Origin of the sequence: Aestuariirhabdus haliotis, assembly GCF_023509475.1 — a bacterium.
Classification (GTDB): Bacteria; Pseudomonadota; Gammaproteobacteria; order Pseudomonadales; family Aestuariirhabdaceae; genus Aestuariirhabdus; species Aestuariirhabdus haliotis.
The window spans coordinates 1-57671 of record NZ_JAKSDZ010000014.1 but is presented as its reverse complement, the minus strand read 5'-3'; the positions used below and the strand labels follow the sequence as shown (position 1 = coordinate 57671).

Genomic DNA, 57671 nt, shown 5'->3' with positions numbered 1-57671 from the left:
TGCGACGCTTGCTCTTGAATGGCCGCATTCAGGTGCGGGTGATTGTAACCATGAATCGTTGACCACCAGGAGGCCATACCATCGATCAACTGACGGCCATCGGCGAGCGTCAAAGTGACACCTTCAGCACTGACTACCGGAAATTGCTCATAGCGATTAACCATCGAGGTATAGGGGTGCCAGATATGCTCAGCATCGAAACGCATATCGTCGGCGGTAATAACAGTGCTCATAGTCCTCAATCCAGATGGGAATGCGGGGCTCATCATAGCCCGAGCCCCGAGTATCGGCAAAAATAATCGTTGAATTATGCGCCCACCCCTCCCAAATAACTTTTGACCACCAGCACCTTATTTCCGATACTGAAGTCCTGCCGCCATGTATATAACGTTGACGTGCTTTCGCACGCCATTCTCGGGAGCCAATTTGATCATCGAAAAGCGGGACCGGTTATCCTTCAAGCTACTCCGTGTGGTGCTCGCTTCAGCTTGCCTGGTGGGCACGGTGCTCAGTGCGGCCCAAATCGGTGTGGATGCCATCAACTCGCAAAAAGAGATCGACCAGCGGGCACAAAATGTCCTGGCGATGGTTCGTGACCCGGCGGTTCAGGCCGTTTATAGCCTGGACCGGGAAATGGCCGAACAGGTCATCGAGGGTCTGTTCGAAGACCATTCAGTACGATTTGCGTCCATCGGCCACCCTGACGAGGAAACTCTCGCCTCAAAACAACGACCTCTGAAGGAAGAACCCTATCGCTGGTTGACCGATCAGGTTTTCCACTCCGAGCGCAATTACCAGGTCAGCCTGTATGGCAAACTACCCTACAACGAATACTACGGTGATTTGAAGATCACTCTCGATACCTCCTCCTACGGGACCGATTTTGTTAATCGAGCCATTATTATTTTTACCTCCGGAATTCTACGCGCCATAGCGATGGCGACCGTGCTCTACCTGATTTTTACCTGGCTGGTGACTCGCCCTCTGACTCGAATTGCCAAAAGCCTGTCACATATCAACCCTGATCAACCAGGGAATATCCAGGTTCCCATGATCGAAGGCAACGAGCGTAATGAGCTTGGCCTCTGGGTGCGTACCATCAACCAGTTGCTGGCGTCGATAGAACGCAATCATTCCAAACGCCAGCGCGCCGAAGCTCATGTACTGAGACTGGCACAGTACGATTTCCTGACCGGATTGCCCAACCGCATCATGCTGCAAAAGCAGCTACAACGAATCCTGCCAGAGGCCCAGCAGCGTGAACAAATGGTCGCCGTCCTCTGTTGCGGCATCAATGATTTCAAAAGTATCAACGAACAATACACCTATAAGATGGGTGACTATCTGCTGATGACTCTGGCCGATCGGCTACGCAATCAACAAATACCCGTTCGTGCTGTTGGCCGTCTGGGTGGGGACCAGTTTGCCATCATTCAGGATAAGCTAAAGCAACCTTACGAAGCGGCCGAACTGGCACAAAGCATTCTGAACGAGCTGAAAGAACCCTTTGTCATCGAGAATGAAAAAGTCACGCTGGAAGCGACGCTGGGAATTTCGCTATTCCCCTCCGATGGCAAAAACCCGGAAACCCTGTTGCAGAAAGCGGAACAAACGATGACGCTGGCCAAGGCACGAGGCAACCGTTACCAGTTTTATGTCGCCAGCGTCGATAGTGAAATGCGAGAACGCAAGCGGCTGGAACGTGAACTGGGTGAAGCGTTGGCCATGGATAAACTGCAACTGGTTTATCAGCCCCAAATTGACCTTGAAACCGGACGCGTTGCGGGTGCCGAGGCATTGTTACGCTGGCAACACGAAGAACAAGGCTGGATATCCCCGGACATTTTTATTCCTCTGGCAGAAAAAAGTGACCTGATCATCGATATCGGTGAATGGGTACTGGACCGCGCCTGCGCACAACTCAAGATCTGGCATACCCTGGGCTTCCCCGACCTGCGAATGGCCGTTAACCTGTCGGCTGTGCAACTCAAGCAACCCGACCTTACCGAGCTGGTCGTACGCACGTTACAAAAGCATAAGATTCCTGCCCATACACTAGAGCTGGAGATGACCGAAACCGGCATTATGGAAGACCTGACAGCGGCTGCCACCGCCCTGAAAGCGATTAAAAAATCCGGGGTCTTGTTGGCCATGGATGACTTTGGTACGGGCTATTCATCTCTCAGTTATCTCAAGCAGTTACCCTTCGACAAAATCAAAATCGATAAGAGCTTTGTGCAGGAAATCATCGACAATCAGGATGATTCCACCATTGTGCGAGCGATTATCCAACTGGGAGAAAGCCTTGGCTTGCCCGTTATCGCCGAAGGCGTAGAGACCGAAGCCCACGAAACCTACCTGATCCAGAATGGTTGCCAGGAAGGTCAGGGATACTATTATTGCAAGCCCGTCCCCCCCGATGAATTTGTGCATTATTTGCAACAATCATTTCTACTTTCTTGACAGCCTTCATACCCCCTCCCTATTTATTCGCCTCTTACCGATATTCAGGGCGCCGCTATCCTCGGCTTAGTCTACACTGACGAATAAGTTAGGTAGTTTCAGGGGAAAATTCCATGAATTGGTTTTCACGATCTCTTCTGGTGCAGGTGTGCACAGGCATTATCGCCGGAGTTCTGTTAATTATATTGACCGCTCTTTGGGGCATATCCCAGCTCAGCGGAACCATCAGCGAATACGACCACCTGGTGGATCACGACTTGCAAAACTCCCAGCGAGCGCTTGAAATGAATATCGAGTTCAAGCGCCAGGTGCAAGAATGGAAGAATGTCCTGTTACGCGGCAGCGACGACGCGCAACGGGATAAATACTGGGGTCGATTCAACAAGGAGCAGGAAAAGATCCAGACCCTGGGCAAGGAACTCTCGGCTCGCATTGATATTGCCGACGCCAAGTTGTTGGTGGATCAGTTCATCAGCGAACACCAAAAAATGGGCACTGCCTATACCCAAGGCTATAACGCTTTTGTCGCCGCCAATTACGATTCAGCCGTAGGCGACAAGGCCGTTTCCGGAATTGACCGGGCCCCCTCCAAACTGCTGGATGAAGCCGGCGAAGCGCTAAACCTGGCTGCCCTGGAACATAGCAAAGAGCTTCAAGACAGTAGCCAAGCCCTGATCATCACTATTGCTGTGGTCATGCTGTTACTGTCGGCGGCTGCCACGGCAACGATCATCTGGTATATCAATCGCAGTGTAGTCGCTCCCACGTTGAGCATTAGCCAGCACCTTACCCATATCAGCGAAGGCGATCTGTCCCATACCAATACCATCGAGCGCAACGACGAATTGGGAAGTTTGGCAGATGCCTCTCGTCAGCTGCAACAAGCCCTGAATGCAACCGTCGAACAGCTTAACTCGACGCTGGTCGGACTGCAGGAGTCTTCCGGCCAGTTGAAGCAAAATTCGGATGACATCAATCACAGTACCCACGAGCAACACGAGCGAACCGATCAGGTCGCGACCGCTATGAACGAGATGTCAGCCACCGCCAGCGAAGTGGCCAACCACGCAGCCAACGCGGTCGGCGGTGCCAACGATGCCGATGAGGCGAGTCAACAGGGTATGAGTGTTATGAAAAATGCACTGCAAACGATTGCGGCCATGGCGACCGAAATCAACACCACAGCCCAGGTCATCGGTGAACTGGAAACCAACAGCATTCAGATTGGTACCGTACTGGATGTGATTCGCAGCATTGCCGAGCAAACCAACCTGTTAGCATTGAATGCCGCCATAGAGGCCGCACGAGCTGGCGAACAGGGACGAGGCTTCGCCGTGGTCGCCGATGAAGTTCGAACGCTGGCCCAACGCACCCAGCAATCCACCACCGAAATACAAGGTATTATCGAGAAGGTGCAACAGGGTGCGGTCAATGCGGTGAGCGCGATCAACCAGGGCACCAGCAAGATGACCGAGTGCGAGGAGATTGTCGAGGAAGCGGCCAATAAGCTGGAGGACATAACCTCTGCCGTTGAAGCGATTCGCGATATGAATACTCAGATCGCCACGGCAGCCGAGGAACAAAGTTCCGTATCGGAAGATATCACTCGCAATATTACCGAGATCACCAGCATCGCGTCTGAGAACAGCGACAAGGCCAAACAAACCAGCGAGACCAGCCTGCGTCTGGTGTCATTATCCGACGAACTGGATCAGATATCCCGGCGCTTACGCCACTAGGCCAACAACCATCAATCGCGACCCTGTCTTGCAGACATAAAAAAACCCGTCAGTAATTGACGGGTTTTTTTATGGATCGCCAGCAAGGCTGGCGATCAGAGTGCCAGGCTGGCTTACATCATGCCGCCCATGCCACCCATTCCGCCCATGCCACCCATATCAGGCATGGCTGGAGCAGCGCCGCCTTCGGCAGGCTTGTCAGCAACCATGGCTTCGGTGGTGATCATCAGGCCAGCAACAGAAGCCGCCGCTTGCAGTGCAGCACGAGTTACCTTGGCAGGATCCAGGATACCCATTTCCATCATGTCGCCGTACTCGCCAGTCGCAGCGTTGTAGCCGAAGCTGCCTTCGCCGTTCTTAACGCGCTCAACCACAACAGAACCTTCATCACCGGAGTTGGCAGCGATCTGGCGGATAGGACCTTCCAGCGCACGCAACGCCAGGGCGATACCGGCATTTTGCTCGTCGTTAGCACCTTCCACTTCGATGGTAGACAAAGCACGGATCAGTGCAACACCACCACCGGCCACAACGCCTTCTTCAACCGCAGCACGGGTAGCGTGCAGGGCATCTTCAACGCGGGCTTTCTTCTCTTTCATTTCTACTTCGGTGGCCGCGCCAACCTTGATAACGGCTACGCCGCCAGCCAGTTTGGCAACACGCTCTTGCAGCTTCTCACGATCGTAATCGGAGCTGGACTGCTCGATTTCAGCACGAATCTGCTCAACACGACCCGTGATGTCCTGAGCCACACCGGCACCGTCAACCACGGTGGTGTCTTCCTTGGTGATAGAGACACGCTTGGCGCTTCCCAGATCTTCCAGGGTCGCGGTTTCCAGGCTCATGCCCACTTCTTCAGAGATCACAGTACCGCCGGTCAGGATAGCGATATCCTGCAGCATGGCCTTACGGCGATCGCCAAATCCTGGCGCCTTAACGGCAGAAACCTTAACGATACCGCGCATGTTGTTCACAACCAGAGTCGCCAGGGCTTCGCCTTCAACGTCTTCGGCAATGATCAGCAGTGGGCGCGAGGCCTTGGCAACATTTTCCAGAACTGGCAGCAGCTCACGAATGTTGGAGATCTTCTTGTCAACCAGAAGAATGAAGGGGTTTTCCAGGTCGCAGCTCATGCTTTCCTGGTTGTTGATGAAGTAAGGAGACAGGTAACCGCGATCGAACTGCATACCTTCAACCACGTCCAGTTCGTTGGACAGGCCGCTGCCCTCTTCAACGGTGATAACACCTTCTTTACCGACTTTTTCCATCGCTTCGGCGATGATATTTCCGACTTCTTCGTCGCTGTTGGCAGAGATAGTACCCACCTGAGCGATGGACTTGGCGTCAGTACAAGGAATGGCCATTTCCTGCAGGGAAGCAACAACGGCGTGGGTAGCCTTGTCGATACCGCGCTTGAGGTCCATTGGGTTCATGCCCGCAGCAACGGCCTTGAGGCCTTCGTTGACAATGGATTGCGCCAGAACAGTCGCAGTCGTGGTACCGTCACCCGCCTGATCGTTCGCCTGGGAAGCAACTTCCTTGACCATCTGTGCGCCCATGTTCTCGAACTTGTCTTCCAGCTCGATCTCTTTAGCAACAGAAACACCATCTTTGGTGATGGTTGGGGCACCGAAAGACTTCTCCAGCACGACGTTACGGCCCTTGGGACCCAGAGTAGCTTTTACAGCGTCAGCCAATACGTTTACACCAGCCAGCATACGTTGACGGGCGCTATCACCGAACAAAACTTCTTTAGCCATTGTTCTATTCCTTAAAAATTCAGTTGTGTATCAATGCGAAGGGAGTTGTACAGAGTCTTAGGACTCAAGCACACCGTAGATTTCGCTTTCGTTCATGATAATCAGCTCTTCGCCATCAACCTTAACGGTGTTGCTACCGGCATACTGACCAAATACGACCTTGTCACCCACTTTAACGCTCAGGGGGCGCAGCTCGCCACTTTGCTGAACGGCGCCTTCGCCAACAGCAACGATCTCGCCCTGATTAGGCTTCTCCGTAGCGGAACCTGGCAGCACAATGCCACCTGCAGTGGTAGTTTCCTCTTCCTGACGACGTACAACCACACGGTCGTGTAACGGACGAATTTTCATTGATATTTCTCCAGTGTTTTACAAAATGCTGGAAGACCAGCAACCGTTTAGTATCTGCTCCCGGACGAACCGGAAAATTCAGGGGCTTTACTGCTCTTTAGCCCCTTATTGCCCCGCAGCCTGCTTATGCAATGCAGCGGAAGCGTATTGGGTGATCCTGTAGATGGGGGTGACTCGAGAGATTTCAACACCCGGGCAGAAAAAAATTAATCTTCGCGCCGATATTCGCCATCGATCACATTGGAGTCTCGATCAAACCCGGGACGGGCACCAAAACGGGTGGATTGACCACCGACAAAAAAGCGCCCTGAAGCGATCAACTTACCAACCATCGCCCTTCTCAGAGGGGCGATCAGGCAAACAAAGCCAAAGGTATCGGTTACGAAACCCGGGGTTAGCAGGAGCGCGCCTCCCACAGCCAAGAGAAATCCTTCCACTATTTCCTGCGCGGGCATTTCACCACTGTTCATACGCTGATTGGCTCGCATCAGGGTACTAAGGCCTTGCTGGCGCAGCAGGTTGATACCAATCACGGCGGTCAGTAGCACCAGACCCACGGTATACCAGGCACCAATCACCTCTCCCACCTTGATCAATACCAGCATCTCTACAATAGGGACGATAATAAACAGCAAAAATAGTATGCGCATGGTCAATATCCAGCAAAAGTATGGGGTTATAGATGGAGGCAATTGATCAAAGTTCAACCCCTGCTCGCAATCCCTGCCAGGTCGGTCATGGCCGGAGGAAACCGAGCCATAGATACAGGCCTTGCGTCATTCATTAGTGGTCAGGCCCAACGGCTCCAGGTTCAGGTATGATGGCACGCAACCCCTTTCAATCGATACCTAAAGCCTAAACAGAGGAGATTCCCATGGAACTAACCAATAAGAACATCATTATTACCGGTGCCGGACAGGGACTCGGACGCACGATGGCAGTAGAGCTGGCCCGCAAAGGCGCCAACATCGCCCTGGTCGACCTTAATAAAGAAAAGCTACAGGAAAGCCTGCAGGCCTGCGAAGAAGCGGGCAGCAGCGCGCGCTATTACCTGACCAACGTCGCCGATGAAAGCGCCGTGGAAGCCATGGTGCAACAGGTCGCAAATGATTTTGGCCAGATTGATGGACTGATTAACAATGCAGGCATTTTACGTGATGGGCTGCTGATCAAGTCTCGTGATGGTGAAATGACCAAAATGAGTCTGTCTCAATGGCAATCGGTGATCGACGTTAACCTGACCGGTGTGTTCCTCTGCACCCGGGAAGTAGCCGCACAGATGGTCGAGAAACAAAATAGTGGCGTCATTATTAATATCTCCAGTATTTCCCGCGCCGGTAATATGGGGCAAACCAACTATTCCGCTGCCAAGGCCGGAGTCGCCGCCATGACCGTTAGCTGGGCCAAGGAACTGGCACGTTTCAATATTCGTTGCGCAGCCATCGCTCCCGGCTTTATTGCCACCGATATGACCGCCGGTATGAAGCCCGAGGCACTGGATCGCATGACCGCCGGCATTCCCCTCAAACGCATGGGAACCTGCGAAGAGATTGCCCATTCCGCGGCGTACATCTTTGAAAACGATTACTACAGCGGTCGCATTATCGAACTCGATGGCGGCTTACGCCTGTAATAACCACTGACGTCTAAGGTGAAATAAAAAAGCCCCGTGACATGAGCTGTTCACGGGGCTTTTAAATCACAACAGGGAAAGCTCATCGCTCCACTGAAAAACGACTAACGATCATTCCAGGGAACAAAGAGCACAGAGTCTTTTTCCGCATATCGTTCAGGCAAAACAAGGTGGCGGTCACCACCCTGCCATTGAATGATATACATCGATTTGCCGTTTTGCTTGCCACTGCCATCGACCCTGTAACGCCCAACCACCGACACAAAGGTCATCTTGCGAAGCTGATCACGGACGGCGTCCCGGTCCTGGGTCTTGGACAGACGAACCGCTGCCTCCAAAACTTCTCCTGCCGCGTAGCCACCAGCCGCATTACTGTCAGCGGCTTCGTTGTACAAGCGGCGGTAACGGAAATCAAAATCAAACGCCATCGGCTCTCGTACGGCTCGAATCCAGGGGGTAAAACCCAGTATCCCCTCAGCATCAGCACCCAGAGTCTGACCAAAAGCATTCAACGATGGACCCGATGTAAACCCGATAGCTCTGGGGCTAAAATTTTGCCGCTTAGCCTCTTTGACGATAGCGATGGAATCACTCAAGTAAGCGGCGCCCAGTACCAATTCGGCACCCTGATTTTTCAAATCTTTCACCATGCTGGAGAAGTCTTGGGTGTTCGAGGAGTAACCGGAAAAAACCACGACCTCCATTCCCAGCTCTTCGGCCAACTTCTTGGCTCCCATGGCAACTTCCCGGGTAAACAGACTATCCCGATACAGAATACCAACCCGCTCTACCCCCACTTCTTTACCAATCTCCAGGCCGTCATCCATATAGCGACCCGCGGGCAGGTCCACCTGGAAGATATTTTTATAACCGCGCTCCCAAATAGCTTCAGCCGCGGCGGTACCCGACACCATGGGTATCCCATGCTTTTCTGCTACGTCACTGGCAGCCAGTGTCAAATCGGACGCATAGGGTCCTACCAGGAAATCGACCTTGTCTCGCGTCACCAGACGCTCATACAACTGGGCACTGGTTTGCAGATCCGATTGATCGTCGTAGTGCACGATTTCCACTTTGGAACCCAGCAAGGCACCTCGTGAATTCAGGTCCTTGGCCCACATTTCAAGGCCCCTGAGCAGGCTCTTGCCCTGGGATTTATACTCCCCGGAGAGAGACACCGTTATGCCTATCTTAATGCTCTCCTGGTGGCTTGTGGCAAGCGCACTGTTAGTCATTAAAGACACCAACAGCACGCAGGAGAACAACATTTGCATCAGTCTATAAACAGATCTCATCGCTCTCATCCCTTATTTTTCAATATCCAGTTTACGCTTTTGCAACCAAAGCTCCCTGACCAGCTCATACTCGAACGGAGAACCGGTCTCGTAGTAACGGAACGAGGTATTGGCGCGCGTATCGATGCCATTCATTACCATAAGAGCCAGCTCTTCTTCGGATTTCATATCCAGTTCGTTATAAACAGCCGACATCATCAGAGTATCCACTCCAAGACCTATACCGTCACGAGCAGAAGAGGGGCCGAACAGCGGCAGCACCAGATAGGGCCCGTTGCCAACTCCCCAGTAACCCAAGGTTTGGCCAAAATCTTCCTTGTGCTTGGGAATACCGAAATAAGTGGCCGCATCCAAAAAGCCAAGCAGCCCTACCGTGGTATTGGTAACAAAACGGCCTGCCGTCTGATAGCTCTTGGTAAATTCGAGCTGGAAGACACTGTTAAAAAATGTCGGTATCTCACGGATGTTATTGAAGAAGTTATGGATACCGGTTTCTACCGGATCGGGCGTGATGAACTGGTAGCCATCCACAACGGGCAACAGAACATAGCGATCCAGGTGATAGTTAAACCGGTACATGGTCCTGTTAAAACCTTCCCAGGGGTCATAGTCGTCCTTGACCATATAGTCACCATCTTTGGCGACCAGCTTACCGGCGTCATAATAAGCCTTATCGGCTACATCGCCATCGACTCTCGGGTTGGTGCTGCAGGCCGAGACAAAAGTCCCCATAACAAGCACCAGAAAAATACGCATCAGAGTATTTGTGTTGTTACTCATAATATTGATCATTTCCCCGCCCCCTAGTTCTTAAACACGCTGATCATATGAGCCACATTATCCCGGTGTGACATATTCCCGCAGTGACCTCCCTTGGGGTAAATTTTGGCTCGATCGCCAAACACGCGGGGGAAGAAATCGATTTCACCGGGCGCGAGAATGATGTCATCGGCGTTATGCATGACTTCAATCTTATCGGATGATTTAAAGTAGGACTCCAGCGCTTCAAGGTTCATGGTGCGGGCAAACCCTTCCCGGTCCAGCTCGGGATGCTGCGGTTTGTAATAGGGGTAGAAAAAGCCGTGAAAGTAATCGGTAAAGCCAAGCTGATTCGCCACAACCATATAATCACCCGGGCTGGAATTTCGGGTCATGGTGACATTGGAAGGCACCACAAAACCATATTGATTGATCACGTCAGAGGTGTAGATAAGACTCGAAGATGACAGGCGGAACGATACGCCAATAAGTGCGGCAAGCTCCTCGTTATTGGGATCCAGCGCCTTGTATGCCTTGAACAAAAACTCGCCATCCATATCGACGGTATCTGATTTCTGGTAAACCTTACTCACCTCGTCCATCAAGGAGTTCAGAAACTGGTCGAAGTTATCCGCGCCGCCTGGAATATTTTGACTCATGCGATCGAGTAGAGAGATGGAGTTATAAAGGCTGACAGGCGGGTTAATCAGCAGGGCCTTACGAAAGTTGAAGGATTGGCGCTCTTCATCGAGCTTGGTCACAAAGGCCGCATTGAAGCCCCCAAGACTGTATCCGGTTACATAATAGTCGGTAACTTCAACACGACTCTTATGCTTTTCCCGGATTTTTTCCATCACCCGGTAGATATCCTTGGCATCCTCGTAAGCATGACCTGGCACCGAATTCTCAGAGGCCGAAACAATGAAGTTCATATAGGTGGGCGATGAGATAGATACCACATGGAACCCCGCGTGGTAGAACGCCTTGCCCATTTCGACATTTTTGGCGCCATTATGAGAAGCACCGGTCCCGGCAATCATAAACACCAGCGGCGCCGCTTCGTCTTGCCAGGCATAGGAATAACGCAGGGTTTCATCGAAGAAGAACGGGTCAGGAACCTGGCGATCCTCAAAAATCCGGATACGGCTGGAACTCATGGGGTTTTCTTCGGGCAAATCAGCGGCCACTTCCGGCAAGGTACCCACCACTGTGGCGGCATAGCTGCTGTAGGTCGAGCCCAACGTAGGAAAATCGTAGGGCTGCTGATTCGCCCATACCGAAACTGCGTACAGCCCGGTAAGGAGCAGTGCGAGTGCCTTCTTCATTCCTGATCTCCTTGATCATTTATATCTATAATCTGATCTATTGGCGCTCTTTGAGCGTATTACCAATACAGTCCCCACAGAATACCTAATACCCCGAACGAAAGTATAGTTCACATACGTCTCCGCCACGGACATCGGCCGATTAATTGTCTCGGTAGCGCACTGCTGAGTATTCCCTGGCCCGTGCATCCCCTTCAAGCCCAGGTTAGTTGTACCCTCCTCACATAAGGTACTATAGGAATCGACTCCCTTACTCTGCTGACCAATAATGGAACTCCATACTCCTCAAACGAAAATCTGGCACGTTGTCAGTCTGGTACCCAGCGGTAGCGTTGTAACCTATGGCCAGGTTGCCCGTATGGCTGGATTGCCTCAACATGCCCGTATGGTTGGCAGCGTGTTAAAGCAGTTACCCCAGGGGTCAATGATTCCCTGGCACCGGGTGATCAATAGCAAAGGGCGTTTATCCTTCCCCGAAGGCTCACCCCAATACCTGCGCCAACAACAACGTCTGCTCGATGAAGGCATAGAGTTTGTTGGCGATCGTATCCCTCTGCGGCGTTTCCAGTGGCAGGGAGGCTTGGAAGCCTAATGCCGTCACACTCTATCTGGCAGGCGCTACTCAATCGTCGCATGCTGATCTGCGTCTTTACCGGTTTCGCTTCCGGATTACCACTCTATGTGTTGATTTCCATGCTGCCCGCCTGGCTGCGTAGCGAGGGAGTAAGCCTGACGGAAATTGGTCTCTTTACCCTGATCGGTTTTCCTTACACCTGGAAGTTTCTTTGGTCTCCCCTGATGGAACGGTTTCGTTTTCCTTTACTGGGGCTGCGACGGGGCTGGATGCTTTCCACCCAACTGGGTTTGCTGCTGTCGATCGCAGCGTTGGGTATGGTGCCCACCAGTAATCTGGGTTTGATTGCAGCCATCGCAGCCATAATGGCATTTTTCAGCGCCAGCCAGGATATTGTGCTGGATGCCTACCGACGCGAAATCCTGCCCGACCACGAACTTGGACTGGGCAACTCATTCCACGTCAATGCGTACCGTATTGCCGGTTTGATTCCCGGTTCGCTGGCCTTGATTCTGGCCGATATCATGCCCTGGTCGACGGTTTTTCCAATCGTTGCCCTGTTCATGCTGTTTGGCATCGCGCTCACCCTGAGCGTCGACGAACCCTCACATGCAGCCAAGCCACCAGCGACTCTGGAGCATGCAGTCAAAGCTCCCTTTATCGAGTTTTTTAATCGCAACGGAGCCCGCCAGGCCTGCCTGATCCTGGCCTTTATGTTTCTATACAAACTGGGCGACAGCATGGCCACGGCGCTGGCCACGCCTTTTTATCTGGATATGGGATTCAGTCTGACTGAAATAGGCGTCATCGCTAAACACGCCGGACTTTGGCCCATGATCATTGGTGGTATCCTTGGCGGTGTTCTGATGGTACGCATTGGTATCAATCGCGCGCTTTGGGTCTTCGGTGCAGTGCAGATCGTTTCCATTCTCGGTTTTATAGTATTGGCCGAAAACGGCTACAATCTGTGGTTACTCGCGCTGGTAATCGGTTTCGAATATCTGGGAGTCGGACTCGGCACGGCCGCCTTCGTCGCCTTTATCGCTCGAAGCACCAGTCGCGCCCATACAGCCACGCAACTAGCCCTCTTTACGGCGTTGACCGCTTTGCCCCGCACGGTGGCCAATGCGTTTACCGGGTTTATTGTTGATGCCGTTGGCTGGAGTCAGTTTTTTATATTCTGCACCCTGCTGGCTATTCCCGGCATGCTGCTATTGCTCAAAGTCGCCCCCTGGGGCGAAGACCCGGCACCAGCAATAGAGAATGCCCCCTCAAGCAACGACCGACGGAAAGTCGAAGCAACAACGAAGAAGCCACCCGAGACCGTTACAGGAAACACCGATGGCATTCACTGACCCGATGCCGACACATGCCCCCCTGCTTGAAGTAGTAGGGCTGCGTAAGGAATACCCTGAACTGGTAGCAGTGGACGATATCAGTTTTACCATCCCGGCTGGAGTCTGTTTTGGGTTGCTGGGACCAAACGGGGCAGGGAAAACAACAACCCTGGAGATGATTGAAGGCATCACAGAGCCCAGCGCCGGCGACATACATTTCCGGGGCAAACCCCGTACTAAAGCCTTTACTCGTTATGCTGGTATTCAATTCCAGAACACCGCGCTGATGGATTACCTTCGCGTGGATGAAATATTGTCGTTGTTTGCCAGTTTCTATCAACGAACCCGGCCGATTGAAGAGCTGGTTGAGCTCTGCGAGCTGAACAGCTTTCGCGATCGCTATGCCACTCGATTATCCGGCGGTCAGCGCCAACGGCTTCTGCTGGCGCTGGCACTATTGAATGATCCTGAGATTATCTTCCTCGATGAACCTACCACCGGCCTGGACCCTCAGTCACGCCGTCGCTTTTGGGAGTTGATTCGGGATATAAAGCGTCAGGGAAAGACCTTGGTGCTAACCACCCACTACATGGATGAGGCGGAGCTCCTGTGCGACCAATTACTGATTCTTGATCGCGGCCGCATCATCGACAGCGGATCTCCCGAAAGCCTGCTACATCGTCATTTCAATGATCTTTGTATCAGCCTGCCTGAGAGTGCCGTAAAAAATCAGCTCGATAAGATCGATATCCCCTGTCAGGCAAACGGACACGAAATAGAGTTTTTTGCCCCCTCAGTTGAATCAACACTGCAACAATTTATAGCCCTCGGGATTCCACTATCCGGTCTGAAAATACGCAATCGAACGCTCGATGATCTTTTTCTTAAATTGACCGGACACCAACTGAGAGGGGAATAGATGCGCGCTTTTCTGGCTCTATTGCTGGCCCGCAACAAGGAATATCTTCGTGACCGATCGGCGCTGGCCTGGTCATTGATTCTGCCGATCTTTATCGTCATCGGATTCTCCTTTGCCTTCTCTAACGAACAGCGAGATCTGTTCAAGGTAGGCTATGTGGATCAACCTTCCCAACAACCCTTACCGCTACAACATCTTGATTACATTCAATGGGTCGCCTTTAAAGACCGCGAGACAGGGATCGATCGAGTACGTTACCACCAGATCGATTTACTGCTGGAGGCTGGAGAGCCTACTCGCTACTGGATTAACCCGGACAGCCGCAACGGCTACTTCTTGCAAGCACTACTAACGACCGATGAGCAGGCAGAACAATCCCCCCACCTTCGTCAATCCGTGAGCGGGCGAGCCGTGCGTTACCTCGACTGGGTTATGCCGGGCATCCTGGGTATGAACATGATGTTCAGTTCATTATTCGGGGTCGGGTATGTAATCGTTCGCTACCGCAAAAATGGCGTACTCAAACGCCTGCAAGCAACCCCAATCAGCGCCGCCCAATTTGTCAGCGCGCAGGTCACATCCCGATTGATGATTACCCTGACCATCAGTAGCCTGATTTTTATCGGCAGCAAGTTGTTAATAGATTTCATTATGCTCGGCTCTTACCTGGCGCTATTACTGGTTGCCCTGATGGGGGCGATCAGCATGATCTCTTTAGGGCTGTTAATCGCCGCACATACCGCCAGTGAAGAACTGGCAGGTGGACTTTTGAATATCTGTAGCTGGCCGATGATGTTCCTCTCCGGCGTCTGGTTTTCACTGGAAGGGGCTCATCCCTGGATGCAATCATTCGCACAGCTATTGCCACTGACCCATATCGTCGCTGCGGCACGATCCGTGATGATCGATGGGGCCGGCTTGCTGGATGTGGGCCACCACCTGCTGGCATTGGGGGTTATGACCCTTCTATTTGTTGCCCTGGCATCGCGCCTGTTCCGTTGGGAACGCGGATAATTGGCGGTTAAAACTCCTGACCAGTGCAGTCCGCCCCGGTCAGGAACACATTGGCTGGCTAGTCGCGAAAATTATTAAACTGTAGTGGCAGATCCAGCTCGGCCTCACGCAGTAGCGCCATGCACTGCTGCAAATCATCGCGCTTCTTGCCGGTTACTCGCACCTTGTCACCCTGAATAGCCGCCTGCACCTTGACCTTGGAGTCCTTGATCAACTTGACGATTTTTTTGGTGATCTCTTTATCCAGGCCTTCACGAATCGTCACTTCCTGTTTTACCTGTTTGCCCGAAGCATAGTGATCTGCCACATCCAGACATTTCACATCGATACTACGCTTGATCAGCTTGCCTTTTAAGATTTCCAGTAACTGTTGCAGCTGAAAATCGGCTTCGGCCACCATTGTGACCTTGTTTTCATTGCGTTCGAACGCCGCTTCCACCCCCCTGAAATCGTATCGAGTCTCGAGTTCACGACTGGCCTGATCGACCGCGTTGGTCAGCTCTTGCATGTCTACTTCAGAAACGGTATCAAATGAAGGCATGGTAATTCCTTGTATTCAGTACGGCTCCGGGAGGGAGCAAAACAGATCATAAAGTGCAGGCACAGTGCCACGGCACCAAATCGGGTATTATAGCGTATCTTAATGCTGGTTGGTGACATGGCACACCAATCTGGCGGACACGGCGAAGGGGAATAAATGATCGATCCTAATTGCTCCATTATGGTGGTTGACGATGCCCGATTTAGCAGCGCCATGATCGGCCGCACTCTGGAACGCACCGGTTTCAGCAACATACGATATGCCACCAGCGCGATTGAAGCTCTCAACGAACTCGAAAGTAACCCGGTCAGCATTTTGGTTGCCGATTGGCTAATGCCAGAAATGGATGGGCTCGAGCTCACCAGCCGGGTCCGTCAACTTGATGAAGCCAGCAACCACTTCACCTACATCCTGTTGCTGACCGCCAAGGAGGGTATCGATGCCGTAGAAGAAGCCTTCGATCGTCAGGTAGATGACTTCATTCACAAGTCCGTGATGAACGAACAGCTACCCCCGAGAATCTTTGCCGCACAACGTATGTCGGCGATCCAGAACAAGCTGCTTAACCAGAACCAGTTGTTATTGGAAAACAATCAACGTCTGCGCAGTCAAAACCTGGTTGACGGCTTAACCGGCTTGGGCAACAGCCGGTATATGCTAAAAAAACTCCAGCAAAGCCTTAAATATGTCCAAGAGCGCAATCAGGCCGCGTACCTGTTATTGATCGATATTCAGCAAACAGAGCGCCTGAAAGCCAGATACAGCCGAACCATCATCGATGAGGTCGTGCGTGGCGTTGGTCGCCGTCTGGATCAGCTAGTGCGACCGCTGGATACCGCCTGTCGCCTGGAGCCGACCCAGTTTGCGGTTGTCTCCACCATACCCAGCTTGCATCAGTGCAGCAGTGGCAGTTTTAAGCGCATCCACGAAGGTATCAATCTCAAAGCCTTTAAAACCTCAGCTGGCTTCGTTTCGGTTCAAGCCAGCACCTTGCTGTGTGGCGTCGATGCCCGTCAAGGTGACATTGACGCCAAGTCGATACTGGAGTGGCTGCAGCAGGAGTCGAGCCAGCAAATTGATAGCAGTCGCATCCTGGAATGCGAATATCGCTCCCCGACCGGTGACTAATCGGCCATGTCGGGATCATCATATCAGGGTGCCGAGGCATCCAGCACTAGTCTACCCTGGGTCATCCTCGGAGCGGGCGCCATTGGATCACTGTGGGCTGCCAAACTTTTCCAGCAGAGCGTTGAAGTAGAGCTGCTGGTTCGCCACCCGATCTCGACTCCGACGCCCCTGGCTTTTCGCGATACACCTTCAGCGGAGCCGATCCAGCTTGCTGTCCCCCGTACGACATTGCACGAACGCCAGACTCCGATCCATAAATTACTCCTATGCTGTAAAGCACCGGAAGCCTTCCAAGCGATCGTTCAGGCGCAAAATTTCCTTGCCCCCGGGGCTTTGGTCGTTCTCTGCCAAAACGGAATGGGTAGCCAACAAGCGATAATAACGAGCTTCCCTCAGTTTGATATCTACTGCCTGAGCACAACTGAAGGCGCTTATGTTGCCACTAACCGGGAGGTCGTCCATGCGGGTTACGGAACCAGCTGGCTTGGCAAGCTGAATCGAAATTCTGAACCAGTAGATGATCAAAGCAGGGCTATTGCAAAAGATCTTTCACGCAGTGAGCTAACCGTAAAATGTGACCCCTGCATTACCAACAGGTTGTGGTTAAAACTCGCGATTAATAGCAGTATCAATGGGTTGACTGCACTCTATGGCTGCAAAAATGGCGATCTGCTTCGCCCCCCTTATTGCGACCGTATGGATGCTTTAAGCCGGGAAACGATCCAACTCTTCCAGAATCTGGGAATTGACCCGGGGCTCGACCTTATTCAGCAGGTGCGCACCATCGCGAAGGATACCGCACAGAACTTCTCCTCCACTTACCAGGATGTCCAGCGCGGTAAAACTACAGAACTGGCGTTTATGAATGGATTTGTGATCGAGCAAGCCAGGCAGGCCGGGATTCACCTGCCCGAACACCAGCGATTACTTGACGAACTGGCGGTGCTTGGGATTCATTAAGACCGTTTGATTAAGCAAAGCAAACCTTAACGACCCAAGCCTCAAACAATCGTTGCCCCTGATTCATTGCCCGCAAATAGCAATGAGCGAAAATAATCCCAGCGAAATGCAGGCCCGGGGTCTGTCTTACGGCCAGGTGCAATATCGCTGTGGCCACAAATACGCTCCGGCGTCAGGGCAGGATAATGCTCACACAGGAGCTGTGAAATACTGGCCAGAAGACGGTACTGGACATCAGTGTAAGGCTCGTCATCACAGCCCTCCAGCTCTATACCGATAGAGAAATCGTTACAATTCTCAGTACCCTCATAACAGGACACACCCGCATGCCATGCACGCTGTTGCAGGGGAACAAACTGAATGACCTCGCCCTGGCGGTCGATCAGCAAGTGTGCAGAGACTCGTAAATCACAGATCGTCCGAAAGTAGGGATGACGACCGCTATCAAGTCGGTTGAGGAAAAAATCGACGATATCACCCGAACCAAATTGACCCGGCGGTAAACTGATGTTGTGGATCACCAACAGGGAAATATCCGTATTCTCGGGTCGTTCTTCACAGTTGGGAGATGCCAGGAAGCGAACGCCTTCAATCAAGCCCTGACGGGTCAATGTAAACATGGATGCTAACTCAGAAACATATAACAAAAAGGCAGCTTATCAGCTGCCTTTCCCGAATACCGCAATCTTATGCATTACCGGGCATTTGGGTTCATTTGTCGCAGGTTACCGATAACCGATTCAAGAGCCCGATCAAACAACAGGGCATCATCGAGCAATCTCATACCACCATCTCGCAATTCAACAGCAAGACCGTTACGGGTTTTCTCTGCGACTTTAACCCCGGTACGGTTCACAAAGATGTACTTGCCGGTGACCTTGATATGAGCGGCCAATTTGCAACGGAAATGATTCTCTTCACTTTCGTTAAACTCTACCCAGGCCCCAACTTTCAGGCTATCGATCAGGCGATAGCTAGGATCATCATCGGCCAACTCAACGGTTTCGGCTTCGGGTTCAGGGGCAACAGGCTCAACCCCCTTGAGACGAACATGAACCGCTTGTACTGGCTCGATCTCAGGGGCGGCTTCGGAAGACTTTACCTGCTTTACTGTGGTTAGTGCTGAATCGTTGTCTGGAGAGTTTACAGGGCTAGCCGGAGCCGCTTTGGGTGCCTCCAGGGGTGGCGCCACAATATTGGCTACCTTGGACTTCACCTCTTGCTGATTCCCTTGCTGCTTGGGTTTGAAGCTACTCAGATGGATCGCTTCCAGCTCGGCAAACAACTTGTTCATGGCGAAAGAGTCGAAGGCAATTTCGGTGAGCCCGAGGCGTAACTGCTTCAGCAAACCCGGAACCATCTTCAACAACTTCTTTCGATCTTCTGCGTCGTTGATCGGGCTAACACTCCAGATCAGGGCATCCACCGTCTTGAGAGAGTGAATCCAACGCGGTGATTGGTCGCCCTCTTTCAGGTAGATCAGCATCATCACCCGGCTCCAGGCGTCTTCGAGCAAGCTCACGACCACTGAAGGCAGAGATAAACCGACCATTTTATCGGCCAAGGCCTGTTGCACAGCATTGCGAGCCGCTTCGCTTTTTGCACGACCTTCTTCTGCATCACGAACCCGCTGTTCCATCAACTCGCTGCGGCGTTGCTCCCGGACCACGAAGCCCAGAAAATCATCCAGACATTCGTTAAAGATCGAGATATTGTCTTCGAATTCGCGCAGAATCCGAAAGACAACCTGCTCCATTTTCTGGAACAGGCGATCCTGAGTTTTACTGTCCTGATCGTTCCAGCCCATAGCCGCCGACGCCATTTCGTTGAGCAGCTTACGGGCAGGGTGGGATCCTTTACTGAAAAACGCCTTGTCGATCACAGCCACTTTCAGGATGGGGATCTGCATGCGCCCCAACAGCGCTTTAACGCTCTCGGGTAAATTTTTATCGTCGAGAATAAACTCAAACAGCATGGACACCAGATTGATAGCATCATCATCCACACTGCTGAGGGAAGCATTGCGCTGCTCGTTGGACATTAAGCCATGAAGAGCACCTCTGACGTCCTCCACCTCGCCCTGGGATGGCGCGCTGTCAGGCTCAAGCTGTTCGGTACTTTGCTGCAATTGGGACAGCATGCCCATCAACTCTTGCTGACTGGCGGTACTGGCTGGCCCTGCGGAGGAGCCACTAACAGGTTCACGTTGGGTCACGCCTGAACGCGCCAACAAAGTACGCAGGGTGCCAAATACCTGCTGGGCAATATGAAGCTCAGCAGCCTGGGGTTCGCCAGCCTCAGTCTGGGCGCTCGCACCACCTGGGGCGGCTGCGTCTGAGGCGACCTGGGGCGCTTGATCCAGAGAGCGCCTCTGAACAGCTGCCTTGCGGGCCTGCGGAGTCATGGAAAGACCAGGCAGCACACCGTCGGACACCAGCGTATGGTTCAGCTCGACGTAGAGTTTTTCAATTTGATTGAGAACGTATTTTTCAAAGAGCTTGAAAACAATCAATTTAACCTTGATCTCAACATCAAGCTCTTTACAGGCGACACAAAAAGACTCGCAGAGGAGTTTTGGTCCCATCGGATTGTTGTTCTGGTTGATACTGCGCCCAACCAGGGAATCGATACGGGTTGTGAGATGGGTCAGGGCCATTCCCTGATCGCGATTAACCACACGCGAAACCATGGTTTCTACGGCGACAGATTGCTCAAGCTCGTCGTTCTGCAACACGCTGAGGCCGTCCATGGAAACACTGCCCAGCGAGACTTCGGGGGTTTCGGCCTTGGCCAAGCCCTGAAAACCTTCATCAATCGCCTTATAGAACTTGGACTCCATGACCCGACGCTTCATTCGCAGGTCACGCATGGCTTCGAAGTAGACGTTTTGTTCGGAGTTAGAGCCAGCCTTATCTGCCATCTCAAAGAGGGTATCGTCGGCGTTGTCAAAAAGACCTCTAAGCAGAACCGCCAACTGTTTAATACCCTGCTGGCGAATCTTTAATAGTGGTCTGGCCAGCTTTAGTCCAGGCGCGCTGCTGCCACTGGCTTGCGCCAGCGATACAACCTTGGAATCTTTCGTCATCGCACCCTCTCCAATCTCGACGGGTTTCTCTATTCAACCCGACCTGGGATCGTCATCCCCCGTTCCAGCCCCATTCCTTGAAGTACTGATAGTTTCAAATGGCTATCCTGGCCATTGTGTGGAAGCCAGTATAAAACGATATTACGCTCTCTAGCCCAATATTTTTGCCCGTTCGGGAGCTATGTCACAGAGACTCTATATCTGTGTCAATTTTCCATCTTTTTTATTGCTGTTCTACTTAAAACAATAACTTTTCAGAACATTTGAAAATATAGGATAGATACCGGTTCCCGCTATGCCCTGACAAGGGGGTCTGTTTATAATGCGATATGACTCAAAATAACCCTCACAAACGCTCCGGACGCTGGATGATGGCCGTCGCCTGGATCATTGGGCTGGTGCTGCTGACCCGTTACTTTGCCGGTGTCGAAGAACAGCTCTACAACCCCAATGCTACTCCCGCCACCCAAACTGACATCCAGGGCAACCCTGAGCTGGTGCTCAAGCAGAATCGCTATGGTCATTATGTGCTCGGGGGCACCATTAACGGCCACAATGCCACCCTGCTTCTGGACACTGGCGCTACGGCCGTGGTCGTTGCGAGCGATCTGGCCAAAGAGATCGGTTTAAAGCGAGGTCTCCCCAGCTACGCCCAAACCGCCAACGGCCGGGTCCAGGTTTACAACACCCGTATTGACCAACTCAAACTTGGCAACATTTTACTTCATGATGTTTCTGCCACGATCAATCCCGCCATGCACGGCAATGAGGTTCTGCTGGGTATGAGCGCCCTTCGCCAGCTTGAATTTACCCAACGCGGCGAAGAACTGACCCTTCGTCTGTTGCCGGCAGGCTAGCTGTGCTTTTTCTATTCGGCATTTCATACGCTAATCAGTATCATCACGCTCCTGTCACCCGTCAAAAAGGGTCAATAAGGCGTTGGTGAGCGCTTAACAGGCCACCCAAACCTCCTTATAATTCGCCGCCTGCATTCATCGAACAGGCGCCTATCACCATGACCATCATTTCCCAGGATATCGAACGCTGTGTACGCTGGGCCCTAGAGGAAGATATCGGTTCGGGTGATATCACCGCAGCCCTGATCCCTGCTGATCAAAAAGGGCTGGCAGGGGTGATCAGCCGCGATGACGCCACCATTTGTGGCCGGGCCTGGGTCGATGAGGTCTTTCGCCAACTCGATCCCGACGTCGAAGTCGCCTGGCGGGTCGATGAAGGGCAACAAGTGACGGCCAATACCGAGCTGTTTCGGTTAAGCGGTTCTGCCCGCAGCCTGTTAACCGGCGAACGCTGTGCGCTTAATTTTCTGCAAACCCTGTCAGGCACTGCCACTTTGTGCCAAAGCTACGCGGATCTGGTGGCAACAACCGAGGTTCGCCTGCTTGATACGCGCAAAACCCTTCCCGGCCTGCGCACCGCACAGAAATATGCGGTGACGCAGGGGGGCTGTCATAACCATCGTATCGGTTTATTTGACGCCTTTCTTATCAAAGAAAACCACATCAATGCCTGTGGCGGCATTCGACAGGCGATCGAACGGGCGCGCCAATACACCCCGGGAAAACCCGTAGAAGTAGAAGTGGAATCGATCGACGAACTTGAGCAGGCACTCAGGGCCCGGGCCGACATCGTAATGCTCGATAACTTCAGCATCGAACAGCTCAAGCAAGCAGTCGCGCTCAACCGGAGTTCCCAAGCCCCCGCCAAACTGGAGGCATCAGGAGGCATCACCCGCAATAGTTTACTGGCCATCGCCCAGACCGGCGTCGACTATATATCCATCGGCGCGCTGACCAAGGATTGTCGCGCCATCGACCTGTCGATGCGGTTCCAGGAGATGTAATCCCAGCGAGCAATATTGCTCGCTGGCACGGGTCTACATTTCGTCACCGCCATCTTCGGCACCATCCAACTTTTGCTGTCGAGCCAACTCAGAGGCGATAACCGCCGTGGTAGCGGCGGCAGTTACCTGCTCGACCAGCTTTTCCCGACGCGAAGCCTGTTCATCGGCTGAACCCTGTTGCTCCCCGGACGCAGCAGAGGATTTCTGCGGCGCTGAATCCGGGCTGACAGAATCCGAACCCGAGGCTGAATTGGCTGCCGCCTGAGAATTCATCGCCGAGTCCTCATGCTCGTGCTCCAGCTCTTCCGGTAACCGAACCCGCACCTCCCGATGGGCAAAGGTGATGCCGGCCGCTTGCAATGCATCTCGAACCCGGCGATAGGCTTCACGCCGAATAATCCACTGCTCGCCGGGCTTACTGGTAAATTTCATACGCACGATCAGTGCCGATTCCTCGACTCGCATAACCCCTTGAGATTTCAACGGCAAAATAAAGCTTGGGCCCATCTCCTCATCGGTTAGCATCTCCTGACCCACTTTCTTGATAATTTTACGCACCTTCTCGATATCCGTATCGTACGGCAGGCGCAGCTCGAGCTTCATGGTAATCCAGTCTCGGCTAAGGTTTTTAACCGTGGCAATCTCCCCATAAGGGATCGTTTGCACCGCACCCAAATGATGACGCAGGCGCATGGAACGCATGGAGATCTTCTCCACGGTACCCCGCAACCCCCCGGTTTCAATATATTCACCCCGGCGAAAAGCATCATCGAGCAGGAAGAAAATGCCTGAAATCACATCCTGCACCAGTTTCTGAGCCCCAAAACCAACCGCAATACCCACAACCCCGGCACCCGCAACCAATGGGCCAATCTGTATTCCCAGACTGTGCAATATGGTCAGCACCACTACGACCACCAAAATTGCAAAAATAAAGCTGCGCAGCAACGGCAACAGGGTTTCGGTTCGAGTCGCCCCCCCGGCGCCGCCTTCCCCTTCCGGGGCGGCGTCGGCATCCTCATCTTCCTCGGGCATTCTCTGCTCAATCAGGGTACGCACTACTTCCCAGACAACATAAGCCAGCAACAGAATCACCAGCACATCACCTAGACGATCCAGCACCATCTGACCGCCATCACTTTTCATCATCTGGAACGAGCCCATACCCCAGGCTTCACTCAGCGTAATCAGGGTTGCCGCGACCAGAATCAAACGAAAGCCGTTCAACAAAATTGCCACCACACGAGGCGCGCGCTGGGGGAAGCGGCCGGCCTGTAGCATAGGCAGGGACACCACCCTGGACAGCAACGCATACACCAACCGATCCAGCACAGGAAACAGAATGGTGACCCACCAGGCGAGACTGATTTTCTCCACCACCGCGGTGTTTTCGATAAAAACATTAAAGCCCCAAATACCCCACAACAACAGAATCCAGGCGGTTGCCAACACAGGCCAGGACTGGGCTAACATCTGACGTGCCGGAGATATATTGGGGGACAAGCCTTCGGCGAACATCTGGTTAATCGACAAACGCTCCGCCCACATCATAAGCACAATGGTCAGCGCCATAATCAGCCCGCCCAGCACCACGGAGGCCAACACCAGTTCGTGCTGCAACCCCAGCGCCACCCATAGCCCGGAGCCATGACTGGTTACCGAGTAAATGATCGTGATGAGTAATACCCAGTAATACAATCGGCGAGCCTGGGGGCACTCAAGGGGTAAAGGACGAATGCCTTTTGCCCATGGGGCAAGAATGGCGCCGGCAACAATGGTCATAACCCGTACAGCCACAACCACCGTCAGTACACTAACCAAAAGCAATCGTGGGGGCGCCCCCGAATCATAGATAATAGCGGGAACGGCAAGGGCAGATAAGGCAAACGCCAGTAAAGAGGCAAAACGGAACAGGATGCCCAGAAACATGTACTGCAGCCTGATATACCAGCGCGACTCTTGCTGGGCTTCCATCTTGCGAGTCAAGGGAGCGAACTTGAATGCCAACAGTTTTTCTACGCCGATGCCTACGGCCAGCATCAGGACCAGCATCATCAATAAACCGCTGGCCGTTTCGCCATCGGACAACAGGGTATTAACCATCTGATGGTATTGCGATGGCAGCTGATGCAAGGCCAGCTTGAGATCGCCAAACTCTTCGACAAAACGATCGACTCGATGGTTAACCGACACCACCATGCCCTTCATGGCTGGTGGGCTGGTAGGTACCGCGGTTTCTTCTATTCTTTCCTGGGTCAACGATTCATCGGCTTCAGTCGCGGCGTAAAGCGGATTCAACAACGGCACCGCTAACAGACACCCCAACAACAGCATCCGCATTGGACTGGTCATCATTATCTCCCTTATAAAGACCTAAACCTGTTTGCGATAACAGCTCATACCGGTACAGAAACAACCTGTAACCGCCTGGCATTCAATGCGGGTGATCAGACAATCGATGACCGCCATTGGGGCCCGCCAACCCTGACCAGGCCAAGTTTGCCTGGGCTATTTAGTACTGTAGTCGAGCTCGCGGATCTCCTTCGCGGCTCGGGAATCCAGCGCATCGTTGAAGGAACGTAATGTGTGTTCGACTTCGGTCCAGGTCACCTGACCATCGCGGTTAAGGTCTACCTTATCAATCTGATCAGCCACCGATGGCATCAAAACTCGGGCCTGTTCGTAGCTGAGGTAACCCAGATTCTGGCTATCCAGCGCCATAAACTGCTCTTTGGTCTTGGCCAGAAACTCTGCATCGATGGTTTCTATCTTGTTAGCAAACAGCAGGCTGCTGGAGAGAGACAGGGACAAAACAGCTAGTAAACGGGTGGTCTTCAACATGTAGAAATCTCCAGGAAGTGGTACGGCAACTCACCAGACCCTATCCATATTTAATGTACTTAATTATTTATTGATGCGATCTCATTCCCAGAGATCCTGCCTTCCATTGTAATCGAGATTCCTTTCAGCGCCCACCAACTTAGCGGCGATAAGGCAAGCTTACCCGAACACACAAGCCAGGTTGACGATTACTGGCGACGATCGTGCCGCCGTGCCGCTCAATCGCTCGCCGTGCGATGGCGGTGCCCAATCCGGAGCCGCTGTTTTCTTCCCCCCGGGTTTCATCGACACGATAGAAGGGTTGAAACATGGCCTCCAAGGCTTCTTCGGGGACGCCCGGCCCCTGATCCTCAATGTCTATCTCAATCAGGGTACCGGTTACTCGAGTGTTGACCTCGATCTGTCCTGCTTCGGGGGAGAAACGAATCGCATTGCGAATGATATTTTCCAGCGCACTGCGCAACGCCTCGCCATCTCCCTCGATAGAACCCAGGGAGGGACCGGACAAAACAACGCTGCAGCCTCGAGCTTGTGCTTCAAAATTACAATCTTCCACAACGGACTGAATCAGGGCGTCCAGATCGGTGGGTTGCCCAGCCTGGTGACTGCTGTCAATTCGAGACCACTCTATCACTTGCCCGATCAGTTGATTCAACCTCTGGATTTCACGTTCAGAGCGATCCAATTGCGCATCAATCAAGCCTTCACTCTTGTTGCGAGCCAGCGCCAGAGATATCTGTAATCGAGTCAAGGGAGAGCGCAGCTCATGGGATACGTCCCTAAGCAATCGCTGCTGACCACTGACCAAGCGTTCGAGCTGGTCTGCCATCCGGTCGAAATCGCGACCGAGGTCGCCCACCTCATCGCGCCGCTGCACTAAAGGTTCTCCAGCTCGAGAGCTGAGGTCACCGCCCGCTATGCGCTGTGCAGCCAACTGCAAATGTCGCAAGGGGCGAATCAGAGATGCGGACATCAAACCACTGAATAAACCTGACACCACAATGGCAATGAATACCACACTCAGATGTGTGCTGCTGGCAAATAGAATACGGGCCCCCAACCATGGCGGCTCCATACTCATAACCAACTGGTACTGCTCACCACGAAGATCCATCAACCGGGGGCCTACCAGCAAACGTCCCTCGACCCGACGAATCACGGGTTCAGTATGTGTTCCATAGCGGGCCATGAACTGGCTGACTTCCGGTGGCGAATGAGGCAATAAACTCTCTCCGGAGACACTGAACAGGTAATGATCCAGTAAAGGCGCTTCATTCATGCGCACCAGAACCTTGGCGAGGCGTTCTTTAATACGCTCATTATTTTCCGGGAACGAGATAAACACGGGGGGGCGCCCGGGAGGGCTATGCCGGCCCCGCTGATGCAAGGCAAAACGCTCCATTCGCTGGGCTGCATGGTCCAGGTTAGCAAGCAGGTGTTGGCGTTCTTCACGCAGCGCATCCGGGTCAAGGCTCACCAGTATGGTGATAGCCACTGAAAAGATCATCACGATCATTGCCAGCCAGAACCAGAGAAAAACCTTCCAGAACAAGCGTTGCACCAACAGAATCTGCAGCCTCTTAAACATCTTAGTGCGCACTGCTATCGACGATATAATAGTAGCCTGAACCTCTTACTGTTTTCAGGCGCGGGCTACCATCGGGTTTATTTCCCAATTTACGGCGCACGTTACTGACGTGCATATCGATCGCACGATCGTATTGAACCAGGCGGCGATCGAGGGCCAGTTCAGTCAATTCTGCCCGGGAGATAAGCTGTCCCGAACGCTCCAGCAGCGTTCGCAATACGATAAATTCCGTTGCCGTAAGCTCCAGGGGCTGGCCACCCAGCGTCGCTTCATGATTGGCCAGGTTGAGTTCCAGATCCTCCAGCTGCAAACGCTGACTCGTCTCTGCTCGAGCGGGTTGCTGCCGTAACTCTCCCCGCCTCAAAATAGCCTTAATGCGAGCCACCAGTTCACGATGATTATAGGGTTTGGGCAGATAGTCATCGGCGCCAATTTCCAAACCGATAATGCGATCCACGTCATCACCTCTGGCGGTTAACATCAGCACCGGAATTGCCGACTGTCGGCGTATTAGTTTCAAAACATCAAAACCATTGAGGCGAGGCAAGGTGACATCCAGCAGCACCAGATCGTGTTGATTCGTTAATGCGGCATCAACGCCAGCTTCACCGTCATGAACAGCATCCACCTCAAAGCCTTCAATGGCCAGGTATTCCACCAATAATTCGCAAAGCTCACGATCATCGTCCACCAACAGCAACCGGCTCATTATGCCCACCTCTTAAAGTTCATCACGCGAACAGGGAGCCTTTTCAGGCTCCCTGATTTCACTCTAACGAAAGTGTCTCACCGTTAGACGATGGAGTGAATGCCATTGCACATTTCAACCCGCACCTCTTACCAGCGAGGCCCGTAGCCATTATCCATATTACAGCCACCGTTCATGCCGTATCCACCACCCATTCCCATGCCATGACCTTTACCGCCTTGACCACCTTTCATTTTAGAGCCACGGCCACCGCGAGCCGCCATCTTCTCCTGCTGCTCTTCGGTCAAAATATTTTTCATGGCATCTTTATGGGCATCGCGCATGGTGCGCATCTCTTTATAGAATGCCTGACGTTTTTCATCGGTAAAACCGTATTTTTCCATCAAGGCCGTCCGCTCTGCCTGATTCTTCTCCATCAAATCGGCCAATTGCTGTTGCTGTTTCTCATCCAGCCCCAATCGCTTGGCCATACCATCGGCGCGGCGCTCTTGCATGTAGGTTTTGGCTTTTTGCTTCTGCTCATCGGTTAAGTCCAGAGCCTCTAAAAAGTTGCCCATACGACCATCCTGCATACCAGGGCCGCCCATATTTCCGCCACCCCAACCACCAGGCTGTGCCATTACCATCGCCGCGCCACTTAACAAGATCGGTGCTACTAACCAACGCATTTTCATTGTCGTTCTCCCTCATGGGTTATTTGTTTACTGTCTTCATGATCCAGTCTATGCGCAACTTCCTATAGTCGGGTTATAGGGATGGTAAGGGTTCCGTAAACAACCAGCTTGTACCGATAGTCACGGCACTTTTCGCAACGAACGAATACAGATCAAGCCAACCGCTTGACCTGTGTGTTACACATAGGTTTAGACTGAAGGTATCGCGATAGCTCTACTCCAATCACTCCGCTTCCAGGGGACCCGTATGAGAGTCAAACAGCTTGCTGAGGCAGCCCATGTCACGACGGACACCGTGCGCTTTTACGCTCGCAAGGGGCTATTGATGTCCACGCGAGATCCCGACAACGGCTATCAACACTTTAATCAAGAGGCCTTGCGCCAACTGCGCTTTATCCAGCAGGCTCGTACTCTCGGATTCAGTCTGCAAGAAATTGAGCAGATTCTGCACCACCAGCACAGTGCCAGTTCCCCCTGCCCCATGGTGCGAGATCTGTTAAGCCAGCGGGTGCCCAAAGTGCGGCAGCAGATCGAGGAACTTCAAACCTTGTTGCATCGAATGGAAAACGCGCTGGATCGTTGGCAAGAGATGCCCGACGGCCTACCGGACGGTCATACCATTTGTCGATTAATCGAACATTGGGATAGCGACCAGCAGGAGACATCCAATGAATGAAGTCAGCTTTTGGCAGCTGGACGGCCTCCATTGCAATAATTGCGTCAACAAGATTCGTCAGCGCTTGCAACAGGAGCAGCCGTCTTCAGAACTGGACATCGACCTGAACAACCAGCAGGCTCGCATTCAATCAAAATTGACTCCAGCTCGCCTGCAAGCACTGATAGAAGCCGCTGGCTATAAAGCCAGTCTGCTGCGCAACCAGGTCCGTTACATCCCAGTGCAAGGCGTCAAATGTCAGGGTTGCGTGAAGAAAATCCGCGATCGGTTACAACAACTCGATCCCGATGCCTGCCTCGATGCGGATTTGACCACCCAGACTCTGCAACTTCACTCCCAGCTCGACGATGCCCGGATCAAGGCACTGTTAAAGGATCTGGATTATCTACCCGAGCCCGACGCTCAGGCCTCCGACACGGCAAGCCCCTCTGAAGCAGAGGGCGATCAACAGACCACCCGTCAACACTCGACAAAGACACCTGCCCTGCAACTGGCACTGCAGGGAATCACCTGCGCCGGTTGTGTAAACAGCATCACCAACGCTCTGCACAGTGTTCAGGGCGTTACTCTGGTAGAGGTCAATTTTGCCACCCGCCGAGCTTCCGTTGAGGGTGAGGTGTTACCGCAACGACTGATCGATGCCATCAAGGCCTCAGGTTATGGCGCCGAACTCATCCGGGACGGCCAGCAAGCGCACAATCAACAACAAGCCCTGGAGCAACAGGAATACCAGCGCCGGGTACGAAACGCCGCCGCAGGATTACTGCTGGGCATACCGCTTATGCTATCGGGCTTCTTTATTGAGATGACCGTTCAAAGCCACAGCGACCAATGGCTTTGGGGCATCGTGGGAGTGTTGACACTGGCCGTATTGGTCGGCGCCGGAAGTCATTTTTTTAAGGGTGGATGGCATGCGATCCACAACCGCAGCGCCAATATGGATCTGTTAATTGCGATCGGCACCGGCAGCGCCTGGCTCTATTCCATGGTCGTCGTTCTGATGCCCGAGATACTGCCATCGGCAGCCCGGGCGCTGTACTTTGAAGCCAGCGCGATGATCATCGGGCTTATCAATCTGGGACAGGCACTGGAAATACGAGCCCGCGGAAAAACCAGCGCCGCACTCAGGCGATTACTGGACCTGCAGCCAACCTATGCCAGGGTGATACGCGAAGATCAGGAGTTTGATCTGCCACTGGAGCAGGTTCAATTGGGTGACCGGTTACGGGTTCGCCCCGGAGAAAAAATCCCGGTGGACGGCGATATACTGGAAGGTAAGAGCTATGTTGATGAGTCGATGCTAACGGGCGAGCCCATGGCCGTAAGCAAGCGCCAGGGCGACAAATTGTCGGCCGGCACCCTGAATCAAAAGGGCAGCTTGCTCTATCGGGCAACCCGCATCGGCAACGACAGCCTGTTAGGCCAGATTATTGCCATGGTGCAACGGGCACAAAACAGCAAGCCGCCCATCAGCCAATTGGCAGATAAGGTTTCCGCCGTGTTCGTCCCTGCGGTAATGATCATTGCCGTGATCACCGCCCTCATCTGGTTCAATATTGGGCCGGAACCGGTCGCCGTTCATATGCTGGTAACAGCCACCACCGTGCTGATCATTGCTTGCCCCTGCGCCCTCGGATTGGCCACGCCCATTTCAGTCATGATTGGTGTAGGCCGTGCTGCTGAATCCGGCATTCTGATCCGTAATGGTGACGCCCTGCAAAAAGCCAGCGAACTCGATGTCATTGTGGTCGATAAAACCGGAACCCTGACCATGGGCACACCGAAAGTAATTGATGCTCACTTTCTTCCGTCACCCCAGCCTACCGAGCTGCTGCTCGCCCAGGTCAGGCAGCTGGAGTCAGCGTCCGAACACCCACTGGCATCGGCGTTAATCGACTATTGTAATCAACAACCAGGCAACGATAGGCAACCAGAACAGTCATTGGCGGATTTCACCGCTCTCAGTGGTCTGGGCGTTGCCGGAACCAGTGCATCAGGCAAACGCTTACTGCTCGGCAATCAGCGCCTGATGAACGAGAATCGTATCGATTTGGCAACGCTCGACCATACTGATCCATTAGCCACCGGAACCCGGGTTTACCTGGCCATCGACGATCAAGCCATGGCCCGATTTACCATTCAAGACCCGATAAAACCCGACGCCAAAACCGCTATCAAACGCCTGCACCAGGATGGCATTGACGTCATCATGCTCACCGGCGATAGCGCCAGTAACGCCGCCAGCGTTGCCCATGAATTGGCGATTACTCGTTTCCAGGCCGAACTCTTACCCGCCGACAAACTAGCCGCCATTCAGCAGCTACAACAACAGGGATTAAGGGTGGGAATGTGCGGCGACGGCATCAATGATGCGCCGGCCCTGGCGCAGGCTGACGTCGGTTTTGCCATGGGCACGGGGACCGATATCGCCATGGAAAGTGCCGACATCACCCTGGTAAAAGGTTCACTTCAGGGCATTGCGCACGCCATCGAACTCTCCCGAGCAACGCTGCGCAATATTAAACAAAATCTGTGGGGGGCTTTCGCCTATAACAGCCTGGGCATTCCGGTCGCTGCGGGCGCCTTGTTCCCCCTGTTTGGCGTTTTGCTCAGCCCCGTGATCGCAGGAGTCGCCATGTCGTTGTCGTCATTAACTGTGGTAACCAATGCCAGCCGCCTGCGTTATCTACAAATCGGGCGCCCGTCGGAATCCATAGCCGCGTGTAAGGAGCAACTATGAGCTTGATCATCAACCTTATCGGACTGGGCATTATTGTGCTGATCGCCTGGTGGTTCTGGTACCCTCGTTGAACCTTGGCCTCTAGAAAATCACCTCGACTGGAATACTCTCGACCCACATATTTTTTTCCAACGCCTGATCAAAGGTGAGTGTCACTTTTAATAGCGCTGGCTGCCCTTCAAACGGCTTGGCCAAATGGGCTGGTAAACGACTGGTCATCTCCACTTTTTCGGTAACCGTCGCACTATAACGCCGACCATCCGGAAACTTGACCGACGCTTTGCTGCCCTGGCGGGCGGAATTCAGGTAGCGAGGATTCAGGTAAGCTACCACCTTGGGTTCGATGTGCCTCGATACTGTCAATAATGGATCTCCGATAAATACTCGACTGCCAACTGCCACCTGAACATCGACAATATTACCGCCATAGGGCGTCACAATCGTCAGGCTGTCATACTGGGCTTTTTTAACCACCAGATTGCCCATCAATTGCCGTTGCGCCTGCGCCACAGGCCCTGCTGCCTTGCTCACTTGACGATCTATCAGGGCACGCTGGTAATCAACGGTTTTGGTATTCACCAACTGCTCAGCCTGGCTATGGACACTGATGATGGCCGCATAATCGACATCGGATACCTTGCCGCTGGAGCGGTAGGTATCATAGCGCTTTCGAATGCTGGCCATGACCTCCAGGTTGGTTTTGGCTTCATCAATCGCCTGCTGATAAACCACAAGTTCCTCTTCTGTGGAATCGGTCAGGCGCTTATCGAGCTTTCTTAGCTCGGCTTCCAAAAAACGAATATCCGACGCCAGTACGGCATTATTCATGGTCAGCAATACACTGCTTTCTGCGATCGACTCGCCCGGTTCGACGCGCAAAGTATCAACAATACCATCGTTGGTAGCGGTAATGGTCACCGGTTCCGTAGTAACCACACCCAGGGCAATCACCAGCACATAATTACGAAACAGATAATACCCCATCACTAATAAGGGGCTAACAACCAATGCCAGAGTCAGATACCAGCGCAGCCGGTAACCTCCTCGTTTGGCCTGACCATAGACCACCTTCACACCTTGCTCCGATGTGGGTTTTTTCTGTTTCTCGAGGTGAAAATCTACTTTCATGGCTAGAATCTATTGCCCCGTTTCAACACCCACCAGGGAGCCATACTCGACTCCTCATGACTACGACGAACCACTTCATTGATCATGGAAAAAGCGGTAATCAATCGCATAAAAAACTGATAGCCCGGATAGAAAAGCAACCAGACAAACATCATAAAATCACTGCTCGGGCGTTCAGAAACCAGCAACAGATACAGGACAAAAAACATGGCACCGATTAAAAAATAGAGCAGATACAACATTGCCATTAGCGCCATCACAAAACTCAGGGGATACGCCACCACCAGATACAACATAAACACGACCATCAGCAAGGGCAGCAACACATTTTGCAAAACCCCGTAGACCAGAACAAAAACAAAATTCCCCCAGCCCAACAACCGGGGAGTTAACCCCTTTTTATGCTTGCGTAAAAAAATAAACAGCAGATCACCGTCCCACCTCAGGCGTTGTCCAATCAACCCCATTAATGTATCCGGCACATCAGTATGGCCCACCGCATGGGGAGTAAAGCCCAGCTTCATGGCTGGATAACGACGCTTGTATTGCTTGAAGCGGATCGTCAGATCAAGATCTTCAGCCGTGTGGGTATCCCATCCACCCAATTGCCGCAGCACCGATTTTCTAAAAGCGCCAAAAGCACCGGAAATATTATTGATAACGCCAAGGTTGGCCAGGCCGGTTTTTCCGACCTGCATCGAGAGCATGTATTCCAGCGCCTGCATTCGCGTCAGCAAGTTGGTGTTCCAATTTCGTACCCGCAGCGCTCCGCCGGAAGCCACCATATTCGGGTCGCTGAATTGCTTGAGCATATTGAGCACCATATCGTTGTCGAAAGAGGTATCACCGTCGACATTCATCACAATCTCTCCCGACGCTTCTGCCAGCCCGGCATTCAACGTGGATACTCGACCGCCCCGTTGCCATTTCGGGATCACACGAATATTGCGCATCGCTAGCCCCTGATGTTGCCGAGCCGATTTCATCGCCGCTTGATAAGTATGGGGATTTTGCGTCGCCCCATCGACCACGGCCAGCACTTCGATTTTGCCAGGATAGAGCTGAGCAACCAGCGTATCCAACGTGATGCAGATCGCATCCCCCTCTCCGTAACAGGTCACTACGACACTGATGTCGGGATAAGTAGCCGGCAGTTCGTCTCTATTCTGTGCAGACCAGCGAAACACACCGATCAGAATAACAAGCGCCAGGGGCAACTCAATGATCACCAGCATCGGCAGCAACAATAGCCACAATTCGGCATTGGCTACTACCATGCCGAAGATATATTCCATCAAAGCCAGGCTATCAGAGAGCATACACATCCATCAGTTTATTCTGGATCCACAGGGCAGCATCATCAGCCAGGTTCTCATCGGGTAGTTTCCAGGCAAATACTTTCAGAGAAAAATTATCCTCTTCAATCAACGCCGCCAGACTCTCAATTTTCTCCTGCAAAACGGGTAGCGATTGCTCTGTGGCATGAGGCATCAGTACCAACAGCATGTCATTTCTGACCTGGCAGCAAATATCGGTTTCTCTAAACAAACCATTCAAACGGCTGGCAATTTGTTCCGTTAAGGAAAACATTTTGGCGTCTCCATACAGTTTGCCATAACCATCCAACCGGGGCAGATAAAGTCCAAGTATCAAATGCTCCTCCTGGGAACGTTTGGCCAACTTGTTCGACCACACCAGTATGCTATTGAAAAACGCCACATCTACTTTGCCCTTGAGCATTAATTCCGGCGTTGTCAGTCGATGACCATGACGAATGCTATGATCCCCCTGATAACCAATCTTGCACTGATGAATGCGCCTTACGATCAGATCGGATATCTCATTTTTATGATCACAGCTAAAGCAACTGACTCGCGTTTCCGCCTCGGCGAAACGCTGCTGACAACTGTTGCAACGATGCGTTTCGATCGGCTTGTCATAGTCCACTCCAATATGCCGTAACTGGGTCAGACATTTTGGGCATTCAAGTTTGGTGCTGCGCAAAAACTCATCCTGAGCGCCTACATAACCACAGGTAAAACAGTGCAGCGACTGACTCGATTCAATATCAAAGTCATGGCAGGACGGGCAAACATCGACATAGTTAAGATGTCCTCCCTGGCAGTTACCGCAGACTCGAACACGATCAACCAGGCGTTCAGACACCAGTAGTTCTCGGTTGATCTCCGACATAAGATAGCGGTAGGGGGATTCCAGATCCGGGTGAATACTTTCAAGCAACGGATAGCTATAAAGCGATGGGGTATCACCACTTTTGACCGGTATCAAACTGCGAGTATTATCCAGCCATAACCACCCCAATAGAGGATCTACCTCCTCGGGACTATGGATTAACGTTAATTTGGATTGATGCTGCTCGTAGTCTTCCAGGCAGAGGGCTTCATCCCATAAACCATCGGCCATCAGCGAAAGTCGCGCACTGTCTTCCAGACCATAGACTCGCCAGGTCCAATAGCGATGAGAGGCATGTAGCTGGTTCAGGATTAAATCCTGTTGCTCCGCGGACAACGATAATAGCAACAAGCCACCAACGTCCGCTGGTAGGCTCTCAATAGAGTCAACGAAAGTAATATCACAGTGGGCAGTGTCTACCTGGCGGTAATTACCCAAACAATATATCTGTGCGGTTTTCTTCATTGAAACACCTTGGAAAGTAGCGTTGTCCTAGCCCTGAAATAATAATAGCCGCTAATCCGATAATGCTTCTATAAGACATTACCGAGCCTAAGACAGGTTCACACTGGTACTTTCCGCAATGCCAACCGGTGCCTAATCGACAGGGTGGTACCGATTTCAAGATCAGGTATTCCTTTGCGCCTCAGCTTTCCAGCCGCGATAAAGAAACAGCGCAGCCGCCAAACCGGACGCACCATAAGTCATACACATGACCAGAATCTGATACCTGACGGCCACCAGGGGGGAAACTCCCGACAATATTTGTCCGGTCATCATACCCGGCAAAGCCACCAACCCAACCGCAAACAGGGCATTGGTAATAGGAATCAAGGATGCCGTCAGTGCAATACTGCGAGCCTTGGACAGTTGAACTCCGCGCTGCTGTTCAGCGACCATACGTTCCGCCGCCAGGCTCACCGCCGTCAAGGCGTTGGAAAAAATCATTCCCGCAATGGGAATCAGAAAGCGGGGTTCGTACCAGGGATCCAGTACCAACACGCCCTGGGTCACCAGCGCCAATGTTGATCCTCCAACCAAGCCTATCGACACCAGCGCATGAGCCAGTAACTCCCGCCGCCGACCCTCGACCGTATTGAGCGAGATCCAGCTCGAGGCAATCACCATCACCAGCAGTAGACCAAGAATCAACAAGGAGGAATCGGTAGCAAACAGGAAGTTCAGCGCGTAACCAATCAATAATAATTGCACCACCATTCGCAGCACGGCATAGAGCGCATTCTTCCAGGTGAGTGACCATATAAAAAGCACTGCTACCATCAGCAGTACAGGCACAAAAGCGATTAATAATCGCGAAAAAGGGATAACCTCAACACCTGAGCCCATCGCCGGATGCTCCCACAATCACTACATTGTTGCTTCATTAGAGCATGATCCTGATTACTAACAAAGAATGACCCATCGTCGATTTTAAGGCACCTCTGTGCCTGTAGAGCGGCCAGTACTGCGCTCCGCCAACCTGAGGTGCAGCGCAAATATGACTATTTTTTATACAGTTTTTATATTCTCTGAGTTTCCCACCACCCCTGTCGCTACTCTGTCCTTGGACCATAGCCGTATGAACAACAAAACCCCTTGATGGTATTTTACTCGCTTGTTAGATTGGGCTTGCGTCCTAAAAAAATAATCACAGGCGTTTCCTAGACAACCTACATGGACTGTACCTGCTATGCCGATAGTATCTTTACGCTCGATAAAAAAATCCCTTCAACTACTCGCCGCCGGCGCCCTGTTCAGTTCAGCTTCGTTGTATGCCGACGGCGTCTATGTCGGCATCGGCGGTGGTGTGTTTGATACGCTGGATGGCGCCGACAAGCTCGCCACTTCCTTTACTGTCGAAGCTCCCGAGCTGGAAAATTGGTGGGACATACGACCCACCCTCCAGGGCGTTTTTATCAGTCGCTCCGGCTATTACATTGGCCTTGGCGGAGTGAAAGAATTCCCACTGGCTGACCCGTTTTCCTGGGGACTGGGTTTTAGCGGCGGTTATGCCCATGAAGACGAAGAATCACGGGCATTGAGATATGACGTGCAGTTTTATACTCGAGTGATGCTCAACTACGATGCGACCGTTAACAACCGGATACGTTTGGAATATGGCCATATCTCCAATGCCGGCATCGGCACCCCTAACCCGGGTACCGAACCCACACTGCTGTCCTGGCTCTACCGTTTCTAATAAACAAACACATCACTGCAAGACTGGCGCTTGCCAGTCTGCGGAGACCCGGAGCAGGAAACCCAAACAGGTCGTTTGAGCAATCAGTGCTCTCGCGTGGCGCGGAAGCGAATATCCGGCCAGCGTTCTTCGGTCAGACTCAGGTTAACCCGGGTCGGTGCCAGATAGGTGAGGTGGCCGCCGGCGTCGATGGCCAGGTTGTCGTTGGCTTTACGCTTGAACTCTTCCAGCATTTTGGCATCGTCGCATTCGACCCAACGCGCGGTATTAACGCTGATCGGCTCGTAGATGCATTCCACCTTGTATTCATCCTTAAGGCGATAAGCCACCACTTCAAACTGCAGCACCCCGACCGCACCAACAATCAGGTCATTGTTGCGGTGTGGCATAAAGAGCTGGGTGGAGCCCTCTTCTGACAGCTGCTGCAAGCCTTTTTGTAATTGCTTCATCTTGAGCGGATCTTTCAGGCGCACACGTTTGAACAGCTCCGGGGCAAAATGGGGTATGCCAGTATATTTGAGCGCCTCGCCCTCGGTGAAGGTATCACCGATCTGGATCGTACCGTGGTTGTGCAAGCCGATGATGTCACCGGACACCGCTTCTTCCACATTGGCGCGATCCCCTGCCAGGAAGGTCACCGCATCGGCAACTTTGATATCCTTACCAATACGCACATGTTTCATTTTCATGCCACGGCTGTACTTGCCCGAGCATACCCGCATAAAGGCGATACGGTCGCGGTGCTTGGGGTCCATGTTCGCCTGGATCTTGAACACAAAGCCGGAGAATTTTTCCTCCGTCGGCGATACTTCCCTGAGATCTGTCACCCGCGCTACCGGAGCAGGCGCCCATTCCACTAGCCCGTCGAGCATATGATCGACACCAAAATTGCCCAACGCGGTACCAAAAAAGACCGGCGTCAGCTGACCGAGCAGGAACAGCTCCTGATCAAATTCGTTGGACGCGCCCATCACCAGTTCCAGCTCATCGCGCAACTGGGCCGCCAGCTCCTCACCCACCGCTTCATCCAGCTGGGGATTATCGAGCCCTTCAATGGTGCGAATATCCTGAATCGCATGCCCCATACCCGACTGGTAAAGCAGGGTTTCATTCCGAGCAATATGATAAACCCCCTTGAACTCCTTACCGCAGCCAATCGGCCAGGTCACCGGAGCACAGAGCATACCCAACTCGTTTTCCACTTCGTCGAGCAGCTCCATTGGGTCGCGTACTTCGCGGTCGAGCTTGTTCATAAAGGTGACGATTGGCGTGTCACGCAGCCGGGTCACTTCCATCAGCTTACGGGTACGTGCCTCAACACCCTTGGCAGAATCGATCACCATCAGGCAGGAATCGACGGCGGTCAGGGTACGATAGGTATCCTCGGAGAAATCCTCGTGCCCGGGAGTATCAAGCAGATTGACCACTCGATCCTTGTAGGGAAACTGCATAACCGATGAGGTAATGGAGATACCCCGCTGCTGCTCCATGGTCATCCAATCCGACGTCGCGGCTTTATCACCTTTCTTGCCTTTCACCGAACCCGCCACCTGAATCGCCTGCCCGAGCAAGAGCAGCTTCTCGGTAATGGTGGTTTTACCCGCATCGGGGTGGGAGATGATGGCGAAAGTTCTTCGGCGCGCAACATCATTCAAGATGGACGTGTTTGACATCAGTAGGGGTCTTCTAGGTTAGCCACGGATTAGCAGGATTGGGCCGCAGAGCCCCGTTCAGGCGTTGCGCCAATTTGATTTTGATATCCTGGAATCCGTCGTGTGAATCGGAATTGGCGCCTATTTTCACCGATCGTGGCCTTAGACACAATCCATGATTCACAGCCAGAGGGGCCGCTCAGGCTCGACAGAGCGGTCACAGGGCACAGTCTCCCTGCCACTGCGTCAAACCGGGGTTCTTGTCAACGGAATTGGTGACAGGTCAGACGCAAGCCATCGGCGGCCAGCTGAACACCCTCGGGCAGATCGTTACCCGGTTGCTGCAACCAGCAGTCCAGGCGATGGCTGATATGGGTTAACCAGAGCCGCGGGGCACCGATCGAGCGCCAACAGGCCAGTGCCGAGTTCAGGTCATTGTGATTACGCGGCGGGGTGGACCGGGGCGGCTCGCTGCAATCGAGCACAACGCCATTCAATGACTGGCGCTGCAGGTAGCACCGGGTTTCCTCGGGCAGCTCGACAGTATCGGTAAGATAGGCCATGCGGAAATCACCCTGACATATCAGGTACCCCAGAGTGACCCTGGAATGGTACAGCGGCAGCGGTACGATGCTGAAGTCGCCCAGATCCAGTTCAACAAAGGGCTGCAAGGGCGGCTGAAAATCCAGCACCCCCGGATGCTTGTAAAGATCATCGGCACCCTTTGGATCATCCGGACGATAAACCGGTAGCTTTGGCTCACTCTCACTCCAGCGCAAATGAAACAGACCCTGCACATGGTCCATATGAAAATGCGTTAACAGAATGCCGCGAATCTGTTCGAAGCGAAATCGCTGGGCCAGATCGCTCAGGCCGGCATCGAGCAACGTCACCCCGGAGCGAGTATGCAACGCCAGGGAGGCACTGCGGCGGCGCCGACCGGGCAGCTGTTCGGCGTTCGCACAAGCGCTGCATTCACAACCCCAGACCGGAACCCCGGCTGCATTCCCCGTGCCCAGAAACTCAATCTCAAACACTCACAGCCTCTCGCACATGTTGCTGCAATAAATGATGCAGATCGGTTACGGCATCACTCAAGGCGCCATTGTTGTGTAAGTGCAAGGTGCGGTCCGGCAGCTGTTGTTGTAACTGATGCTGTAACTGGTGCTGCAGCTCAAGACTGCGTGACACTCGCGCCTCAATCTCCGCCGCGCTCTCGCGCCCTCGGGCCAGTAAACGGCGGCGTAACAGGTGTGGTTCAACGCCAACCAGAACCGGAACCAACTTCGCCCCAAAGCAACGCTGTGCCTCTGCCAACGAGGCACGGGAGCCATTGGCGATCACCGAATGACCGCTGGCCAACCAGGCATCGACTTCGGTTCCGATGCCGTAATGACAGCCATTGGCTTGCCAGTGCATTTTGAACAGGCCTGATCGAAGGCGCTGATCAAACTCCTGTGGGCTCAGTTCGATATGGTTCTCTCCTCCCGCCTTCCAGTGCCGGGTGATATAGCGATGCGCAAACAACACCGGAGACCCGCCATTAAGCCGTTGCCTCAACCCCTCCAGCAAGGAATCCTTACCACTGCCCGAAGGCCCCATCAGATAAAACAGATTCGCCATACTGTCTAAAACACCCGCTGTCCATGCTTCCATACATGAAGAATGTGGGAATGATCATCCACCGCTTCACACCACAACAAGTCGGCCTTCAAGCCCGGCGCGATACGCCCACGATCGTGCAAACCGGCCGCTTCTGCCGGCCGTACGCTGATCAATGCAGTAGCCGTGGCCAGATCATAATCGTTGCGCTCATCGTTGGCCAAGTGAAAGGCTGCATCCAGTAAACTGGCGGGATAATAATCGCTGGACAGGATATCCAGCAAACCCTGGCTGGCCAGGTCATGGGCGGCAATATTGCCCGAATGGGAACCACCGCGCACCACGTTGGGCGCCCCCATCAATACCGCCATACCATGGTTATGAGCCGATCGTGCCGCTTCATGGGTGGTGGGAAACTCGGCGATGGCCATACCCAGCCCGACCGATTCGTCCACGTGCTCGACGGTGGCATCGTCGTGGCTGGCCAGGGGAATATTATGGCTCAGGCAGGTTTCGCAGATCGCCTTGCGATAGCTGTCACTGTAGCGCCGGCTGGCCTCGGTCTGGCGCTCGATAAAGGCTTCCAGCGCCTCATTGGACAGTTTGTACTTGCCTTGATAATACTCACGATACTTGTCGATATTGGCAAACTGACGCTGTCCGGGAGAATGATCCATAACCGATACCAGTTGCGGCGCATGCTGCTCCAGTAGCCGGTTAAAATTCTCCAGAGTATCGGCATGACTCACTTCACAACGCAGATGCAGCAGGTGATCGGCCCGGGACAGCCCCCGTTGTCGGCTTTCGTCCAGGGCTCCGGCCATACGGGCCAGATTGTTCAGGCGCTCACTGCCCTCAATCACATCGCCGACGGAAATCGCATCGAACACCGTCGTGATACCGGCACTGATCATCTGCGCATCATGCACTTTAAACGCCTGCAATCCCGGCCAGGCGACGCCGGGGCGCGGCGTGAAATGCTTTTCCATATTGTCGGTATGCAGCTCGACCAAACCGGGCATCAGGTAACCACCCGCGCAATCGACCGCCCCGGGCAGACTGACATTACCGGCATCCACCGCGTCAATCAGGCCATCACGGATGCTAACCGAACCATGAATCACTTCGTTATCAGCCACTATCTGTGCATTGGTAAGAATCATGATTGTATCTCGCCTGTAGGTGTACTGAGCCCGGCTCTGGACTCGGGATTAACATGAAAGAGACTATCGGCCACCTGCTCACGCACTTCGGCATCGTGAAAGATACCAACGATGGCGGTCCCACGATCCCGGGCCTGGCGGATCAACTCGACCACAATGGCCGCGTTATTGTGGTCGAGGGACGCCGTGGGTTCGTCCAGTAACAGGATCGGATAGTCATTGATAAAACCGCGAGCGATATTGACCCGCTGCTGTTCGCCGCCGGAAAAAGTACCCGGAGGTAACGACCAAAGCCGCTCTGGAATATGCAATCGCTGCAGCAATTCCCCTGCTCTGGCGTGGGCTTGCTCGGTTTCGATACCCCGAACCCGTAACGGCTCCGATACCACATCCAGCGTGGATACCCGGGGAATCACCCGTAAAAACTGGCTGACATAACCGATGGTTTCGTGACGAATCTGTAGCAGGGTTTGGCTCGAAGCTTCGGTTAAAGCCACCATCTCGCCACGATGGCGCACATAAATCCGGCCGCCCGTCGGTAAGTAGTTGGCATACAGGGAACGCAACAGGGTGCTCTTACCCGAACCGCTTTCGCCAAACAGCACCGTGCATTCACCACTGTTCGCGGTGAAATCAACACCTTCAAAAACAGGCAACCGAATACCCCCCTGGTTGTGCAGGGTAAAAATTTTGGTTAGCCCCTCAACTCGAATCGCTGCCTTTTGGGATGACTGTAAAGACGCAGTAGAGGCTATAGACAGGCTTGGAATGGATGACATATTTGATAATCTCTCGCTCAGGGAGTCAGTACCGATGAAACCAGTAGCTGGGTATAGGCATGCTGGGGATCATCGAGCACCTGATCGGTTAATCCGCTCTCCACCACCAGGCCGCGCCGCATCACAATCAGTCTTTGCGCCAACAAACGAGCCACCGCCAAATCATGAGTAACAATCACAACCGCCAGGTTCAACTCGGTCACCAGTTGCCGCAGCAGATCAAGCAGTCGAGCCTGCACCGAGACATCCAGCCCTCCCGTTGGCTCATCCATAAACACCAGCCGCGGATGGGTCACCAGATTACGGGCAATCTGCAAGCGTTGTTGCATACCACCGGAATAGGTAGTGGGTTTATCGTCGATACGATTGGTATCGAGTTCAACATCGTTCATCCAGCGCTGTGCCGTTTGGCGCAAGCGGCCGTAATGACGGTCGCCGGTCGCCATTAATCGCTCGCCGATATTGGCGCCGGCAGAAACCCCCATGCGCAGACCGTCACGGGCATGCTGGTGCACAATACCCCACTCCGTACGTTGCAGCTGGCGTTGACGCGATTCACTCAGACTATATAAATCAACCGTTTCTCCATCACGATTGTGATACAGGATAGAACCCGAATCCGGCGTCAAACGAGCCGACAGGCAGCTCAACAGGGTCGACTTTCCCGAACCCGATTCGCCTACAATTCCAAGCACCTCCCCCGGGTGAAGATCAAAATTCACCGCACTACAACCTTTGCCCGGCGCATAGAGTTTGCTCAGTTCCCGCACCTGCAACAGGGGCTCTGCATTCATGACGTTACCTCATTTTCATTCAGTCGAGTGCGGCAATAATCCGTATCGGAACAGATAAATTCGTGCCCACCCTGATCATCCATAATCACCTCATCAAGGAAACTGTTATCGGCACCACAAATGGAACAGCAATGTTGCCAGCGCTGTATTTCGAACGGATGATCCTCAAAATCCAGGCTGCGGACCTCGGTATAGGGCGGAACGGCATAGAGTCGTTTTTCCCGGCCCGCACCAAAAAGCTGCAACGCCGGCGACCGATTCATCTTGGGATTGTCAAATTTCGGAATCGGCGAGGGATCCATTACATAACGATTATTGACCAATACCGGATAGGCATAGGCTGTTGAGATATGACCAAACTGGGCAATATCTTCGTACAATTTAATATGCATCACCCCATAGTCCTCAAGCGCATGCATCTTGCGGGTTTCCACTTCGCTGGGTTCGATAAAACGCAAGGGTTCAGGTATCGGTACCTGATAGATCAGAATCTGGTCTTCCTTCAGCGGTTTTTCCGGTACGCGATGACGGGTTTGTATCAACGTGGCCCGCTCGGTTTTTTCCGTACACTGGACCCCGGTGAGGTCCTGAAAAAAAGCCCGAATACTGACCGCATTGGTGGTATCGTCCGCGCCCTGATCGATCACTTTCAAACAATCCTGTTGACCAATCACCGCGGCCGTCAGCTGCATTCCTCCGGTGCCCCAACCATAAGGCATCGGCATTTCCCGACCGCCAAAGGGTACCTGATAACCTGGAATCGCCACCGCTTTGAGCAGAGCACGGCGGATCATACGCTTGGTCTGCTCATCCAGATAAGCAAAGTTGTACCCTTCACGGACTCCTTGCTGGTTCATGCTTCAGTCTCCTTGCTCGATGCAGGCGGTTGCGCCGAACGGATGCGCCGCAACAATTCCAGTTCCGACTGGAAATCGACGTAATGGGGTAATTTCAAGTGAGAAACAAAACCCGCCGCTTCCACATTGTCACAATGGGATAAGACAAACTCTTCCTGCTGAGCGGGGGAAACAATCTCTTCCTCATAATCCGCCGCTTGCAAGGCACGATCGACCAGCGCCATCGCCATCGCCTTGCGCTCACAGCGACCAAAGCCGAGACCATAGCCACGGGTAAAGGCGACATTGTCATCCTCGTGGCGGGTAAAACCGTTCACCATCTCGCATTCAGTGAGCTGAATCTCACCGATCACCACTTCGAAGCCCAGCTCCTCGGGCACGATAGAGACCTCCACGGCGCCGGTGCGAATCTCACCGGCAAACGGATGATTACGGCCATAGCCCCGCTGAGTGGAATAGCCCAGGGCTAACAGAAAACCTTCATCCCCCCGAACCAATCCCTGCAAGCGTGCGCTACGATCCGCTGGGTAAGTCGGCGGGTCCTGGGTTATATCCGCCGGTGTCTCACCTCGATCCGTCTCGGGAATCATCAAACCTTCCCGTTCCAGAAAACCCATCACCCGTGAGTCGATGCTTGCCCCGGCTACAGATGACGAACAATCATTTTCTGCTGAAGAATCAGGCTGTGATGAATGAGCACGACTTGATGAATGAGCATTGCCTGATAAATGAGCATGATCTGATAAATAAGCCTCTTCGGAAAACTCACCCTCGGCCATCAGGCTGAAATCAAGAAGACGATGGGTGTAATCAAACGTTGATCCCAGAATCTGGCCTCCGGGTACATCCTTATAGGTGGCCGATATGCGGCGCTCCAGTTTCATGGACCCGGTATCAATCGCTTCGCTGGCACCAAAACGGGTCAGGGTTGTACGATAGGCCCGCAACAAGAAAATGGCCTCGACCAGATCACCGGCGGCTTGCTTGATCGCCAACGCGGCCAACTCCGGATCGTAGACGGAACCCTCGGTCATCACCCGATCGACCGATAACGACAACTGTTGCTCTATCTGTTTGACATCAAGTTCGGGGTGCTCAAGATCGCCACGGCGACGCTTGGCCAGCAATTTATGGGCAGACTCGATGGCTTGCTCGCCACCTTTTACCGCTACGTACATCAGACCACCTCCACACGTGTTGTACGCACAATCGCACTGACCTGTTGATCCGCTAACAGAATAAAGTCGAGCCCCTGGGGAAACACATGTGAAGGCTCCAGCAGATAATCGATCGACGCCTCGCACAGCGACCTTATATTGAGCGTGCGATCGCTAGCGATACCTGGACCGGACAAGCGTACATTAACACCGCCCTGACCAGTCTCAGCGGATAATTCATCGACTTGAAGCAACACTGTGCAACCACGATCCGGGTATTCCGCATTCCCTACCTTGAGCTGACTGAGCTCGGGTAACTGACCCGGAAGTGACAAAACAAAATCGGCCTGATCAGGCTCCTCAATCAGCGGACAACCGATATGAAAACCCAGATTGGTTCGGATCAATTCGGTATTCAGGCCGGGGCACAACCACAGCTTGGTGGTCGCGTCGAGCAGCGTTTGGCAAGCGGTAAAACTGGCGGCACTGAGGCCATCCAATCCACGACTCTGATTCAAAGGCTGAATGATACCCGGTTCACTCATCACCTTAAGCAGGCTACGAAAGGCCTGCTGCGCTCCCTGAACCGGATCGGCAAAACCGGGTTGCAAAACAGTATCGGACATCGCTTAATCCTCTCCTCGCACCAGGGTAAAAAAGTCGACCCGAGTCGCATCGACTTCGCGCTTTTGCACCAACTCTTGTTGCTGAATCTGTCGCTGTAACGGTTCAATAACCCGCTCTAGCAACAGGCTTTCGAATTCCGAGGATTGCAACAAGGCATCCATCTGAGCAGCCCTTAATGCATGGGATTTTTTACGGCCCGAAATATAACCGTAGCCAAGGGTATTCATGTTCGATCTCACCACACAGCGGGTCATGGTCATGTCGCCCAGATTAAACGGATTGCCTTCCCCCCCCATACGGGCACGTATCTGGGTCAAACCGATTTCCGGCTGGCGAATCACTTCAAAACTGGCATCGTTCATCACCGGCTCGCTTAATGCCATTAAAGATTCGGTCGGTGCTTTGGCCAGCACCGACATCCAATTTTGGCGCTGTTGATTAGTCTTACTCATGTTTAGGTTCCACACTGTACTCAAAAAGATCACTGCGGCTGCGAGCGATGGAATATTCACGCAGGTCCGCACTCTGTCGACAACGATTTTGGGTATGTACTTCCATTACAGGCACTCCACGGCCGATCATCAGTTGTGTGCACTCTTCCAACGTCGGCATGCGGGCACGCAACCGAGTGGTGCCTCGCCTCAATTCCAGATGAAATTGCTGACGCAAAAATTCATGCAATGAGCCGCCACTAAAACGCTCCAGTTTCTGCGCCGATAAACCAAACAGGTAATGACGAATCAGACATACCGGCTCACCCTCGATCAGGCGTCGGGTATGCAACTGGAAAACCGGCGCTGTTGCACTCACATCCAGCTGACTCGCCAGGGGCTCGGGGATAGCAGTAACGCCGCAATCCAGAACTTCGGTTTCCAGGTCCAGACCGATGCAATTGAGATTATGAGAAAAGGCCGCTTTGTCGTGCAGGGCATAATCGATTGGGGTCTGCACTACTCGACAACCCAGGCCCTGATAACGCCGCACAATGCCATCGTGCACCAGCTCATCAATCGCACGACGAACGGTATGCCGATTGACCTGAAATCGATCGGCCAAGCGCCCCTCGGGAGGCAACAGCTCTCCTGCGTTGTACTGGCTGAAAATTTCATCGCGTAACTGAAACGCGATCTTGCGATACAGGGCCATCGGTTTCTTTTATTCCTGACACATTGAACGTTAGATAAAGGCTTTACGCAGCCGCTGTGACAGCAGGTCGGTCAGGGTGACGCAAACAATAATCACGATCATCACGGCACAGGTTTGCTGAAACTGGAAACCCCGGATGCTTTCCCAAAGGATGACACCAATCCCCCCCGCCCCGACCATACCGACCACCGTGGCCGAGCGAACATTGGATTCGAAGCGATACAATGAGTAGGAGATCCAGAGCGGCAATACCTGGGGAATAACCCCGTAGAGAATCTCTTCAAGCATATTGGCGCCCGTCGCGCGTACCCCCTCCACCGGCCTCGGATCGATCGCCTCAACCGCTTCGGAAAACAGCTTTGCCAACACGCCTGTGGTATGAATAAAGAGCGCCATCACCCCGGCAAAGGGACCTAGGCCAACGGCAACCACAAACAGCATCGCGAACACCATTTCGTTGATCGCCCTGGACGTATCCATCAACCGGCGTACCGGCTGGTAAACCCAGGCCGGCATCAGGTTTTCGGAACTTAAGATACCAAAGGGAATGGATAAAATGATCGCCAGCACAGTTCCCCACAGGGCAATGTGCAATGTAATCACCATCTCATCGAGGTAATACCCGATATCCTTAAAATCGGGTGGAAAAAAATCCGCGGCAAACTCGGCCATATTGCCGCTTTCGGTAATCAACAACAGCGGGCTGATCTCCGCCGCTTCCCAGCCCCAGCCCAGCAGCAGAAACAAAACCACCCAGCCCAGGGAAGCAAACCAGTTAAACGGCTTGCGCTCCAGCGGTGGATTGCTTGCAATTGAATTCATCATTTCACTATCTCATCCCAATAAAACCGGCAGCCTGAGCTGCCGGAACTCACACTGCCCTAGTTGCTGACGGCGGCTTGCAACGCATTCATGCGACGGTTCAGCATGGAAAGCTGGGCGTCGATCTCTTTCAAGCGGGTTGTTTTTTCGCTGGCAGAAACCTTGCTGTCGGCTTCCAGTTTTGCCTTCTGCTTGAACAAAGACAGCTGGCGAATCGGCAACAGCTGGTCATCGCTGGACGGCTTGAAAGGCGCCCATTGCAGGGCCTCCAGTACGGCCAGCTCTTTCGCATCACCTTTGGCGCCATAGTTCATAAAGAACTGATAGATTTTTGTTTTGCTTTCTTCTGGCAAATTCTTACGCCACACGATCGGATCCGATGGAATCAGGGGAGATTTCCAGACCACTTTAACCTTGTCGAACTTATCCGGATGGGTGACCTTAATACGCGCCAGGTTCTCGGTATTGTTGGTCGCCACATCGACCTGGCCATTGGCAACCGCCAGGTAATTGGCTTCGTGGCTCGAGTTGGTGGTGCGCTTGAAAATCTTCTTGGCTTCGACACCATTTTTGGCAAACACGTAATAGCTCGGCACCAGGAAACCGGAAGTGGAGTTTGGATCACCGTTACCAAAGGCCAGCTGATCCGCCTGCGCCAGAACATCGTCGACGCTATTGATCTTGTCGTTGTCGGCGGAAGTGATCAAAACACTCCAGTACCCCGGGTTACCCGAGACGTCGACAGTTTGGGCAAAAATTTCGCCACCGGCACGATCCACCGCTTCCATGGCGGACTTGTTACCGTACCAGGCGACATCCACTTTATCGAAACGCATGGCCTGAATAATGCCTGCATAATCCGAGGCAAAAAACGGCTTCACCCTGGCATTTAACTGACTGGACATATCGTCCAGAAAGGGCTGCCAAACGGTTTTCAGGTTTTGCGACGACTCGGTAGAGATAATGCCAAAGTTAATAACCTTCATCTCTTGTGCCTGTATGGCACTGGCGCCCAGTAATGCGGCTGTTAAAGACAGCGTCGTAGCAAACTTGGCAAACAGGGGTTTCAAACTCATGATGCACTCCATTGTTAAGGTATTCGTCAGACAGGATTTAACCCAAGATGGGATGATGCTTGTGGCCATTCGGTGACTGCGTCGAAGGGGCCGTTTTCCGATAACCGGGTGCCGTAAAGTTCAGCGAGCATAGGGTTATCCAATCCTTCGATAGGACCATCGAAGAAGATTTCGCCGCGGCGCAGGGCAATCGCGCGACGGCAATATTTCTGCGCGTAATCCACCTGATGCAGAGTCACCACCACGGTGATGCCCAGTTCCCGGTTAATACGCTGCAAGGTATCCATCACCTGACGTGAGGATTCGGGATCGAGGGACGCGATGGGTTCGTCGGCCAGAATCACCTCCGCCTGCTGCATCAGGGCGCGGGCAATGGCAACTCGCTGTTGTTGGCCGCCGGACAATTCTGACGCGCGTTTTAGCGCATGCTCGCGCAGCCCAACCTGCTCCAGAGCCTCGAGCGCCTGGCGTTTTTCTTGCTGGGTAAACCAGCCCGTTAAACTGCGCCAGACGGGCACACGACTGAGCGCACCAATCAAGACATTGGTTTGCACACTAAGGCGATTGACCAGATTAAATTGTTGAAAAATCGTGCCGATCCGGGCTCGGGTTTGACGAATATCGGTTGCGGCTCGCCCCCTTTGCTGAACATTCTGGCCCAGCATTTCTACCCGGGAGTCACTATCAGAATCCGCCAACGTCAAACCCGAAAGGTGGCGCATCAAAGTCGATTTACCGGAGCCCGACGACCCCACCAGTGCCACCATTTCTCCTGGCTGCACCTCGATGGAAATATCGCTAAGCACCCGAGAAGCCGAGAAGCTCTTTTGCAAACCGGAAACTGTTATCGCTGACATGGTCCTAACCTCAAAATCGATTAGGATCCAGCTTAACCGCCCGGCTGTTACACTATGGTTATCTATACATGTCAGTTTGCTGACGGTTTGATGGCGAATTTATTACAGGCAAAGGCAAGCTGTCATACTTCCGGCAAGAGTGGCTATTCAGGATTGCTCTCAGGGAATCACCCTGACGTGTCCTCTGCTCCATAACCGTCGGCTCTCTCCTTGCTCCTGCACGGTTACCTGAGATAGCAGCTAATACACTGCTCACCAGCCGGTCATTTTATGATCGAACAATTGATTTGAGACAGGAGTACCGATTTTTACTTCCGCTATGATGCTGCCGACACATTGCAGCCTGCTATGCTTAGTTCAAACAAGAGGTCACACGCCCGGCATCAATCATACGGGGTCTGCTTTAATTCCACCGGCACAATTACCCGGTGCCTTCCAGATAGTCCGAGGTATTCACCCCATGAAACCCTTGCAACCCTTCGCCGGCCTGTTTTTTGTCCTGTTATCCTGCACAACCAGCGCCTATGAGGTCGAACTGTACATCTGGGAAGAGTACCTCGCGCCGGAAGTGCTGGAAGCCTTTACCGAGGAAACCGGTCATACCGTCAAGCAAACCTATTTTGACGACGAAGGCCAGCGGGACGCCGTTATCGCCAGCGGCCGGGGGCAGAGCTTCGACCTGATTATGATGGAAAGTATCGGTCTGCAAATTCTCTCCGAACAGGGGTTGCTGGCCGATCTGTCCGGCATTACCAAGGCTTTTGACCAACAGTATGATCCAAGCTACCTGAGCGCCTGCACTGACTACGGCACCCCCTATTCGACGGGAACGACCGGGCTGCTCTATCGCCGCTCCGTTGCCAAAACCCCGATCGATTCCTGGCAACAGCTATTCAACGTAACACCGGAGCACCGGGGACGAGTTGCCATGTATATGGACAATCTGGACGCTCCCGGTACCGCCCTGCTGGCCCTGAATCTGGACCCCTTCTCGGAAGACCCCGCCGATCTCAAACAAGCCTTTGCGCTGCTTAAGGCCCAGCAGCCCCACTTGCTAACCGATGAGTACGGATTTTCCCATGCGCTTCGCAAAAAGGAGAATAATCAGATCAGCCTGATGCTGGGCTTTTCTGACGATCTGGAATCCATCAGCGAGGCCACCGGCCAACAAGATTGGGCCTATATCATCCCCAAGGAGGGGTCGTTGCTCTGGGTAGAATGCCTGACAGCACCAGAAGGCAAAGCCGTTCATCCGGCAACCCAGGCCTTGCTGAATTTTTTGGCGCGGCCCGAGATCGCCGCGCAAAACGCTGAATCGATCTGGTTCGTTACCCCCAATCGTGCGGCTCAAAAACTCGCCAGCGAGGAGTATCAAACCGATGACTCCCTGTTCCCTCCACAGCACGTGCAGGATCGCAGTGTCGTCTACAAGCGGCTGTCACCCGAAGCGTTAAGCCTGCGCGCTCGGATGCTGAACGCCCTGGATTAGGCCAGAACTACGCTATGAAACTGACTCAACGAGTCAACTATATCCTGATGCCGGTTATCCTGTCGGTGTTTACCCTGTCGGGGTGGATTACCTATGAAGCCTATGCCCTGCAGCTACGTGACGATCTGGTGCGTCAAACCCAACGGGGTCTCACCTTTGCCGAACGGGAAGTACAGCTTGAGCTCCGTACGGTACGCTCTGCCCTGTCGCAGATTTTCAATAGTGCAGAGCTGATCAATTTTGTTAATGCGAAAGACCCTGAGTACCAATCATTCACCTTTGAGCAGCGTATCTATAAGGTGCTCGAGCAATCCAAACAGAACAGCAAGGGTCTGGAGACACTACAAATCCTGTCCAAGACAGGGCAACTGCTGATCTCTGCCGGCGACCGGGACCCTTTTGCCGAGCCTGCCATTGCGCCGATTCCAGGCAAGCTGCTGCAAAACTACCTTAATGAAGTGACTTCCGGAGAGGGTATTCCTCGCGCCCGGGAAGGCTTCTTTCAGGGAGCAGACGGTCATATAAAATTTTTCCTGTTAAAGCCTTTTTCCGCACACAGCATGGACATCAACGAGCTTAGCCTGAACGCCGAAGCCGATTTTAGCGCGCTGCTGATCGCCAATGTAAAAACCCTGGGGCGCATCCAACAACGCACCGCTGATTTCCTGGGAACATCATCACTACTGCGCTTTACCCCCGATCTGGATTTCAATCCCAGGACCAATAGTCACGAGTTAGGCACCTCCTACACCACCAGTAACAATGGGGATATGACCTTCTATGTGGTGAACCCGCTGTTTAATCTGGAGCTACTGATTCCCAATTCCTTTATTGTGCAGGAGCTCATTCTTACCCGGCAAATCATCAGCATTCTGGTCGTATTACTGACATTGTTTTCTTACGCTACCCTAAAGTTACTGATCAACCGCCAGATCGTCGCTCCGATTCATAGACTCATTGAGAAAATTGACCACTCTCAGAATATCGACAGCATCGAGATGATTCCCGAGGGCAATCAGGATGAACTCGGTGAGCTTAATAATGCTTATCTCAATCTGCTAAAAGATGTTCAGCATCTGGCCTCTTACGACCACCTGACCGGCCTATCTAATCGTCGAAGCTTTAACAAAATACTGGATCGCCAACTGCGTAAAAGCATTATCAACAAGCAATCCATGGCCCTGCTGTTTATTGATCTGGATAATTTTAAACGGGTGAATGACCAATATGGTCATGCGGCAGGTGATCAGTTATTGCTTGAGTTCGCCAAGCAGTTACAAACCTGTATTCGGCCGACCGATGTTGCCGCTACGGCAAGTGATGATCAACTGGCCCGGCTGGCAGGAGATGAGTTTTCCTTACTGCTACCCGACGTGGCTGACCCTCAGGCGGCCGAACGGGTGGCACAGCGCGTTCTGGATCTGTTCGAACATGGCTTCAAGGTCAACGGCATTTATCACAATGTTCACGCCTCCATCGGTATTGCCATGGTGCCCGACGATGGTAATAACGCCGAAGCGCTGTTAGTGCATGCCGATGCGGCGATGTATCAGGCCAAGGACCAGGGCAAAAACCAGTACCAGTTCTTTAACCAGCAGATTGCCCAGCGCATGCAGGAACGCCAGCACATTGAGCAAATTCTTATTCAGTCCCTGGCAGAGCGCAGTTTCGAGATGCTGTTTATGCCCATTTACGATGCCAATAGCTTGCAGCCGGTCAGTGCCGAGGCGCTGTTGCGCTGCCCGGCCCTGGCCGAACAGGGACTGGGCCCCGACCAGTTTATCCCCATTGCCGAATCCACCGGGCTGATCAAACAGATCGATCTAAGAGTAATCGATGAAGCACTGGGCAAACTGCGCTGGTTACAGGAACACCTGGATTTCAGCGGCAAGATGGCCATCAATATCTCTGCCGTAGAGCTTCATAACAAGGCCTTTCCCAGTCAGGTACAAAAGCTGCTGGATCAGCATGCCGTTGACCCGGGCAAAGTGGAACTTGAAATCACCGAAACCAGCCTGATCAATAACGACGAAGAAAGTATCGATACCTTAAGGGCCTTAAAGGCCCTGGGCGTCAGCCTGGCACTCGACGACTTTGGTACCGGCTATACCGCCTTTAATCAGCTGGCCAGTTACCCGGTCGATTGCCTCAAAATCGACCGCTCTTTTGTGGCTAGCCTGAGCGATAGTAACTCCAACAAGCAACCCATGGTGGATATCATTCTCTCCCTGGCCGATCTTTACCACCTGCATGTGGTTGCCGAGGGTGTGGAGACCGAAGAGCAACTTCAGTATTTACAGCGCCAGGCCTGCCAACTGGTACAGGGTTACTACCTGTCCAAACCCATCCCCTGGGACGAGCTGGTGGCGCTATTCACCACGACCAGGGTTCAGGAAATTCATTAGGGCAATTCTGAATTAATCAGAGGCCCCCCAGTTCTTGCCAGCCCGTTCTCGCTAGCGTTTATCGCAATCTTCAAGGGGCACCTTGTGAGGCAGTGTGCACGAACGCATCCATCCTCAGATCAAGGCAAGTGACGCTTATGCGGGCTGGGGTTGCCGTGCCTGACCAATGCTATAACTGTTAGTACCCGATTGCTTGGCGCGGTACATGGCCATATCGGCGATATGAATCAACTCATCGATGTCGGATGAATGATCCGGGGACAACGCAATACCGATACTCACGCCCAGATCATACGGCTGCTGGTCGATGGTAATGGGCTGCAAAAAGACATCGCGCAGATGCTCTACAATCGTCACCACATCCTGTTCGGTTTTTATCTCCTCCAGCACCGCGACAAACTCGTCCCCACCAACCCGGGCGATGGTATCCATACTGCGAATGGAATGCTTGAGCCTTTGCCCAACAGCGTGCAGTACCTTGTCCCCGACAATATGACCATTTTGATCATTGATGGGTTTAAAGTTATTCAGATCCATAAAAACCAGCGCAACCCTATGCTCATTATGCTCGGCTCTCTGCATCGCCTCATGCATACGAATTCGGAACAGCTCCCGATTGGGCAAACCGGTCAGCGCGTCGTAATGGGCCAGCTCGCGAATGCGCTCCTGACGCTCCTTACTCGCGGTTATATCCCTAACGATCCCGGTGAATCGTTCCGGCTCGGCGGCCTCATTACACAGAACATCACCGGATTCAAACAACCACTTTACCGTCCCATCGGGGCACACAATACGGTATTCAATCTCATGAGGGCTATTACCCTCCATGCAAATTCTCTCTTGCTCCTTTACCTTGGCAACATCATCGGGATGAACCGCATTGAGAAAGAGCTCATAGGTGGGGGTTGTTGTGCTGGCGTCGTAGCCAAACATGGAGAAAACTTCATCAGACCATTGCAGTCGATTCGACTTGATATGCCAATCCCAGGTGCCTATTCGGGCAAAGGAGTTCGCCAGCCGGTTTCGTTCAAGCTCTTCACTCGCCTCTTTGGCAAGTGGTTGATGCGTGGTTGAAAGCTCGCAATGGGGAAACCGTTTCGAGATCAACAGCATCGTGAGGATGCCAGCCACAAAGCCACCAATAACCAGTAACAATTCAAATAACATAGGCAAAAAAGACGCACCTACCGTCGACTGCAAACACTGCTTTGCCGGCTGGATAAATCAACAGACACAGAGTTTCCTTACCTGCGGTTTTTATAAGTGTTGATAATGGCAAGCATAGTAATCATTAAAGGGCAAACGAACAAGACCAAGATTGCGGTCAATGGATAAATACCCAGGCTTCGATCCGGCTTATCTACAGGTTAAGACCGCACAATGGCAATAACAGATCAATGCGAACTGTTACGCCCCGTCTCTTAGCGGTGTTCTCTGGAACTATACTCAACAGCCTGTGGTCAATCAAAGGGTTGTAACCAAATGGACTCCCCTTTTTTATAACATCATGGAAGGAAAATTCGTATGAAAAACGGCATCGTCTTTTTGCTGTTGCTAGGACTCACCCCTTTCTCGCTGGCAAGTTCCTACTACGCCACGGATAAGAGAGTGGTAAAAATCGACCGGCATTGCCCGGAAGGGCACGTGAGCTGCGATCATATTTCTGCACAAAGCTACGACAAGGAAACCGGAGAAGTCATACAGCTGTCCGGCAAGACAGAGCACCGGCTCTGTAAAGATGGTATTACCCCCTGCCGTTTCAGGGGGTATAGCTTCGAGGGGAAAGGAGTAAAACTCAGCATTCATGATGACGATCATATCTATGTTTCTTCAGGAGAAGACCAATGGTCCAAAGAGCGCTGGGAATACCTTGATAACGCGCCAGAATCACTATTCGAGCCAGCCTTTTACAGCCATTGTCTGGAAGGCGAGTACTCCTATTTAAACGCCAGGATGAAATGGCAAAAAAAGGTCGAAGGGAAATTTTTACTGACCCCAACCAATAAGCTGCTTTCAATCTGTAGCGACCGGATTAACGCCCCCTTTTCCAGAATCTCTTACCGGTTTGGCCCTCGCGAAAAAGTAGAGCTGGAGATCGCTGCCACCGTCACTAAAGAAATCTTAACAAATACGAAACATAGCCCTGATGGCACAAAAAACACCTTTGAATTTCTCATCGGAGACTATACCTATGAGGTCGCCGAGGTGATTGGTCAATACGAGACATTACAGCAAGGGATCTATATCGATGTTCAGACAAAGGGACAACATGTGGCCACCTTTTACTCCGGCGACCAGACAGGGCTGGATTACCAATCCAACCTGTTGAATATCGACTTCAGCTTGAAAAAAATCCCACTGTATTCGGTCACAGACTTAACCGGAAAAGGCGGAGTAGAGGGCTTTTCCTGGGGTGGCATCTTGCGCAGCGAACCTAGCCGGGATGCCCGCAAAAAAGGCTTTTTAAATGAGCGACAGCCGGTCGTGATTTTAGGCATCACGAGTGAACAATGGGCAGGGTACCCTTGGTTCAAAATACGTGCAAAGGGTGTAGAAGGTTATACCTGGGGAGGAATTTTATGCTCTTCAGACTATAGAGGGAAAACCTATTGTAATTGATGACAGGGGCTGCAGTAAAAAAACGGATTGTTAAGGTAGCACTTTTCGAAAGGTATGGATTTCAGAGAAATCCAGGAAAAGGATGCTGTAAAAGCAGTCCACTGCCTTAACAATCGACACAGAAAGAGCCTAAATCACCAAACACTAAGCGAAGTTTTTTATGCCTTGAAAAGTGGTGCACTTGGAAGTTGAATTCGGAACCCCAGAGTTTTCTTTTACCTGCTTGCTATGAACAACCCTGGGAAACAAAGGGAGTGTGTCAAGTGTAAGTTCTGACCCCAGAGTTCATTTCCTAGCAGCCTAGCGATCTAAGGGATAATCTGATCGTGATTTATTATGCTTACTTAACACTTCACTTACAAAATCAGCATCATATTTATCTAAAAAGTTAATTGCGTCGACGACCTTCCAGTCATGCTGACATGCATTATTTAGAATCGCTTTAAAATGCTCTTTAAGGACTGGGATATATTCAACCCACTTATAATCCAAAACATGCTGATATAGTTCACACAGCTCAAACTGTTCCTTACTGGCCAACCTAACAAGTTCTGTAACGCTAGAAAATATAAGCTTTCTAGCATCTTCCCCCTCCTGAGGAGAACGCATTTCATAACGAATCCAATATGAAATAAAAGCACTTAATATTCTCTCACAAGTCACATCATAACCACGATTTCTATGAGGGGTAATTTCACCCACCCCTTCAGAAACATGACTAACGGCAAACTCTCTCAACTTTCCAACATATTCACTATACCCCCATGAAGCTAGCAAACAACACGCATCGATAACAATATGCAGAGGCTGGTTACTAACGCTCAAAGCTTCTAAATCAGAAATTCGATCGCGCGGGACTTTGCTGTCGGGGAGTGAGCACATATCATCAAAATCTAAACGAACCCCGCTTCCATCTAGACACAATAAATCATCCGTATTCATTTACTTTCTCACAGGCCCCGGGGAAGAAATATAATCTGACGGAATGCAAGGGCTAATTAGGCATTCGCCATCTCTTTGTACCCAACAGGGTCAGGTCTAATAAGATGACTCGCCTCCCACCCTAAACTAGGCTGAAGGTGACGAAACCCAAGAGGCGAATCATCATGAATATTCAAACACTAGGTGTAGAC

At 52.6% G+C, this 57671-nt stretch carries 52 protein-coding genes (1 of these 52 running past the window's edge); 17 read left to right on the top strand and 35 right to left on the bottom strand.

What is annotated here, in order from left to right:
• On the bottom strand, window positions 1-233 hold the 5' end (the start) of the coding sequence (bioA, locus tag MIB40_RS10405; RefSeq protein ID WP_249693773.1) for an adenosylmethionine--8-amino-7-oxononanoate transaminase. 1051 nt of this gene lie to the left of the window's left edge; 233 of the gene's 1284 nt are visible here — the first part of the coding sequence; the start codon lies at window positions 231-233; its stop codon lies off the left edge, out of view.
• 193 nt (window positions 234-426) lie between these two features.
• Here bioA and MIB40_RS10400 point away from each other — a divergent pair, with 193 nt between their 5' ends.
• The gene (locus tag MIB40_RS10400; RefSeq protein WP_249693771.1) at window positions 427-2463 is read left to right on the top strand and encodes a putative bifunctional diguanylate cyclase/phosphodiesterase; all 2037 of its coding nucleotides are present in this window, start codon (window positions 427-429) and stop codon (window positions 2461-2463) included.
• 113 nt (window positions 2464-2576) lie between these two features.
• The gene (locus MIB40_RS10395) at window positions 2577-4202 is read left to right on the top strand and encodes a methyl-accepting chemotaxis protein (protein WP_249693769.1); all 1626 of its coding nucleotides are present in this window, start codon (window positions 2577-2579) and stop codon (window positions 4200-4202) included.
• Window positions 4203-4315: 113 nt separating this feature from the next.
• Here the strand turns inward: MIB40_RS10395 and groL are convergent, their stop codons facing one another.
• The 3 genes from groL to MIB40_RS10380 all read right to left on the bottom strand — a co-directional run bounded on the left by groL (window position 4316) and on the right by MIB40_RS10380 (window position 6963).
• Window positions 4316-5962 (bottom strand): chaperonin GroEL, encoded by a 1647-nt coding sequence (gene groL / locus MIB40_RS10390; RefSeq protein ID WP_249693768.1) that lies wholly within the window; start codon window positions 5960-5962, stop codon window positions 4316-4318.
• A gap of 57 nt (window positions 5963-6019) precedes the next feature.
• Window positions 6020-6313 carry a co-chaperone GroES gene (locus MIB40_RS10385; protein ID WP_249693764.1) on the bottom strand — a complete coding sequence of 98 codons (294 nt, stop codon included), beginning with the start codon at window positions 6311-6313 and terminating at the stop codon, window positions 6020-6022.
• Window positions 6314-6519: 206 nt separating this feature from the next.
• The gene (locus MIB40_RS10380; RefSeq protein WP_249693763.1) at window positions 6520-6963 is read right to left on the bottom strand and encodes an FxsA family protein; all 444 of its coding nucleotides are present in this window, start codon (window positions 6961-6963) and stop codon (window positions 6520-6522) included.
• Between the two features lie 224 nt (window positions 6964-7187).
• Here MIB40_RS10380 and MIB40_RS10375 point away from each other — a divergent pair, with 224 nt between their 5' ends.
• Complete coding sequence (locus MIB40_RS10375; protein WP_249693761.1) at window positions 7188-7946, top strand: SDR family oxidoreductase; 759 nt, start codon at window positions 7188-7190, stop codon at window positions 7944-7946.
• Window positions 7947-8050: 104 nt separating this feature from the next.
• Here the strand turns inward: MIB40_RS10375 and MIB40_RS10370 are convergent, their stop codons facing one another.
• From MIB40_RS10370 to MIB40_RS10360, 3 genes are all read right to left on the bottom strand, one after another.
• Window positions 8051-9181: an amino acid ABC transporter substrate-binding protein gene (locus MIB40_RS10370; protein WP_249693760.1), complete on the bottom strand. Its 1131-nt coding sequence runs from the start codon at window positions 9179-9181 to the stop codon at window positions 8051-8053.
• Between the two features lie 72 nt (window positions 9182-9253).
• Window positions 9254-10021, bottom strand: a complete 768-nt coding sequence (locus tag MIB40_RS10365) for an MlaA family lipoprotein (RefSeq protein ID WP_249693758.1) — start codon at window positions 10019-10021, stop codon at window positions 9254-9256.
• 23 nt (window positions 10022-10044) lie between these two features.
• Complete coding sequence (locus tag MIB40_RS10360; RefSeq protein ID WP_249693757.1) at window positions 10045-11325, bottom strand: alpha/beta hydrolase; 1281 nt, start codon at window positions 11323-11325, stop codon at window positions 10045-10047.
• A 268-nt stretch (window positions 11326-11593) separates the two neighbouring features.
• Here MIB40_RS10360 and MIB40_RS10355 point away from each other — a divergent pair, with 268 nt between their 5' ends.
• Genes MIB40_RS10355 through MIB40_RS10340 form a run of 4 tightly spaced genes read left to right on the top strand, consistent with a single transcriptional unit; the run spans window position 11594 to window position 15169 of the window.
• Window positions 11594-11917: an MGMT family protein gene (locus tag MIB40_RS10355; protein ID WP_249693755.1), complete on the top strand. Its 324-nt coding sequence runs from the start codon at window positions 11594-11596 to the stop codon at window positions 11915-11917.
• Window positions 11917-13254 carry an AmpG family muropeptide MFS transporter gene (locus tag MIB40_RS10350; RefSeq protein WP_249693753.1) on the top strand — a complete coding sequence of 446 codons (1338 nt, stop codon included), beginning with the start codon at window positions 11917-11919 and terminating at the stop codon, window positions 13252-13254. The genes MIB40_RS10355 and MIB40_RS10350 overlap by 1 nt, the downstream gene beginning before the upstream one ends.
• Complete coding sequence (locus MIB40_RS10345) at window positions 13241-14155, top strand: ABC transporter ATP-binding protein (RefSeq protein WP_249693751.1); 915 nt, start codon at window positions 13241-13243, stop codon at window positions 14153-14155. The genes MIB40_RS10350 and MIB40_RS10345 overlap by 14 nt, the downstream gene beginning before the upstream one ends.
• A complete protein-coding gene (locus MIB40_RS10340) occupies window positions 14156-15169 on the top strand; it encodes an ABC transporter permease (protein ID WP_249693750.1) in 1014 nt (337 codons plus the stop codon).
• A 58-nt stretch (window positions 15170-15227) separates the two neighbouring features.
• Here MIB40_RS10340 and MIB40_RS10335 read toward each other — a convergent pair whose 3' ends face one another.
• Window positions 15228-15710, bottom strand: coding sequence for a YajQ family cyclic di-GMP-binding protein (locus tag MIB40_RS10335; RefSeq protein WP_249693749.1), 483 nt, complete (start codon window positions 15708-15710; stop codon window positions 15228-15230).
• A 156-nt stretch (window positions 15711-15866) separates the two neighbouring features.
• Here MIB40_RS10335 and MIB40_RS10330 point away from each other — a divergent pair, with 156 nt between their 5' ends.
• Window positions 15867-16838 carry a GGDEF domain-containing response regulator gene (locus tag MIB40_RS10330; protein ID WP_249693747.1) on the top strand — a complete coding sequence of 324 codons (972 nt, stop codon included), beginning with the start codon at window positions 15867-15869 and terminating at the stop codon, window positions 16836-16838.
• 6 nt (window positions 16839-16844) lie between these two features.
• The gene (locus MIB40_RS10325) at window positions 16845-17798 is read left to right on the top strand and encodes a ketopantoate reductase family protein (protein ID WP_249693745.1); all 954 of its coding nucleotides are present in this window, start codon (window positions 16845-16847) and stop codon (window positions 17796-17798) included.
• Window positions 17799-17839: 41 nt separating this feature from the next.
• Here MIB40_RS10325 and ampD read toward each other — a convergent pair whose 3' ends face one another.
• Together ampD and MIB40_RS10315 are read right to left on the bottom strand one after the other, a co-directional pair.
• Window positions 17840-18418: a 1,6-anhydro-N-acetylmuramyl-L-alanine amidase AmpD gene (gene ampD / locus MIB40_RS10320; RefSeq protein ID WP_249693743.1), complete on the bottom strand. Its 579-nt coding sequence runs from the start codon at window positions 18416-18418 to the stop codon at window positions 17840-17842.
• Between the two features lie 74 nt (window positions 18419-18492).
• Window positions 18493-20883, bottom strand: coding sequence for a DUF1631 domain-containing protein (locus MIB40_RS10315; RefSeq protein WP_249693741.1), 2391 nt, complete (start codon window positions 20881-20883; stop codon window positions 18493-18495).
• A gap of 329 nt (window positions 20884-21212) precedes the next feature.
• Here MIB40_RS10315 and MIB40_RS10310 point away from each other — a divergent pair, with 329 nt between their 5' ends.
• Together MIB40_RS10310 and nadC are read left to right on the top strand one after the other, a co-directional pair.
• Window positions 21213-21740, top strand: a complete 528-nt coding sequence (locus MIB40_RS10310; RefSeq protein WP_249693739.1) for a retropepsin-like aspartic protease family protein — start codon at window positions 21213-21215, stop codon at window positions 21738-21740.
• 158 nt (window positions 21741-21898) lie between these two features.
• A complete protein-coding gene (gene nadC, locus MIB40_RS10305) occupies window positions 21899-22744 on the top strand; it encodes a carboxylating nicotinate-nucleotide diphosphorylase (protein ID WP_249693737.1) in 846 nt (281 codons plus the stop codon).
• A 33-nt stretch (window positions 22745-22777) separates the two neighbouring features.
• Here the strand turns inward: nadC and MIB40_RS10300 are convergent, their stop codons facing one another.
• The 5 genes from MIB40_RS10300 to MIB40_RS10280 form a co-directional block, all read right to left on the bottom strand.
• Window positions 22778-25099 (bottom strand): mechanosensitive ion channel family protein, encoded by a 2322-nt coding sequence (locus tag MIB40_RS10300; protein ID WP_249693735.1) that lies wholly within the window; start codon window positions 25097-25099, stop codon window positions 22778-22780.
• 153 nt (window positions 25100-25252) lie between these two features.
• The gene (locus MIB40_RS10295; RefSeq protein ID WP_249693733.1) at window positions 25253-25585 is read right to left on the bottom strand and encodes a hypothetical protein; all 333 of its coding nucleotides are present in this window, start codon (window positions 25583-25585) and stop codon (window positions 25253-25255) included.
• Between the two features lie 139 nt (window positions 25586-25724).
• Entirely contained in the window at window positions 25725-27173 is a 1449-nt protein-coding gene (locus MIB40_RS10290; RefSeq protein WP_249693732.1) for an ATP-binding protein, read from the bottom strand.
• A 1-nt stretch (window position 27174) separates the two neighbouring features.
• A complete protein-coding gene (locus tag MIB40_RS10285; RefSeq protein ID WP_249693730.1) occupies window positions 27175-27882 on the bottom strand; it encodes a response regulator in 708 nt (235 codons plus the stop codon).
• A 128-nt stretch (window positions 27883-28010) separates the two neighbouring features.
• Complete coding sequence (locus MIB40_RS10280) at window positions 28011-28556, bottom strand: Spy/CpxP family protein refolding chaperone (RefSeq protein ID WP_249693728.1); 546 nt, start codon at window positions 28554-28556, stop codon at window positions 28011-28013.
• A gap of 247 nt (window positions 28557-28803) precedes the next feature.
• On the opposite strand from MIB40_RS10280, the gene MIB40_RS10275 reads away from it, so the two are divergent.
• Together MIB40_RS10275 and MIB40_RS10270 are read left to right on the top strand one after the other, a co-directional pair.
• Window positions 28804-29232 carry a MerR family transcriptional regulator gene (locus MIB40_RS10275; RefSeq protein WP_249693726.1) on the top strand — a complete coding sequence of 143 codons (429 nt, stop codon included), beginning with the start codon at window positions 28804-28806 and terminating at the stop codon, window positions 29230-29232.
• On the top strand, window positions 29225-31972 hold the full coding sequence (locus MIB40_RS10270) for a heavy metal translocating P-type ATPase (RefSeq protein ID WP_249693725.1): 2748 nt from the start codon (window positions 29225-29227) through the stop codon (window positions 31970-31972). The genes MIB40_RS10275 and MIB40_RS10270 overlap by 8 nt, the downstream gene beginning before the upstream one ends.
• A gap of 81 nt (window positions 31973-32053) precedes the next feature.
• Here the strand turns inward: MIB40_RS10270 and MIB40_RS10265 are convergent, their stop codons facing one another.
• The 4 genes from MIB40_RS10265 to MIB40_RS10250 form a co-directional block, all read right to left on the bottom strand.
• Window positions 32054-33100 carry an HlyD family secretion protein gene (locus tag MIB40_RS10265; protein WP_249693723.1) on the bottom strand — a complete coding sequence of 349 codons (1047 nt, stop codon included), beginning with the start codon at window positions 33098-33100 and terminating at the stop codon, window positions 32054-32056.
• Window positions 33101-33102: 2 nt separating this feature from the next.
• Window positions 33103-34419, bottom strand: a complete 1317-nt coding sequence (locus tag MIB40_RS10260) for a glycosyltransferase family 2 protein (RefSeq protein ID WP_249693722.1) — start codon at window positions 34417-34419, stop codon at window positions 33103-33105.
• Window positions 34409-35758, bottom strand: coding sequence for a TackOD1 domain-containing metal-binding protein (locus tag MIB40_RS10255; protein ID WP_249693716.1), 1350 nt, complete (start codon window positions 35756-35758; stop codon window positions 34409-34411). Before MIB40_RS10255 ends, MIB40_RS10260 begins: the two co-directional genes overlap by 11 nt.
• Window positions 35759-35920: 162 nt before the next feature.
• Window positions 35921-36640, bottom strand: a complete 720-nt coding sequence (locus MIB40_RS10250) for an ABC transporter permease (protein ID WP_249693714.1) — start codon at window positions 36638-36640, stop codon at window positions 35921-35923.
• Window positions 36641-36983: 343 nt separating this feature from the next.
• Here MIB40_RS10250 and MIB40_RS10245 point away from each other — a divergent pair, with 343 nt between their 5' ends.
• A complete protein-coding gene (locus tag MIB40_RS10245) occupies window positions 36984-37493 on the top strand; it encodes an acyloxyacyl hydrolase (RefSeq protein ID WP_249693712.1) in 510 nt (169 codons plus the stop codon).
• 83 nt (window positions 37494-37576) lie between these two features.
• Here MIB40_RS10245 and prfC read toward each other — a convergent pair whose 3' ends face one another.
• From prfC to phnC, 14 genes are all read right to left on the bottom strand, one after another.
• The gene (gene prfC, locus MIB40_RS10240) at window positions 37577-39166 is read right to left on the bottom strand and encodes a peptide chain release factor 3 (protein ID WP_249693710.1); all 1590 of its coding nucleotides are present in this window, start codon (window positions 39164-39166) and stop codon (window positions 37577-37579) included.
• Window positions 39167-39408: 242 nt separating this feature from the next.
• Entirely contained in the window at window positions 39409-40182 is a 774-nt protein-coding gene (gene phnP, locus MIB40_RS10235) for a phosphonate metabolism protein PhnP (protein ID WP_249693708.1), read from the bottom strand.
• Window positions 40175-40768 (bottom strand): ribose 1,5-bisphosphokinase, encoded by a 594-nt coding sequence (gene phnN / locus MIB40_RS10230; RefSeq protein WP_249693706.1) that lies wholly within the window; start codon window positions 40766-40768, stop codon window positions 40175-40177. The genes phnP and phnN overlap by 8 nt, the downstream gene beginning before the upstream one ends.
• Window positions 40769-40773: 5 nt before the next feature.
• On the bottom strand, window positions 40774-41910 hold the full coding sequence (gene phnM, locus MIB40_RS10225; protein WP_249693704.1) for an alpha-D-ribose 1-methylphosphonate 5-triphosphate diphosphatase: 1137 nt from the start codon (window positions 41908-41910) through the stop codon (window positions 40774-40776).
• Complete coding sequence (gene phnL / locus MIB40_RS10220; protein WP_249693703.1) at window positions 41907-42689, bottom strand: phosphonate C-P lyase system protein PhnL; 783 nt, start codon at window positions 42687-42689, stop codon at window positions 41907-41909. The genes phnM and phnL overlap by 4 nt, the downstream gene beginning before the upstream one ends.
• 17 nt (window positions 42690-42706) lie before the next feature.
• The gene (gene phnK, locus MIB40_RS10215) at window positions 42707-43483 is read right to left on the bottom strand and encodes a phosphonate C-P lyase system protein PhnK (RefSeq protein WP_249693701.1); all 777 of its coding nucleotides are present in this window, start codon (window positions 43481-43483) and stop codon (window positions 42707-42709) included.
• On the bottom strand, window positions 43480-44340 hold the full coding sequence (locus MIB40_RS10210; RefSeq protein ID WP_249693691.1) for an alpha-D-ribose 1-methylphosphonate 5-phosphate C-P-lyase PhnJ: 861 nt from the start codon (window positions 44338-44340) through the stop codon (window positions 43480-43482). Before MIB40_RS10210 ends, phnK begins: the two co-directional genes overlap by 4 nt.
• A complete protein-coding gene (locus tag MIB40_RS10205) occupies window positions 44337-45518 on the bottom strand; it encodes a carbon-phosphorus lyase complex subunit PhnI (RefSeq protein WP_249693689.1) in 1182 nt (393 codons plus the stop codon). The genes MIB40_RS10210 and MIB40_RS10205 overlap by 4 nt, the downstream gene beginning before the upstream one ends.
• Window positions 45518-46123, bottom strand: coding sequence for a phosphonate C-P lyase system protein PhnH (phnH, locus tag MIB40_RS10200; RefSeq protein ID WP_249693686.1), 606 nt, complete (start codon window positions 46121-46123; stop codon window positions 45518-45520). Before phnH ends, MIB40_RS10205 begins: the two co-directional genes overlap by 1 nt.
• Window positions 46124-46126: 3 nt before the next feature.
• Window positions 46127-46576: a phosphonate C-P lyase system protein PhnG gene (gene phnG / locus MIB40_RS10195; RefSeq protein ID WP_249693684.1), complete on the bottom strand. Its 450-nt coding sequence runs from the start codon at window positions 46574-46576 to the stop codon at window positions 46127-46129.
• Window positions 46569-47270 (bottom strand): phosphonate metabolism transcriptional regulator PhnF, encoded by a 702-nt coding sequence (gene phnF, locus MIB40_RS10190; protein ID WP_249693683.1) that lies wholly within the window; start codon window positions 47268-47270, stop codon window positions 46569-46571. Before phnF ends, phnG begins: the two co-directional genes overlap by 8 nt.
• A gap of 30 nt (window positions 47271-47300) precedes the next feature.
• Complete coding sequence (gene phnE, locus MIB40_RS10185) at window positions 47301-48095, bottom strand: phosphonate ABC transporter, permease protein PhnE (RefSeq protein WP_249693682.1); 795 nt, start codon at window positions 48093-48095, stop codon at window positions 47301-47303.
• Between the two features lie 56 nt (window positions 48096-48151).
• Window positions 48152-49168: a phosphonate ABC transporter substrate-binding protein gene (gene phnD, locus MIB40_RS10180; protein WP_249693681.1), complete on the bottom strand. Its 1017-nt coding sequence runs from the start codon at window positions 49166-49168 to the stop codon at window positions 48152-48154.
• A gap of 26 nt (window positions 49169-49194) precedes the next feature.
• Window positions 49195-50025 carry a phosphonate ABC transporter ATP-binding protein gene (phnC, locus tag MIB40_RS10175; RefSeq protein WP_249693680.1) on the bottom strand — a complete coding sequence of 277 codons (831 nt, stop codon included), beginning with the start codon at window positions 50023-50025 and terminating at the stop codon, window positions 49195-49197.
• Window positions 50026-50485: 460 nt separating this feature from the next.
• Here phnC and MIB40_RS10170 point away from each other — a divergent pair, with 460 nt between their 5' ends.
• The gene (locus MIB40_RS10170) at window positions 50486-51514 is read left to right on the top strand and encodes a polyamine ABC transporter substrate-binding protein (RefSeq protein ID WP_249693679.1); all 1029 of its coding nucleotides are present in this window, start codon (window positions 50486-50488) and stop codon (window positions 51512-51514) included.
• A gap of 14 nt (window positions 51515-51528) precedes the next feature.
• The gene (locus MIB40_RS10165; RefSeq protein WP_249693678.1) at window positions 51529-53919 is read left to right on the top strand and encodes a putative bifunctional diguanylate cyclase/phosphodiesterase; all 2391 of its coding nucleotides are present in this window, start codon (window positions 51529-51531) and stop codon (window positions 53917-53919) included.
• A 135-nt stretch (window positions 53920-54054) separates the two neighbouring features.
• Here the strand turns inward: MIB40_RS10165 and MIB40_RS10160 are convergent, their stop codons facing one another.
• Window positions 54055-55086: a sensor domain-containing diguanylate cyclase gene (locus MIB40_RS10160; protein ID WP_249693796.1), complete on the bottom strand. Its 1032-nt coding sequence runs from the start codon at window positions 55084-55086 to the stop codon at window positions 54055-54057.
• A gap of 357 nt (window positions 55087-55443) precedes the next feature.
• Here MIB40_RS10160 and MIB40_RS10155 point away from each other — a divergent pair, with 357 nt between their 5' ends.
• Window positions 55444-56538, top strand: coding sequence for an SH3 domain-containing protein (locus MIB40_RS10155; RefSeq protein ID WP_249693667.1), 1095 nt, complete (start codon window positions 55444-55446; stop codon window positions 56536-56538).
• 300 nt (window positions 56539-56838) lie between these two features.
• Here the strand turns inward: MIB40_RS10155 and MIB40_RS10150 are convergent, their stop codons facing one another.
• Entirely contained in the window at window positions 56839-57480 is a 642-nt protein-coding gene (locus MIB40_RS10150) for a hypothetical protein (RefSeq protein ID WP_249693665.1), read from the bottom strand.
• Between the last annotated feature and the right edge of the window lie 191 nt (window positions 57481-57671).

Coding starts and splice junctions, on each gene's coding strand:
- MIB40_RS10395 (WP_249693769.1), top strand. CDS start 2,577: ATGAATTGGTTTTCACGATCTCTTCTGGTGCAGGTGTGCACAGGCATT.
- groL (WP_249693768.1), bottom strand. CDS start 5,962: ATGGCTAAAGAAGTTTTGTTCGGTGATAGCGCCCGTCAACGTATGCTG.
- MIB40_RS10385 (WP_249693764.1), bottom strand. CDS start 6,313: ATGAAAATTCGTCCGTTACACGACCGTGTGGTTGTACGTCGTCAGGAA.
- MIB40_RS10380 (WP_249693763.1), bottom strand. CDS start 6,963: ATGCGCATACTATTTTTGCTGTTTATTATCGTCCCTATTGTAGAGATG.
- MIB40_RS10375 (WP_249693761.1), top strand. CDS start 7,188: ATGGAACTAACCAATAAGAACATCATTATTACCGGTGCCGGACAGGGA.
- MIB40_RS10370 (WP_249693760.1), bottom strand. CDS start 9,181: ATGACTAACAGTGCGCTTGCCACAAGCCACCAGGAGAGCATTAAGATA.
- MIB40_RS10365 (WP_249693758.1), bottom strand. CDS start 10,021: ATGAGTAACAACACAAATACTCTGATGCGTATTTTTCTGGTGCTTGTT.
- MIB40_RS10360 (WP_249693757.1), bottom strand. CDS start 11,325: ATGAAGAAGGCACTCGCACTGCTCCTTACCGGGCTGTACGCAGTTTCG.
- MIB40_RS10355 (WP_249693755.1), top strand. CDS start 11,594: ATGGAACTCCATACTCCTCAAACGAAAATCTGGCACGTTGTCAGTCTG.
- MIB40_RS10350 (WP_249693753.1), top strand. CDS start 11,917: ATGCCGTCACACTCTATCTGGCAGGCGCTACTCAATCGTCGCATGCTG.
- MIB40_RS10345 (WP_249693751.1), top strand. CDS start 13,241: ATGGCATTCACTGACCCGATGCCGACACATGCCCCCCTGCTTGAAGTA.
- MIB40_RS10340 (WP_249693750.1), top strand. CDS start 14,156: ATGCGCGCTTTTCTGGCTCTATTGCTGGCCCGCAACAAGGAATATCTT.
- MIB40_RS10335 (WP_249693749.1), bottom strand. CDS start 15,710: ATGCCTTCATTTGATACCGTTTCTGAAGTAGACATGCAAGAGCTGACC.
- MIB40_RS10330 (WP_249693747.1), top strand. CDS start 15,867: ATGATCGATCCTAATTGCTCCATTATGGTGGTTGACGATGCCCGATTT.
- MIB40_RS10325 (WP_249693745.1), top strand. CDS start 16,845: ATGTCGGGATCATCATATCAGGGTGCCGAGGCATCCAGCACTAGTCTA.
- ampD (WP_249693743.1), bottom strand. CDS start 18,418: ATGTTTACATTGACCCGTCAGGGCTTGATTGAAGGCGTTCGCTTCCTG.
- MIB40_RS10315 (WP_249693741.1), bottom strand. CDS start 20,883: ATGACGAAAGATTCCAAGGTTGTATCGCTGGCGCAAGCCAGTGGCAGC.
- MIB40_RS10310 (WP_249693739.1), top strand. CDS start 21,213: ATGACTCAAAATAACCCTCACAAACGCTCCGGACGCTGGATGATGGCC.
- nadC (WP_249693737.1), top strand. CDS start 21,899: ATGACCATCATTTCCCAGGATATCGAACGCTGTGTACGCTGGGCCCTA.
- MIB40_RS10300 (WP_249693735.1), bottom strand. CDS start 25,099: ATGATGACCAGTCCAATGCGGATGCTGTTGTTGGGGTGTCTGTTAGCG.
- MIB40_RS10295 (WP_249693733.1), bottom strand. CDS start 25,585: ATGTTGAAGACCACCCGTTTACTAGCTGTTTTGTCCCTGTCTCTCTCC.
- MIB40_RS10290 (WP_249693732.1), bottom strand. CDS start 27,173: ATGTTTAAGAGGCTGCAGATTCTGTTGGTGCAACGCTTGTTCTGGAAG.
- MIB40_RS10285 (WP_249693730.1), bottom strand. CDS start 27,882: ATGAGCCGGTTGCTGTTGGTGGACGATGATCGTGAGCTTTGCGAATTA.
- MIB40_RS10280 (WP_249693728.1), bottom strand. CDS start 28,556: ATGAAAATGCGTTGGTTAGTAGCACCGATCTTGTTAAGTGGCGCGGCG.
- MIB40_RS10275 (WP_249693726.1), top strand. CDS start 28,804: ATGAGAGTCAAACAGCTTGCTGAGGCAGCCCATGTCACGACGGACACC.
- MIB40_RS10270 (WP_249693725.1), top strand. CDS start 29,225: ATGAATGAAGTCAGCTTTTGGCAGCTGGACGGCCTCCATTGCAATAAT.
- MIB40_RS10265 (WP_249693723.1), bottom strand. CDS start 33,100: ATGAAAGTAGATTTTCACCTCGAGAAACAGAAAAAACCCACATCGGAG.
- MIB40_RS10260 (WP_249693722.1), bottom strand. CDS start 34,419: ATGCTCTCTGATAGCCTGGCTTTGATGGAATATATCTTCGGCATGGTA.
- MIB40_RS10255 (WP_249693716.1), bottom strand. CDS start 35,758: ATGAAGAAAACCGCACAGATATATTGTTTGGGTAATTACCGCCAGGTA.
- MIB40_RS10250 (WP_249693714.1), bottom strand. CDS start 36,640: ATGGGCTCAGGTGTTGAGGTTATCCCTTTTTCGCGATTATTAATCGCT.
- MIB40_RS10245 (WP_249693712.1), top strand. CDS start 36,984: ATGCCGATAGTATCTTTACGCTCGATAAAAAAATCCCTTCAACTACTC.
- prfC (WP_249693710.1), bottom strand. CDS start 39,166: ATGTCAAACACGTCCATCTTGAATGATGTTGCGCGCCGAAGAACTTTC.
- phnN (WP_249693706.1), bottom strand. CDS start 40,768: ATGGCGAATCTGTTTTATCTGATGGGGCCTTCGGGCAGTGGTAAGGAT.
- phnM (WP_249693704.1), bottom strand. CDS start 41,910: ATGATTCTTACCAATGCACAGATAGTGGCTGATAACGAAGTGATTCAT.
- phnL (WP_249693703.1), bottom strand. CDS start 42,689: ATGTCATCCATTCCAAGCCTGTCTATAGCCTCTACTGCGTCTTTACAG.
- phnK (WP_249693701.1), bottom strand. CDS start 43,483: ATGAATGCAGAGCCCCTGTTGCAGGTGCGGGAACTGAGCAAACTCTAT.
- MIB40_RS10210 (WP_249693691.1), bottom strand. CDS start 44,340: ATGAACCAGCAAGGAGTCCGTGAAGGGTACAACTTTGCTTATCTGGAT.
- MIB40_RS10205 (WP_249693689.1), bottom strand. CDS start 45,518: ATGTACGTAGCGGTAAAAGGTGGCGAGCAAGCCATCGAGTCTGCCCAT.
- phnH (WP_249693686.1), bottom strand. CDS start 46,123: ATGTCCGATACTGTTTTGCAACCCGGTTTTGCCGATCCGGTTCAGGGA.
- phnG (WP_249693684.1), bottom strand. CDS start 46,576: ATGAGTAAGACTAATCAACAGCGCCAAAATTGGATGTCGGTGCTGGCC.
- phnF (WP_249693683.1), bottom strand. CDS start 47,270: ATGGCCCTGTATCGCAAGATCGCGTTTCAGTTACGCGATGAAATTTTC.
- phnE (WP_249693682.1), bottom strand. CDS start 48,095: ATGATGAATTCAATTGCAAGCAATCCACCGCTGGAGCGCAAGCCGTTT.
- phnD (WP_249693681.1), bottom strand. CDS start 49,168: ATGAGTTTGAAACCCCTGTTTGCCAAGTTTGCTACGACGCTGTCTTTA.
- phnC (WP_249693680.1), bottom strand. CDS start 50,025: ATGTCAGCGATAACAGTTTCCGGTTTGCAAAAGAGCTTCTCGGCTTCT.
- MIB40_RS10170 (WP_249693679.1), top strand. CDS start 50,486: ATGAAACCCTTGCAACCCTTCGCCGGCCTGTTTTTTGTCCTGTTATCC.
- MIB40_RS10165 (WP_249693678.1), top strand. CDS start 51,529: ATGAAACTGACTCAACGAGTCAACTATATCCTGATGCCGGTTATCCTG.
- MIB40_RS10160 (WP_249693796.1), bottom strand. CDS start 55,086: ATGTTATTTGAATTGTTACTGGTTATTGGTGGCTTTGTGGCTGGCATC.
- MIB40_RS10155 (WP_249693667.1), top strand. CDS start 55,444: ATGAAAAACGGCATCGTCTTTTTGCTGTTGCTAGGACTCACCCCTTTC.
- MIB40_RS10150 (WP_249693665.1), bottom strand. CDS start 57,480: ATGAATACGGATGATTTATTGTGTCTAGATGGAAGCGGGGTTCGTTTA.